This window comes from Nonomuraea sp. NPDC004186, from assembly GCF_053603495.1.
Genome location: NZ_JBSGFQ010000010.1, coordinates 114,029 through 170,112, shown reverse-complemented (window position 1 = coordinate 170,112; position 56,084 = coordinate 114,029). Strand labels below are relative to the sequence as shown.

The window sequence follows — 56,084 nt, the reverse complement described above, 5'->3', positions numbered from 1 at the left end:
TGCCGATCATCGCGCGCAACATCCTGGAGTCGATCAGGCTGCTGGCGAACGTGTCGCGGCTGCTCGCCGACCGCTGCGTCGCCGGCATCACGGCGAACGTCGAGCGCCTGCGCGAATACGCCGAGTCGTCCCCGTCGATCGTCACCCCGCTGAACAGGTACGTCGGCTACGAGGAGGCCGCGAAGATCGCCAAGCAGGCCCTGGCCGAGCGCAAGACCATCCGCGAGGTGGTCATCGAGCGCGGCCACGTGGCCGACGGCACCCTCACTGAGGAGCAGCTCGACGCCGCGCTCGATGTGTTGTCGATGACCCGGCCTCAGTGACCCGCTGACGCCTGGGCCTGCGTGGCGTGCGCCCACAGGGTGAGCAGGGACAGCGCGGCGCCGGAGTCGACCGCCTCCGCGGCCCGCTTGTAGGCCATGCCCAGGGCGGGCGTGAGGTCGGGTGCGGGCGGCGTTCCCTCGGCGGCCACCACGGCGGCGGCCGCGTTGAGCAGGACGACGTCCCGCACCGGGCCCCGCTCGCCCGCGAGCACGGCCCGCGCCACGGCCGCGTTGTGCCGGGCGTCGCCGCCGCGCAGGTCGTCCTGGCGCGACCGCGGGATCGACAGGTCGGCCGGGTCGAAGGCGGTGGGCGTGACCGTGCCCCGGCGTACGACCCAGATCGTGGAGGGGCCCGTGGTGGTGAGCTCGTCGAGCCCGTCGTCGCCCCTGAAGACCAGCGAGGAGCAGCCGCGCTGGGCCAGCACGCCCGCGATGACCGGCGCCATCCCCTGGTGGAAGACGCCGACCGCCTGAGCGGCCGGCAGGGCCGGGTTGGTGAGCGGGCCCAGGAAGTTGAAGACCGTGGGCACGCCCAGCTCGCGGCGCGGCCCGGCGGTGCGTCTCAGCCCGGAGTTGAACGCGGGCGCGAAGCAGAACGTGATGCCGACCTCGTCCGCGACCCTGACCACCGCGGCCGGCGGCAGGTCGATGACCACGCCCAGCTCCTCCAGCACGTCCGCCGCGCCCGCCAGCGAGGAGGCGGCCCGGCCGCCGTGCTTGACGACCTTGACGCCCGCGGCGGCGGCGACGATGGCGGCCATGGTGGAGATGTTCACGGTGTGGGCGCGGTCGCCGCCGGTGCCGACCAGGTCCACGGGGTCGCCGGAGACCCTGATCGCGGCCGATTTCAGGAGCATGCCGTCGGCCAGCCCGGACACCTCGGCCACGCTCTCGCCCTTGGCCCGGAGCGCGATCGCGAACGCGGCGATCTGGGCGTCCGTGGCCGTCTCGCCGATGATCTGCTCCATGGCCCACTTGGCCTGGAGGGAGGTGAGGGACCTGCCGTCGAGCAGCGTGGTGAGCAGTGCTGGCCAGGTGGTGGTCATGGTGAGCGCCCCTTTCGTCAGTGCTCGACGGGGGCGCGTACGACATGCGATCGGCCGCCTCGTCGAGGCGGCCGGTGCGTATGCGCTGGGAGGTCCGCCTAGGAGGCGGGCCACCACTGGGACGAATACGCGGTCATGCGTTCAAGATAGCAGACGCCGTGATCCACATAGGGCGGCGCGGATCTATGTCGCCGGCACCCATGCGTCGTGGCGCGGCCACCGCCTAGGGTTCGGGGTATGGCGAAGGAGCTGACGGGGCGGACCGCGCTTGTGACGGGGGCGGGGGGCGGCATCGGGGCGGCCTGCGCCCGGCGCCTGGCCGCCGACGGGGCGAAAGTACTGGTCGTCGACCTGCGGGCCGAGCCCGCCGAGAAGATCGCCGCCGAGATCGGCGGGGTGGCGGTGGTGGCCGATCTGAGCGATGCCGGGTTCGTGGCGGCGCTGCCTGACGAGCCGGTCGACATCGTGGTGAACAACGCCGGTTTCCAGCACGTCGCGCCGATCGAGGACTTCCCGCCCGAGGTGTTCTCGGCGATCCTGCGGGTGATGGTCGAGGCGCCGTTCCTGATCGCGCGGCAGGTGCTGCCCGGCATGTACGCCAGGGGCTGGGGGCGGTTCGTGAACATCTCGTCCGTGCACGGGCTGCGTGCCTCGCCGTTCAAGTCGGCGTACACGACGGCCAAGCACGGGCTGGAGGGCTTCTCCAAGGTCGTCGCGCTCGAAGGGGCGCCGCACGGGGTCACCTCCACCTGCGTCTGCCCCGCCTACGTACGGACGGGGCTGGTCGAGGCGCAGATCGCCGACCAGGCTAAAGTGCACGGCATCGAGCCGGACGAGGTCGTCGAGAACATCATGCTGCAGCCCGCCGCGATCAAGCGGCTGATCGAGCCCGAGGAGGTGGCCGAGCTGGTCGCCTACCTCTGCGGCCCCGCCGGGTCGTTCATCACCGGCGTCTCCCTTCCCATGGACGGCGGCTGGACGGCGCACTAGTGCTACGGATCCCAGCGGCCGAGCCGCCGAGCGGAGTGAGGCCATGAGCACGCAGTTCCTGGAGTTGCTCGCGCGGGAGGCGTCGGCGGTCGAGTTCGAGGGGCCGATCATCGAGGCCAGGGCGCGGGGCGCGGACCCGGCCACGATCGAGGAGCTGGAGCAGGCCAAGGTCGAGGCGCTCAAGGTGCGTGACCTGCTCAAGCGGCGCGCCAGGCGCGAGGCCGAGCTGTCGGCCCTCTACGACACGGCCGGCGACCTGGCCGCGCTGCGCGACCTCGACGCCGTGCTGGAGGCCATCGTGCACCGGGCCAGGCAGCTGCTGGCCACCGACGTCGCGTACATGACGCTGCACGACCCCGAGCAGGGCGACACGTACATGCGGGTCACCGACGGGTCGATCTCGGCCAAGTTCAGGGCGTTGCGGCTGGCCATGGGGGCGGGGCTGGGCGGCCTGGTCGCGCAGACGGCCACCCCGTACTCGACGGCCGACTACTTCGCCGACGCCAGGTTCCGGCACAAGCACCACATCGACGAGGCCGTCACGGAGGAGGGCCTGGTCGCGATCCTGGGCGTGCCGCTGCGGCTGGGGCAACGGGTGATCGGCGTGCTGATGGCGGCCAACCGCAGCGCGCGGCCGTTCCACCAGGAGGAGGTGTCGCTGCTGGCCAGCCTGGCAGCGCACGCCGCCGTCGCGATCGACAACGCCAGGCTGCTGCAGGAGACCAGGAACGCGCTGGAGGAGCTCTCCCAGGCCCACAGGACCGCCAGGGCGCACGGGGAGGCCGTGGAGCGGGCCGCGCTGGCCCACGACCGGATGACCTCGCTGGTGCTGCGCGGCGGCGGGATCGAGGACGTGGCGGCCGTGGTGACCGACGTGCTCGGCGGCTCACTGGCCGTGCTGGACGATCTGGGGCGGCCGCTCACGGGTGACGTGGGCGAGCTGGACGCCGGGGTGTTCGAGTCGGCGCAGGCGTCCAGGGCGCTGGGGCGGACCGTGCGGCGGGGCGACCTGCTGATCGCGTCGGTGGACGTCGGCGGGGAGCCGCTGTGCACGCTGATCCTGCGCAGCGACGACGCCGACGGACGCATCCTGGAGCGGGCGGCGCTGGTGTGCGCGCTGCTGCTGCTGTTCCGCCGGAGCGTGGCGGAGGCCGAGGGCCGGGTCAGGGGCGAGCTGCTCGACGACCTGATCTCGCGGCCCGGCTCCCCCGGCCTGGCCGACCGGGCCCGGCGGCTGGGCGTCGATCTCTCGGCGCCGCACGTCGTGGTCGTGGTGCGGCATGAGGGCCAGCGGGAACGGGCCGCGTTCTGGGCCTCGTCGCAGGCCACGCTGCGGCACGGGCTCGCGGCCGGCCGGGCGGGCGAGGTGGTGCTGCTGCTGCCGGGGGCCAACGCGGGCGGCATCGCGCAGCGCGTCGCCGCCGAGTTGAGCGCGTCGCTGCAGGTGCCCGCGACGGCGGGCGCGTCGAAAGTGTGCCTCCCCGGTGCGCCGGCCCGGCCGCCGGGCGGCGGCGAGCCCGGGGCGGGCGCCGTGGCGGGCGACGTGGCGGTGGCCTACCAGGAGGCACGCAGGTGCGCCGAGGCGCTGATCGCGCTCGGACGGGCGGGTGACGGCGCGAGCGCGGCCGAGCTGGGGTTCGTCGGGCTGCTCGTGGGCGACGGCCGTGACGTGCGCGGCTTCGTCGGGCGGGTGCTCGGCGCCGTGATCGACTACGACGCCCGCAGGGGCACCGCGCTGGCCGACACGCTGGCCGCCTACTTCGGCTCGGGCGGCTCGCCCTCCCGTACGGCCGAGGCCATGCACATCCACGTCAACACCGTCACGCAGCGGCTCGACCGGATCGGCAAGCTGCTCGGCGACGGCTGGCTGGAGCCGGAACGCGCGCTCGAGATCCAGCTCGCGCTCCGCCTGCACCGGCTCGGCCACACATCCACCCCACAGACTGTGGGCCCCGACCCCATATGAGTGACGCCGGTCACTCCTTACCGTGACCGGCATGGCCACTTCCATCAAGAAGATCGTCGCCGCGAGCCTGATCGGCACCACCATCGAGTGGTACGACTTCTTCCTGTACGGCTCGGCAGCCGCCCTCGTCTTCAACAAGCTCTTCTTCCCCGAGTCCGACCCGCTCACCGGCACGCTGCTGGCGTTCCTCACCTACGCCGTCGGATTCGTCGCCCGTCCGCTCGGCGGCCTGGTCTTCGGCCACTTCGGCGACCGGATCGGCCGCAAGACGCTGCTGGTCGTCAGCCTGCTGACGATGGGCGCGGCCACGTTCCTGATCGGCTGCCTGCCGACGTACGAGACCCTGGGCCCGTCCGCGGCGCTGCTGCTGACCTCGCTCCGGCTCGTGCAGGGCTTCGCGCTCGGCGGCGAGTGGGGCGGCGCGGTGCTGATCGTCTCCGAGCACGGCGACACGGCCCGCCGCGGCTTCTGGGCCTCCTGGCCGCAGGCCGGCGCTCCCGGCGGCAACCTGCTGGCCACCGGCGTGCTGGCGGCCCTGGCCGCCTGGCAGTCGGACGAGGCGTTCCTGGCGTGGGGCTGGCGGGTGCCGTTCCTGCTGTCGGGCGTGCTGGTGCTGATCGGCCTCTGGATCCGCCTGACGATCACCGAGTCGCCGGTGTTCCAGGAGGCGCCGCCGGAGAAGGCGCCGCCCATCGTGGGCGTGCTGCGGCACCACTGGAAGGACGTGCTCACCGCGATCGGCGCGCGCCTCGCGGAGAACATCTCCTTCTACCTGCTCACCGTCTTCGTCATCACGTACGCCAAGTCAGTCAAGATCGAGAACTCCACCGTGCTGAACGCGGTGCTGATCGCCTCGGCCATCCACTTCGTCACGATCCCCATGTGGGGCGCGCTGTCGGACCGGATCGGCCGCCGCCCGATCTACCTGGCGGGCGCCGCCGGCATCGGAGTGTGGATCTTCGCGTTCTTCCCGCTCGTGGACACCGGCAACTTCCTGGTGATCACCCTCGCCATCACCGTCGGCCTGCTCTTCCACGGCATGATGTACGGCCCGCAGGCGGCCTTCTTCTCCGAGCTCTTCGGCACGAGGATGCGCTACACCGGCGTCTCCATCGGCGCGCAGCTGTCGGCGATCGTGGCCGGCGCGCTGGCCCCGATCATCGCGGTCGCGCTGCTGAAGTCGTACTCGAGCAGCCTGCCCATCTCGGTCTACCTTGGTCTGGCGGCGCTGCTCACGCTGGGCGCGGTCTACGCCGCCCGCGAGACCCAGGGCAGCGACCTGGCCGAAAGGATCCACGCGCGATGAAGGTCACCACGCCCAGACTCACCCAGAACGTCCTGACCGTCGAGGGCAGGGACACCGGCGAGCCGGTGCTGTTCGTGCACGGGAACGTCTCCTCGGCCGCCTTCTGGCGCGACAGCATGGCGGCGCTGCCCGGCGGCTACCGCCCGCTCGCGGTCGACCTGCGCGGGTTCGGTGACAGCGACCCCGCGCCCGTGGACGCCACGAGGGGCCTGCGCGACTGGTCCGACGACCTGATCGAGCTGGTCGAGGCGCTGGGCCTGGACGGGGTGCACCTGGTCGGCTGGAGCCTGGGCGGCGGCATCGTGCTGCAGGTCCTGCGCGACCGGCCGGCCATCGTCAGGAGCGTCACCCTGGTCAACCCGATCTCCCCGTACGGCTTCGGCGGCACGGAGGGCCCGGACGGCCGCCTGACGCACCCCGACGGCACGGGAGCGGGCGCCGGCGCCGCCAACCCCGACTTCGTGGCCCGGCTCAAAGCGGGCGACATGTCGGACGAATCCCCCACGTCGCCGCGCAGTGTCTTCCGCTCCTCGTACGTCAAGCACCCCGAGGTCGCCGACGAGGACTTCTACGTACGCTCGATGCTCACCACCCGCGTCGGCGAGGCCAACTACCCGGGCGACGCCGCCGCCTCGGAGCAGTGGCCCGGCGTGGCCCCCGGCAAGCTCGGCATCCTCAACGCCATCGCCCCCACCCACTTCCGCCTGGACGACCTCCACGACATCGACCCCAAGCCGCCCGTCCTGTGGATCAGGGGCGCCGACGACGTGATCGTCTCCGACACGTCGTTCTTCGACCTGGCCCACCTGGGCGCGCTCGGCGTCGTGCCCGGCTCCCCCGGCACCCCGGCCCAGCCCATGGTGGCCCAGACCAGGGCCGTGCTGGAGCGCTACGGCCCGTACCGCGAGGCCGTCATCGACGACTGCGGCCACAGCCCGCACCTGGAGCACCCCGAAGAGTTCCTGCGCCTGCTGACCGCTCACCTCGGGGAGGCGTGATGCTCGTCGCGCTCACCTTGGTCGCGAGCCTGCTCACCCCGGCCCCGCAGCTCACGGTGCCGGGCGCGGAGCAGGCCGTGGTGGCCACGCTGGACGACCTGACCACGGCGGGCACCGCGAAGACCGGCCACACCGACCCGGCCGACTGGGCCGGGCTGCACTCGGCCGCCACGGTCAACCCGACGGGCGTGCCCGGCATCCAGATCGACGGCTACTTCCCCGACACCTCCACCACCAACGCCACCCACGGCTGGAACCACGACTCCCAGTTCGTGATCAGGCTCCCCGAGCGCTGGAACGGCGGCCTGGTCGTCGGCGGCACCCCGGGCAACAGGGAGCAGTACGCCAACGACTACACGATCTCCGACTGGGTGCTGGCCAAGGGCTACGCGTTCGCCGCCACCGACAAGGGCAACGTCGGCGTGAACTTCCACGAGGACGGCCGCGATCCAGGCGACGCCATCGCCGAGTGGAACCACCGGGTCACCCAGCTCACGGTGGCCGCCAAGGCCGTCGTCAGGCAGCGGTACGGCAGGAAGCCCCAGCGCACGTTCGTGGCGGGCATCTCCAACGGCGGCTACCTGGTCAGATGGCAGCTGGAGAACCGCGGCTGGCTCTACGACGGCGGCGTGGACTGGGAGGGCACGCTCTGGCGGGTCAAGGGCGACAACCTGCTGAACTTCCTGCCGCCCGCGCTGAAGGCGTACCCGGACGAGGCCGGGGTGCGGGCGGCCGGGTTCGCGGCGGGCTCGGAGTTCCTGTGGCCGTTCCACCGGCAGTACTACTGGGAGCTCACCCAGCAGCTCTACCAGAAGGAGCTGGACCCGTCCTACCAGGGCGCGGCGGCGGACTACGACTACGACCGGCGCAAGCCGTACGCGGCCGTCGCGAAGATCGCGCTGACCGGCCGGATCACCAAGCCGCTGATCACGATCCACGGGACGCTCGACACGCTGCTGCCGATCTCCCGCGACTCCGACGTCTACGCGAAGATGGTCGGCCCGCACCGGCCGTTCCGCTACCACCGCGTCGAAGGCGGCAACCACCTGGACAGCCTGGTGGACGTCTACCCCGACCGCCTCAAGCCCATGCTGCCGGCCTTCAGGAGCGCCTTCGAGGAGCTGGAGGGCTGGGTCAGTCCTTGAGGTAGCGGTGCCTGCCCGCGCGCGCCAGGCGCACCATGTGACGCGCGCCGGGCAGCCGCCTGCCGATGCGGTACAGGACGGTGTCCCTGCCCATGGGCGAGCGCCGCCCCGGATCGACCGCGGCGGCGGGCCGCACCAGGATCTTGCCCCTGCGCACCTCCAGCGCGAACCTGAGCCCGATCTCCTCCTCCGCCGTACGCAGCGACGTCAGCCAGGCGCCGGGGCCGAGCTGGTCGGGTGGCGGCATCATCCGCTTGACCGGCACCTTGGCCACGAGCTGTCCCGCGAGCCGGCCCGGCACCCCGGCCTCGACCAGGGCGGGCGCGCACACCTCGCGGCCGCGCCGCCCGGTGCTGCGCAGCACCAGCTCCAGCGGGGGTCCCCCGCTCGGCGGCACGTACGGCACCGGCAGCACGACGTACGCGTGCCCGTCGAGCCGCTTGACCTCCACCCCACGCGACACCAGGGCGATCGACTCGGAGAACGAGCGCGGCTCGACCGCCAGGCCCAGGTCGCCGTGGTCGGTCCAGCACGGCACCACCAGGCGCGTCCGGGGCCGCTGGGCCAGCACGCCCAGGCAGTTGAGCGGGCCCGCCGAGCTGCCGACCCGGCTCCTGGCCTGGTTGGCGCCGCCGAACATGCGTACGTGCACCTCCCACTGGCCCGGCCTGAGCGGCTCGCCGACCGCGGCGGCGGTCACGTCCAGCTGGGCCTCGCCCCTGATCTGCACGCGCATCCGGCGGCGGCCGTCCTGGATGCGCTCCACGTGCTGGGTCAGGGGCAGGAAGTGGATCACTCCCGTCTCGGCGTGGCGCACGTACAGCTCGACGCGGGCCCGCTCGACCGCCTCGGTGACGTCGGTGACGCTCTCGTCCAGGGCCTTGGTCTCCAGCGAGCGCGGCGGGATCCAGTGCAGGCGCTCGCCGTCCTCCCGGTACCGGTCGGGCGTGCCGTCGCCCGAAAGGACCTCCACGGTCAGCGCGAGCACCAGTACGTGGGCGTCCCAGCGCATCTCGGTCAGGTCGGCGCGGAGCCCGGCGCGCTTGGAGGAGTTCGACAGGAGCACGATCTGGTCCAGGCGTCCCATGCGCACGTACGCGGCCACCACGCGCAGCTGGACGGGCAGGTAGCGGTCGAGCCGCTCCGGGAACCGCTGCTCGACCAGCTCCTGCACCACCCGGAAGTGCAGGCCCCGGTCCACCGACGAGTCGGCGAAGCGGGCGGTCAGCAGCGGGCGCAGGACGGCGTACCGGAACCAGTGGGCCTGCATGCGGTCGCGCTGGCGGCCCTCGCCCACGCAGGTCTCGATGTCGGTGAGCAGCCCGTCGAGCTCCTTGACCATGGCCCGCGGCTCGTCCTCGGCCCCGAGCCGGTCGCCGAGGTGGCAGCAGACGTGCTCGGCCAGCACGGCGATGACCTTGGCGTGCAGGTAGGCCCGCATCACGAACGCCTGCTCGGCCATCCTGCCGCCGGGCACGGTGAACCCCAGCTCGTGCTCCTCCAGGAAGGCGCGGCGGTAGAGCTGCTGCGGCACGAGCAGTTGGAGCAGGCGGTCGCGCAGGATGTCGGCGCGGGCCGTGCCGCGCTCGAAGGCGGCCATCGGCGGCCCGAAGTCGCGGACCAGGCGGCCGACCAGCACGTCGGCGTCGGTCTCCACGGCACGCTCGTACATGCGGGCGACCGCGTCCTTCTCCAGGCGGTCACCCTGGTCGAGGAAGTAGACGTAGTCGCCGGCGGCGGCCGCCAGGCCCACGTTGCGGCCGCGCATGGGCGTCCCGGTGTGCGGCAGGTGCAGGACGCTCACGTTGTCACGGGTCGTGGCGATGGTGTCGAGGCGCTCGCCGATCCCGTCCGTGGAGCCGTCGTCCACGAAGATCACTTCGTACGCGTCCGGGGGCATCGTCTGCTCCAGGGCGGAGCGGATGCACGCGTCGGCGGTGGCCCCCGGATTGTGGACATTGACGATCACGCTGACCTTGACACCCATGCGGCCAGAGTGGGCCCGCATGCACGTTCGGGCGCGGCGGCTTGCCGATTAAAGAGGGAAAGTTGACCCTCTAATACCAACCCACCGACTGTGAGTGTCCCCAGGCGCCACAGGGCGTGCCGTAGCGGCCCTTGATGTAGCCGAGGCCCCACTTGATCTGGGTCGCGGGGTTGGTCTGCCAGTCGGCGCCCGCGCTGGCCATCTTGCTGCCGGGAAGGGACTGCGGGATGCCGTACGCGCCTGAGTAGCGGTTCATCGCCCGCGAGTTCCAGCCGCTCTCCTTCTGCCAGAGCCGCTCCAGGCAACCCCACTGGTCGTCGCCCCAGCCCATGGAGGCGAGCATGGCCTTGGCGGTGGCCTTGCTGCTGCCCGGCGAGGGGATGCTGCCCGGCGGGAAGTTCATGGAGGGGAACCCGTCACCGCCCGGCGCCTTCTTCGGCACCACCCAGTCGATGTCGGGGTTCTTGCCCGCGGAGGTCCGGCCGTCCTTGAGCTTGTCCGCCTTGTACGCCTGCTCGGCGGCGTTCTTGAGCGCGTCGTTCTGGGGGTCGGGCGTGTAGAAGCTGCCGCTCGCGATGGCGCCCAGCTGCTCGGGCGTGAACGGCGTGACGGCCGGCCTCTTGGCGTTCTCCATGGCGCGGTAGGCGACGAAACCGCCACCGCCGACCACGACCACCAGCGAGACGGTGGTGATCACCACCGCTTTCACGCTCAGGCGCTTCTTGGGCCGGCGTGCCGGGGGAAGGTCTTCCTTCGGCGGGCGCTCACTCAACTGCGGACCAGGGCTCACGAACCATGAGCTTGCCCTGTACTGGGGGGTGGTTCGCAACCGAAACGCGGGAATCGCTTGGGACCCCGTTGGCTAACTTGCTGGTAACCGTGGCGTTTCCGAAATAGTGTGATATTGCTCACACAAAGGACGGCTCGCCCTCGGAGGCCCGCAAACCGAAGGGGGCCGCTTCCAGGCTGCCTCGGCCACTTCCGTGTCCCATCTGTGACACGTCACAGTTTGGTGACTTAGTTCGGGCATTCGGGACATGGAATAATAATTTGTGCGTGGCAGGCATCCTCCTGGTTGAAGACGACCCCTCGGTGCGTACGGCTCTCGAGCTGGCGCTGACCCGGCAGGGGCATTCCGTCACCTCCTACGCGACCGGCGAGGAGGCACTCGACCACATCAGGGCCCGCCGCCCGGAGATCGCGATCCTCGACGTGATGCTCCCCGGGATCGACGGGATCGAGGTCTGCCGCCGCGTACGCAAGCTCGACCAGCTCCCCGTCATCCTGCTCACGGCCCGCGGCGACGACCTGGACGTGGTGGTCGGGCTGGAGGCCGGCGCGGACGACTACGTGGTCAAGCCGGTCGAGCCCCGGGTCCTGGACGCGCGCATCCGCGCCATCCTGCGCAGGGCCGAGTCCGCCGCCTCCGATCGCATCACCTTCGGCGACCTCGTGATCGACCGGGGCGCGCTCAAGGTCATGCTGGCCAACAAGGAGATCCACCTGACGCCGACCGAGCTGCGGCTGCTGCTGGAGCTCGTACGGCACCCGGGCCAGGTGCTCAACCGCCGCTATCTGCTGCGCGAGGTCTGGGACCACACGCACATCGCCGACTCGCGGCTGGTGGACGCCTGCGTGCAGCGGATCCGGGCCAAGATCGAGCCGAGGCCGGCCGAGCCCGTGTTCATCCACACGGTGCGCGGGTTCGGCTACCGCTTCAGCCCTCCGTGATCCCCCTGCCCACGGGACTGCGCGCCCGCCTCGTCATCACGTTCACCCTCGTCGCCGTCACCGCCTCGCTGCTGGTCGCCACCATCGGCTTCGAGCTGGCCAAGACGGCGCTCGTGACCCGCGAGGAGAACACCTCTCTCGACCTCGTGATCAGAGAGCTGGGCAGCATCACGTTCCCCATCGGCAAGCTCGCGCCCGGCGAGGCCGCGCCGACCATCAAGGAGCTGGACCGGGTCGCCGCCGCGCTGAGCGGGCCGGGCCGCAGCGTGATCGTCGAGTACGGCACGCTGGTCTCCACCGAGGGGCCCATGACCCTGAGCGACGTGCCCAACGAGCTCTACGGCCGGGCCAAGCAGAGCGTGGTCACCCAGCGCAAGGTCATCCGCAACCAGCTCTGGCTCATCGTCGGCGCCGAGGTCTACCGCGACGTCGACGGCGCTCCCCAGGCCACCGGGCTGCGCGCGTTCGCGTTCTTCCCGATGCGGGGCGACGAGAACCAGCTCAACACGCTCAGGGCCACGCTCGCCCAGGCCGGCGCCGCCATCGTGCTGATCGCGCTGGTCGTGGCGCTGCTGTCGGCCAGGCAGGTGCTGCTGCCGGTCAGGCGGCTGAGCGCGGCCGCGCAGGCGCTCGGCCAGGGCAGGCTGGACACGCGCCTGCCCGTCCACGGGCAGGACGAGCTGGCCGAGCTGACCTCCAGGTTCAACGACGCGGCCGCGGCGCTGGAGCTGAGCGTGTCCGAGCTGCGCTCGCTGGAGGCCATGTCGCGCAGGTTCGTGGCGGACGTCTCGCACGAGCTGCGCACGCCCCTGACCGCCATGACCGCCGTGGCCGACATGCTCTCCGAGGAGGCGGGCCGGCTGCCGGATGCGCCGGCGGAGGCCGTCCGGCTGGTCCTCAGGGAGATCGAGCGCCTGCGCGAGCTGGTCGAGCACCTCATCGAGATCAGCCGCTTCGACGCGGGCACGGCCACGCTCAACGTCGAGCCGGTGAACGTGGCCGACGCCATCGCCGACTGCCTGGAGGTGCGCGGCTGGACCGATCAGGTGGAGGTGAAGGCGTCCCAGGGCTTGACGGTGAACCTCGACCCGAGGAGGTTCGACGTCATCGTGGCCAACCTGGTCGGCAACGCGCTCAAGCACGGGCAGCGACCCGTCATGGTGAGCGCCAGAGGCACGGAGAACGGCCTGGAGGTGAAGGTGCGCGACCACGGCAAGGGCATCCCGCGCGAGGCGCTGGCGCACGTCTTCGACCGCTTCTTCAAGGCCGGCGCGGGCCGGGCCCGCAGCCAGGGCAGCGGCCTCGGCCTCGCGATCGCCAGGGCGAACGTCCACCTCCACGGCGGCACGATCTCCGTACGCCTGCAGAATCCCGGCACGCTCTTCACGGTCTGGCTACCGCACTCATGACCCGCGCTCTCGTCCTCGCTCTCCTGCTCGCCCTGACGGCCTGCGGCATCTCGCCCACGGACGTCCAGGACCGGGGGAACGCGCCCACCATCAAGATCCCGCCGCCGTCCAAGACGATCTTCCTGATCAGGAACGGCAAGCTCGCCCTGGAGGCGGCCGACGTCGAGAACGACACCGTCGCCAGCCTGCTCGGCGCGCTCTTCGCGGCCTCCTCGCAACCTCTGGACGGCGGCCGGGACACCGCGCTGCGCGGGTTCACGTACCTGGGGATCAAGGACTCGCTGAACCCCGTGCAGCGCGACGAGATCCAGCTGCCCCGCACCTCGACGCTGACCGTCTACGTCAGGGGCGACGGCACGCTCACCAGGCTCGGCATGGCGCAGATCGTCTGCACGGCCCAGCAGGACGCGGCGTACGAGATGGTGAAGATCGTCCGGGAGAACGTGAACCGCCCCTCCAGGTCGGAGGGGCAGCACACCTGCGGCGAGCTCAAGTGATCACATCGTGATGTCCTCGAGCATCTCCGTCACCAGCGCCGCGATCGGAGAGCGCTCCGACCTGGTCAGCGTGACGTGCGCGAAGAGCGGGTGGCCCTTCAGCTTCTCCACCACCGCGACCACGCCGTCGTGCCGGCCGACGCGGAGGTTGTCGCGCTGGGCCACGTCGTGGGTGAGCACGACCCGGGAGTTGGCGCCGATCCGGCTCAGCACGGTCAGCAGCACCCCGCGCTCCAGCGACTGGGCCTCGTCCACGATCACGAACGCGTCATGCAGCGACCGGCCTCGGATGTGCGTCAGCGGGAGCACCTCCAGCATGCCCCTGTCGAGCACCTCCTCGATCACCTCGGGCGAGGTGATCGCGCCGAGCGTGTCGTAGACCGCCTGCGCCCACGGGCCCATCTTCTCGCCCTCGGTGCCCGGCAGGTAGCCGAGCTCCTGGCCGCCCACGGCGTACAGGGGGCGGAAGACGACCACCTTGCGGTGCTGGCGGCGCTCCAGGACCGCCTCCAGGCCCGCGCAGAGCGCGAGCGCCGACTTGCCGGTGCCGGCCCGGCCGCCCAGCGAGACGATGCCGATCTCCGGGTCCATCAGCAGGTCGAGCGCGATGCGCTGCTCGGCGGAGCGGCCGTGCAGGCCGAATACCTCGCGGTCGCCGCGTACGAGCTTCACCGACTTGTCCGGCTGCACCCTGCCGAGCGCCGAGCCCTTGGCCGACAGCAGCCGCAGGCCGGTGTGCGCCGGCAGGTCCCTGGCCTCCTCGAGGTCGGCGCTGCCCTGGTCGAAGAGCACCTCGACGTCCTCCGCGGTCACCTGGACCTCGGCCATCCCCGTCCAGCCCGACTCGTGTACGAGCTCGGCGCGGTATTCCTCGGCCGCCAGGCCGATCGAGGCCGCCTTGACCCGCAACGGCAGGTCCTTGGACACCAGGACCACGTCGCAGCCCTCGGCGGCCAGCGAGCGGGCCACGGTCAGGATGCGGGTGTCGTTGTCGCCCAGGCGGAACCCGACGGGCAGAATCGACGGATCGCTGTGATTGAGCTCAACCCTGATCGTGCCGTCCCCCGTGGGCATCGCCTCATCGAGCCTGCCGTACTGGACGCGCAGGTCGTCGAGGTAGCGCAGGGCCTTCCTGGCGAAGTAGCCGAGCTCGGGATGATGGCGCTTCCCCTCCAGCTCGGTGATGACCACGATCGGAAGAACCACGTCGTGCTCGGCGAAGCGTGTCATTGCCGCCGGGTCGGCCAGCAGGACCGACGTGTCCAGCACATACGTGCGCTTGGCCGACAGGTGAGTAGGGTTGCTCGAGGACACTGCCACACGTTCTCCCCCGGGCGCCCATAAGCGCGAGCGCCCTGCAGACGAGGCGGGAATCGGACCGGACCCACATCCCCGACCGCGAGCTGCCGTCGGCGCCGGGTACCGGCCCCCTCGGCAGATCTTGGTGCAAAGGCGGGCCCTCTCCGAAATGTCCGGCCTGCGGTCGGACATTTACTACGTTACGTTCTGAATGCCCCGTTGTCGCGTCATGAACCGTAACGTCGGTGTCTCGCAGCGTAGTCGCGCAGCGCCCGCAGGAAATCCACCCTGCGGAAGTCAGGCCAGTAGGCCTCGTGGAAGTAGAACTCAGAGTGAGCGCTCTGCCAGAGCATGAAGCCGGACAGGCGCTGCTCGCCCGAGGTCCGGATGAGAAGGTCCGGGTCGGGTTGGCCGCGAGTGTAGAGATGCTCCGCGATGTGCTCCACATCGAGCACCTCGACGAGGTCCTCGATGCTCGCCCCTTTGCTCGCTTGCTCCTGGAGCAGTGAGCGCACCGCATCGGCAATCTCACGCCTTCCTCCATACCCAACTGCAACGTTCACAATCAGGCCTGGACGGTGTGATGATGCTTCCTTTGCGTTTTTCAGGACATTCGCCGTCCGGTCCGGCAGCAGATCCAGCGCGCCGACCGGGCTGATCCGCCAGCCCTCGTCCACCAGCTCCTGCGTCACGTCCTCGATGATGCGCAGCAGCGGCTCCAACTCCTCCTTCGGCCGGTTGAGGTTGTCGTTGGACAGCATCCAGACGGTGACGACCTCGACGCCCGTCTCGCGGCACCAGTTGAGCAGCTCCGAGATCTTGTCCGCGCCCTTGCGGTGGCCGCTGGCGACGTCACGCATGCCCATCGCGCGTGCCCAGCGGCGGTTGCCGTCGATGATCACCCCGACGTGCCGGGGGATGATGTCCTTCGACAGCTTGGACTCCAGCCTGTGCTCATACAGCCGGTAGACCAGATCGCGCAGGCCCACGGAGTGCCTCCCCAGCGGTTGCCTTCGGTCGCATGACCCAACAGGCAATTATCACCGCGAATCGCCCGTGCCTGCTCCGTCTAGCGGATTCCTCGCCAGATCTCTACCTTCCAGACATCCTTCCGCCTCATCCACAAGGCTCCGGACGAACACCGACAGCTCCGACGACGTCAGCACCGCCCGCATGCCCACGCCCGTCGAGCCCCAGGCCTCCACGTACGCCCTTCTGGTCAGCCGCCACTCGCCCTTGGTGGCCTGCCACACGGGGATGGTCCTGAGCTGGCAGCGCAGCTCCCCGCCGCCCACCAGACCCGCTCTGGTGCGGTAGCGGAAGGAGAACAGCTCGCTGTCCGGGTCCTCGTCAGGGAACCTGTCGTCGGGGTCGGTCCACCGCCTGGCCGCTCCGCGTCCCTGCCTGGCCTCGTCCACCCCGCGCGCCAGGCGCGCGAGCAGCCAGCCGCACCGCTCTCCGACGCTCCCGTACGGCGTGCCGTCGCGACGCAGTTCGAGGGTGACCTCGTACGGCGTGCCGATGCTGTCCTTGCATGCCACTGGCGTGACGGTCAGATAAGAGCCGTCGACACAACGCAATCCCCCCATTCTCTGACGGTTTCCGGACGAATGCCTGCTAAACCGGCTATCCCTGATCCACCCCTGGCCGGTTGCGGCCACGCTCAGGGCAGGAATCGCGACCACCAATGGGGTTTGGGCGGCGGATCGGGCATGCGGCCGCGCTCGCGCAGCCAGGCGGCGAAGTCGTCCGCGTCGGTGCGGTAGCTGGGCGGCGGCTCGCTGCGGGACCGCGCGTAGGCGGCGAACTCCGCGGGCAGGTCGGGGCCGGCCGCGGCGGCGGCGTCGGGCCGGATCCTGGCCACGATGCCGCGCCGCTTGGCGACCAGGCTCGACGCCTGCACCCGCATCCGCTCCTGGTCGAACCCCTGGGGCAGCTCCGCGCCGGCGACGAGTGCCGCCACGACCTGCCCCTGCGCCTCGGCCAGCCGCCGCCGCGCCGCCCCCAGCCCCTCGGCGCCCGCCACCGCCGAGGGGACGTCAGCCGTCACCGCGGCCGGGGCTTCGGGGGCCGGGGAGCGGCGCCGGTCCGTCATCCGGGCTCCCCGGCCGCGGACATCGCCGTGCGGATCCTGGCCAGCTCGTTCCCCAGGGCGGCGTCGCTCGGGTACTCGTCGTCCCACTCCAGCAGCACCCCCGGCGGGGTGGCGCGGGCGCACAGCTCCGTGAGCAGGTCGAGCACCGGCTCCGGCGCGGAGGTGGTGTGCGTGTCGTGCCAGATGCCGTGGTGCTCGTACCCGCCGGCCACGTGGACGTACGCGAGGTGCTCCAGCGGCAGCGCGTCGAGCGCGTCCGTGGCCGACAACCCCAGGTTGAACTGGTTGGTGTAGAGGTTGGCCACGTCGATCAGCAGCCCGACCCCGGTGCGCTCGACCAGTTCGGCGAGGAACTGGGCCTCGGTCAGCTCGTCGTCCGGCCAGCCGAAGATGGCGGCGACGTTCTCCAGGGCGAGCGGCACCGGCAGCGCGTCCTGGGCCCTGCGCACGTTCGCGGTGATGACCCGCAGGGATTCGCGGGTGCGCGGCACGGGCAGCAGGTGCCCGGCCTCGATGCCGCCGCCCCGTACGAACGCCAGATGCTCGCTGACCAGCGGCGCGTCCAGCGCCTCCGCGCAGGCGGCCAGGTGGGCGAGCCGGGCCGGGGAGGGCGGCTCGGCGCCGCCGACGCCGAGCGACACCCCGTGCGGGACCACCGGCAGCCCCCTGGTGCGCAGCACGCGTAACGACTCGGGGAGGTCGGCGGGCTTGAGGTTCTCGGCGACGACCTCGAGGAAGTCGACGCCGGGCATCCGCTCGATGGACAGGTCCAGCTCGGCCCGCCAGCCGATCCCCACCCCCAGCTCGACCCCGGTACGCTGCCGTGCTCCCGGCTCGGCCATGTCAGCTCCCTCCTCCCCCGCAACCGCCGCCGCCGCAGCCGCTCCCGCCACCGCAGCTCGACGAGCTGCCGCAGCCTCCTCCGCCGCTGCCGCATCCGCTGGATCCGCTGTATCCGCCACCGTACGTCGCCCGCCGCCTGGGCCGGCGGGCCGCCCTGGCCGCACGCAGGTCGGCCTTCACCTGCGCGCCCGGACCGTACAGCGCGGTGTGCACCCGCCCGCCGCCCGAGCCCAGCGGGTGCGTCTTCCTGGCGTTGCCGAGCCGCTCCACCCCGTGGGCGGTCAGCTTGTGCCGACGGGACTTCCGGCGGTTGGCGATCGCGGCGGCCGCGCCGGCGCCGGTGATCGCCAGGGCGATCAGCGAGAACGCCAGGAGCGGCTTCGTGCCCTCGGTGAGCACGGTGACCACGGCCGCCACGACCCCCGCGAAGGCCAGCGCCGACACCACCTGAAGGCCGGCGGCCAGCCGGTCGAGCCGCCTGGCGCGGTCGCCGGGCAGGACCAGGCCGGCGTCCGTGAGGTGGCGCTTGAGCTCGTCCATCGCCAGGCTCCTGCGCACCTCGGTCTTGAGCGCGGACGCCGTGAGCCCGGAACGGTCGGCGACGGTGGCCAGCACCACCTGCTCGACGGGGTCCCGCGACACCGACCGCGCGTGGACGCTGTGCACGTGCCCCCCGCGTGCCACGCGCAGATCTCCCGAGCCGGTCAGGAGAGCGATGGCCGTGCCGGCCACCTGCCCCGGGCCGCCCGCCAGATAGGCGATCTCGTAGTGGCTCAGTTTCTGACCCATGGCGCGAGTACGGGACGTCGTCGAGACGGCTTGCTCGCGTTTGAATGCGGAGGCGGTGGTTAAGGCTGCCGCGGCCAGAGCCACCGAAAGGATCAGCAGGAACAGGTCCATTTAGGCCTCCCTCCGTACAGCCGAATAAGGCTGGTTATCGGAAGGACGCGTAAGGCAGCGGTAAAGGTTTCGTTCTGCTCATTTAGATTATTCGAATTTCGTCGGCGGCTCCGTCGAGTCGGACGGAGCCGCCGTACCGCACGAGGGATCAGCCGAGGCGGTCCAGCAGGGCGTTGTACTCGTCCCACAGTTCCTTCGGCAGATGCGAGCCGAACTTGTCGAAGTGGGCCGGGATCAGCGACGCCTCCTCGCGCCACACTTCCTTGTCGACCGACAGAAGCGTGCGCAGGTCCTCCTCGGTCAGGTCCAGGCCCTTGGTGTCGAGGTCGGCCGGCAGCAGGCCGATCGCCGTCGGCACGGCCTTGGCCTCACCGTTGAGCCGGTCGACGATCCACTTGAGCACGCGGCTGTTCTCGCCGAAGCCCGGCCAGATGAACTTGCCCTCGGCGTTCTTGCGGAACCAGTTGACGTAGTAGATCCGCGGCAGCTTGGCGCCCTTGCGGCGGCCGATCTCCAGCCAGTGGTCGAAGTAGTCGCCCATGTTGTAGCCGCAGAACGGCAGCATGGCGAACGGGTCGTGGCGCAGCTCGCCGACCTTGCCCTCGGCCGCGGCGGTCTTCTCGGAGGCGACGTTGGCTCCGAGGAAGACGCCGTGCTCCCAGCTCAGCGACTCTGTGACCAGAGGCACGGCGGTGGCGCGGCGACCGCCGAACAAGATCGCTGAGATGGGCACACCCTTGGGGTCCTGCCATTCGGGCGCGATGGTCGGACACTGGGCGGCGGGAGTGGTGAAGCGGGCGTTCGGGTGGGCGGCCGGCTCGTCGCCGCCGGGCGTCCAGGAACGGCCCTTCCAGTCGGTCAGGTGCGCCGGCGGCTCCTCGGTCAGCCCCTCCCACCACACGTCGCCGTCGTCGGTGAGCGCGACGTTGGTGAAGATGCTGTTGCCCCAGAGCGTCTTGATCGCGTTGGCGTTGGTCACCTGGCCGGTGCCGGGCGCGACGCCGAAGAAGCCGGCCTCCGGGTTGATCGCGTAGAGGCGGCCGTCGTCGCCGAAGCGCATCCAGGCGATGTCGTCGCCGATCGTCTCGACCTTCCAGCCCGGGATCGTGGGCTGGAGCATGGCGAGGTTGGTCTTGCCGCAGGCGCTCGGGAAGGCGGCCGCGACGTAGCGGGGCTCGCCGGACGGCGGCGTGAGCTTGAGGATCAGCATGTGCTCGGCCATCCAGCCCTCGTCGCGGGCCATGGCGCTGGCGATGCGCAGGGCGTAGCACTTCTTGCCGAGCAGGGCGTTGCCGCCGTAGCCGGACCCGTACGACCAGATCTCGCGGGTCTCGGGGAAGTGGCTGATGTACTTCGTCGAGCTGCACGGCCAGGGCACGTCCTGCCGACCGTGCTCCAGCGGCGCCCCGACGGAGTGGACCGCCTTGACGAACTCGCCCCGCTGCTCGATCAGGCGGAGCGCCCTGTCCCCCATCCTGGTCATGATCCGCATGGAGACGGCGACGTACGGGGAGTCGGTGATCTCGACGCCGAGCTGCGAGATCTCGCCGCCGAGCGGGCCCATGCAGAACGGCACGACGTACATCGTCCGGCCGCGCATGCAGCCCTTGAAGAGCTGCCGGAACGTCCGGCGCATCTCGTCGGGCGCGATCCAGTTGTTGGTCGGGCCCGCGTCCTCCTCGCGCTCGGAGCAGATGAAGGTACGGTCCTCGACCCTGGCCACGTCGCTGGGGTCGGACTTGGCGTAGAAGCTGTTGGGCCGGGCGGCGAGTCGCGTGAACGTCCCCTGATCCACGAGCAGGTTGGTCAGGCGCGTCCACTCCTCTTCGGACCCGTCGCACCACTCGATCCGGTCCGGCTGGGTCAGGGCGGCGATCTCGTTCACCCACGCGGCCAATTCGCCATTGCTGGTCGGTGCGGGCACTTCCACGGAAACGGACACGACTGCGACTCCTCCACTGTCTCAGGGCCCAGTCATCATTAACGACGAAGCGGCATGAAAGCCAATTGGCATAGACCTGTTGGCTTGACCGTCGCCGCAGGCAGCGGCCCTGACGATTGGGGGAGCCTACCCAGCCCGAGCAGATTTAAAAGAGAATTAACATGCAGTGGTCCAGTCCAATTCCGATGGTCTAAACCAATTTCCCCAGTGGTTTAGTCCATTTGCACGCCCGTTTCCGCTGCGTGGTCTCAGGAATTGACGTCGGGTCCCTCGGAGCGAACGCGGTCGACATGCTGGAGCGCGTCCCGCAGGTCGGCGAGCCATGTGTCGGTGTGCTTGCCGACCAGACGTACGCACCAGGCGAGCGCGTCGCTGCGACTCCTGGCCACTCCCGCGGCCACGAGCGTGTCCAGAACCTGCCGCTCCGTCTGACGCAGCCGGGTCATCACGGGCACGGAGAGTGTGGTGAACATCACAGTCTCGCCGCCGCAGACCACACCCCAGGACACCTTCTGCCGGAACTTGCGCTCGGCCTCCCGGGCGATCTCGATCCGCCGCTCGCGCGTCTCCTCCCTGAACCTCCTGGCCAGCCCTTCGACCAGAGCGGCCCGCTCGGCCTCCGGCACGTCGTCCGGGGGGTCGGGGAGGGTGCCGAGCACCGCGATCTCCTCGCGGTCCCTGACGATCTCGGGCGCTCCGGTGAACCAGCCCTCGGGCAGCCGTCCGGTGAACCAGCCGTGAATCTGCGCGGTGTCGTCGTCTGTTGCCATGTAATCACCATTACACAGTTGCAAGCGAAATGCACGCCTCCGGGACCGCGTTTACGCACCCCACCGCCCCCTCCCCCCTCATGCCCACCCCCCGCCTCACCGGCCCCACCGGCCCCGGAAGGGTCACGCCGCGAGGTGCTCACGGGGGGCCTGATCACGCGCACCCCAGCGACGGGCGCGGGGGCACGGCGCGGGCGGACCGTCGTCTTGCGGGCCTCGCGGGTGGGCCTAGGGATGCGCGGCGCGGCGCGGCACGGCGCGGCGCGGCGCGGCGCGGGTGCGCGCACCGGGGGCGGGCCGTCGGTCGTTGCCCGAGCGCGCCGTGCCACCACCCGTCCGCAGCATCGTGGCGCGGCCCAGGTGGGACGCTGTGCGCGCGCGTCGGCGGCGTGCGGCGCCGAGCAGCCGGGGCCGGGCTGGCCGGAGCCGGGGCTGGGCTGGCCAGGGACGGGGCCGGGCTGGCCAGGGACGGGGCCGGGCTGGTCGGGTACGGGGGTGGGCTGGTCGGAGCCGGGCTGGTCGGGGGACGGGTGGGGGGTTAGCGGACCTTGGCGGCGGCGACCGGGCTTATGCGGACGACGCCTGCCAGGTTGCGGGTGTGCACGGGCGAGATCTTGACGACATCGCCGGTGCGCGGCGCCTGGATCATCTTCCCGTTACCCCAATAAATCGCTACATGGGAGATGTAGTCGGGATTGGTCGGGTCAAGGCGCCAGAAGATCAGATCGCCCGGCTGCGCCTGCGACAGCGGAACCTGCGGCCCGGTCACCCACTGCTGGTGCGTCACCCGGGGCATCCGTACCCCCGCCTGGGCGAAGGCCCACTGGACCAGGCCGGAGCAGTCGAAGGTGTCGGGCCCCTCGGCGCCCCACACGTACGGCCGGCCGAGCTTGGAGGCGGCGGCCTTCAGCGCCACGGTGATCTGCTCGCCCGTCATGAATGACCCGGAAGGCCAGCTACGGGTCGGGGTCTGCGGCTGCGGGAGGACCGGGTTGACCATGGCCACCTGCGTGCCCTTGGGCAGCCGCTTGAGGATGGCCCTGCGCAGCGTCTCGGAGTTGGTCTCGGGGGCGCTCACGATGAGGGCGTTGTCGTGCGGGAGTCCTAAGGTCCGCCCCACGTTCTTGGACACGACGGCGTCCACCGCGCCGAACCCGGTGGTGGCGTACGCGCCGATCCGCAGCGTCCCGGCCGGGCTGGCCACGCGCCGGTGCAGCGCGAGCCCGCCGTCGTTGCCGAGCACGAACGAGACCGCCACGTCACCCGCCGCGACGTTCTGCCAGAGCGCGTCGGACGAAGCGGTCACCTTGGGCGTGTACGAGCGGAACGTGGACGGATTGACCGCCAACGTCTGCACCCGCTTGTCGTCGAGCATGACGGATGCCGCGTCGGCCAGCTCCAGGGCCCGCACCCCGCGCAGCTTGGCCACCTTCCGTAACAGCTCGTTGGTGAACGGCTTGCTGGTCAGCACGAACAGGTTGGGCTTGTGCAGCTTCTTCAGCGGCTCCACCGGCTGGACGGTGGTGACGGGTGGCGGTTGCTGCTGCCCCTGCTGCTGTTGCGGCCGGCGCTGCGCCAGCGGCGTCTGCTTGAGCGTGGCCTGCGCGCGTACGGGACCGACGTCCTGCCCGGATCGCGCGAGCAGCAGCACGTCGGCGGTCAGCACCGCGACCAGCGCCACCACGATGAACGGCACCAGCTTGTACGTGTTGCTCCGCTTACGAGAGTTGACCAGGAAGCTGAGATCCTGCCGGATCCCTGACGCACGCGAAAAATCCGCCGGGCCAGCGTGGGCCCGGCGGTCGTCCTGCGGGGGTGTCAGTTGCCGATGTACGGCACTGCCTCAAGGATCTCGACCGTGTTCTGGCGGCCGTTGGGCATGGAGTAGGTCGCCTTCTCCCCGATCTTCTTGCCGTTTATCGCCGCCCCCAGCGGGGACTTCGGCGAGTAGACGTCGATCGGCGCTCCGCTCTCTTCGCGGGAGGCGAGCAAGAAGGTGACCTCGTCGTCGTCGCCGACGAACCGGATGGTCACGGTCATGCCGGGGCCCACCACGCCCTCGGCCTTGGGGGCCTCTCCCACCTGGGCGTTGTCGAGGATCTGCCGGAGGTGGAAGATCCGGGCTTCCATCTTGCCCTGCTCGTCCTTGGCGGCGTGGTAGCCACCGTTCTCACGCAGGTCGCCCTCTTCGCGGGCGGCTTCGATCTTCTTGGCGATGTCGACGCGCCCGGGGCCAGAGAGATATTCGTACTCCGCCTTCAGGCGGTCGTACGCCTCCTGCGTCAGCCATGTGACGTTCTCATCGCGAGAGTCGGCCACGGGTTCTCCTTGCTTGCCTAGGGGGCCCTGAGATCACTTGAGGTTACGTGTGGTTGAATTGCGAAAGGCTAACAAGTCAACCGCTCCAACGCTTCCCCAAACGTCTCACTATACGAGATTGCAGTACTGGATGTGGACGGAAGTGGCCTCACCACTGGTGTCGAGGCTTTCCTTGATCTGCTTACTACCCCCGCCAGCCGGGATTCTTACTTCCTTGCTGCCCACTTCCGCGTGATAGACGTCCAGCGCCCTGATCCGGCAGACAGCCACCCTATCGTCTGGCTTGTACACCTCAAAGGTGATCTCCGCGCGATTCGCGCTGACGACGTTGAACGTCACCACCTGCGACGGCGCCTCCGAACCGCCCGCCGTCATCGACCACATCACGTAACCCCAGCCACCCGCGATGATGGCCACCAGCACGCCGATCACGACGTGGACGACCAGCCGCCCGCCTCGTTTGGGGCGGTCGGGGAAGTCGTCGGGTGTGCCGAGAACTGGTTGGTTCTCGACATCTCTGGTCGCCATGGCGGAATCTCCCTGCACTCCCTGAGCGTTATCCGAGACAATTGTCGCCCGCGGGGGGTGTGCCCTCGCGACCGCCCAGCAGAAACTAACCTCTCTGGGCGAGTGACCGGTCCCTACTGAGGAGACATCGAGCCCGTGAGTGCACCGCTGAGGCTGATGGCCGTCCACGCCCACCCCGATGACGAGTCGAGCAAGGGCGCCGCCACGATGGCGCGTTACGTGCGCGAAGGTGTGGAAGTGCTGGTCTGTACGCTCACGGGTGGTGAGCGGGGCTCCGTGCTCAATCCGAAGATGGATCGGCCCGAGATCGTGGCGAACATCGCCGCGGTGCGCAAGGCCGAGATGGACCGGGCCCGCGAGATCCTTGGCGTGCAGCAGCGTTTCATGGGCTTCGTCGACTCCGGGCTGCCGGAGAACGAGGACGAGGCGCTGCCCGAGGGCTCCTTCGCCACGCAGAAGCTGGAGGACGCCTCGGCGCCGCTGGTGGCGGCCGTGCGGGAGTTCAGGCCGCACGTGATCATCACGTACGACGACGACGGCGGCTACCCCCACCCCGACCACATCATGACCAACAAGGTCTCGGTGGAGGCCTTCGAGGCCGCCGGCGACCCCGACCGCTACCCGGGCACGGGCGACCCGTGGCAGCCGCTGAAGCTCTACTACCAGATGGGCTTCACCAAGGAGCGGTTCGAGGCGCTGCACGAGGCGATGACCGAGCGTGGCCTCGGCTCCCCGTACGCCGACTGGATCTCCCGCTGGGAGGACCGCCCGGCCAAGTGGCCGGTCACCACGCGGGTGCCGTGCGGCGAGTACTTCGAGATCCGCGACCAGGCCCTGATCGCCCACGCCACCCAGATCGACCCCGACAGCTGGTGGTTCGTCTGCCCGCGCGAGCTGCAGCAGGAGATCTGGCCGACCGAGGACTACCACCTGGCGCGCTCGCTGGTGGACACGGAGCTGCCGGAGGACGACCTGTTCGCGGGCATCCACGCCGAGGACGTCTCCCCCGCCTGCCACTGACGGGACCACGCTCCCCCAGTGGCAGACTGGAACTGTGAACGTTCTAGCAGCAGGTGATGTGAGTCCGGGCCTGCTCGGCTTCCTCGTCGTGGCTTTCCTCGGCTTTGCCCTGTACTTCCTGGTCAAGTCGATGAACAAGCAGATGTCGAAGATCCAGGTCCCCCACGAGGGCGACGTGGACGACAAGAAGGCCGAGTAGATGCCGATCGAAGTTGTCGACAACTCGACGGAGAGCCGGTTCGAGGTGCTCGTGGACGGCAAGGTCGCCGGGTTCGCCGACTACCGCCTGCTGCCCACCAAGATCGTCTTCACGCACACCGAGGTCCTGCCCGCGTACGAGGGGCAGGGGCTGGCGAGCAGGCTGGTCGCGTTCGCGCTCCAGGCGAGCGCCGACACCGGCCTGCGCGTCGTGCCGCTCTGCCCCTACGTGGCGAAGTACATCAAGCGTCACCCCGAGTTCCAGCACCTGGTCGACAGCTCATTCGGCAGCGCGTGACCAGGCTCGTTCCAGCGCCTTGGGCAGGCCCCACCAGCCCAGCGGAGTGAGCACCTCGTCCTTGTCCACGATGCCGAGATAGCCCCACAGGCTCACCACCGAGCCGAACAGGCTCTCGGTCGCGTTGAGATCGTCGGTGTCCTGCTCGTCGACGTCGATGTCCTCCGACTCGGCGATGAGCCGCGCCATCCGCTCGGGCGAGGCCAGCACCCCCGGGCCCAGCCTCGCCAGCGCCGCCACCCCGGCCAGCCAGTCGGCGTGCTGGATCGCGCAGAGGTTGGCCAGCGTCGCGTCCTCCAGGGTGAGCTCCCCGTCCAGGTCGACGAACTCCTCCAGCAGATCCCCGCTCTCCGACAGGTCCGAGATCGGCCCCGCGATGCCCGCCGCCACCGCCAGCCACAGCTCACCGTCGTCGTCCGGCATCGGGCCTTCCTCGAACCCGGCGCAGGCCCGCAGCACGTTGGCCGGGTAGCCGGGCAGGGCGAGCAGCGTGCGCAGGCGCGCCGCCGCCGCATCCAGCTCGCCGGCGGGCAGCTCGGGCTGCGCGGGCAGGCCGGCGAGGATCCGCCGCAGCTCCGACAGCGCGAACGCCTCCTCCTCGTCCCAGATCGCGAACGACTCCTCGTCCAGCTCGTCGCTCACCGCGAACCCGGGCACCCTGCCGTCCGCCAGCGGCGTGCCGAGCCAGCGCTCCTGCAGCTCCTCGTACGCGCCGCGGGCCGCCCGATCGCCTTCCGCCAGCGCGTCGGGGTCGATCTCACCGGCCTCGACCCGTTCCTCCAGGTACGCGACCAGCCAGCCGAACATCTCCACCGCCACGGGCCCGCGCTCGTCCTCCTCCGGCCAGACGAAGTAGCTGGGCGTCATGAGGATCGGCTCGGTGCCGGTGGACTCGACCCAGCGCTGCACGTCGCCGACCGTGGCGACACCCGCCTCGATCGAGCTGAGCGTGGTCTTGGCGGACTCCCAGAACGGGCGGGAGAGCGGGTTGCCCGCCGCCATCATCGCGCGCCGCAGGTCGGGCAGCGCCACCAGCGCCACCCCTGAGGGAACGGCCAGCAGGGCGCGTGCCACGTCCCTGCGGGTGACGGCGCCGACCGGGCGGCCGGCGTGTGCGCAGACGAAGTCCATATCCACGCCCCGTAACCTAGCCCGTCCCGGCCTCCCCAGTCAGCCGCCCCCGGCTCTCGTTCGGCGAGCGCCCCGTCCGAGCACCGGGGCAGCGGGCGGGCCGTGCGGCGGGAGAGGCCCGGGCCGGGGGCGGACTAGGCTGATCAGTGGAGGTCCTGATGAACCGCTTGAAAGACGCCACGAGCCCCTACCTGCTGCAGCACGCGGACAACCCCGTGGACTGGCGCCCCTGGGGTGAGGAGGCGTTCGCGGAGGCCAGGCGGCGGGACGTGCCGCTGCTGATCAGCGTCGGTTACTCAGCGTGTCACTGGTGTCACGTGATGGCACACGAGAGCTTCGAGGACCCCGGCACCGCGCGCCTGATGAACGAGCACTTCGTCAACATCAAGGTCGACCGCGAGGAGCGGCCGGACGTGGACGCCGTCTACATGGGGGCCACCCAGGCGATGACGCGCCAGGGCGGCTGGCCGATGACGGTGTTCGCCACTCCCGAGGGCCACCCGTTCTACTGCGGCACCTACTTCCCGCGCCCCCACTTCCAGCGCCTGCTCACCGAGGTGCACAACGTGTGGGTCGGCGACCGGCAGTCCGTGCTGCAGCAGGGCGCCAAGGTGGTGGAGGCGCTCACCACGAACACCACGCTGCCCAGCGGGGCCGTGCCCAAGGAGGAGACGCTGGCGCTCGCCATGCGCAACCTGGGCCAGGAGTTCGACGGCGTCAACGGCGGCTTCGGCAGGGCGCCGAAGTTCCCGCCGTCCATGGTGCTGGAGTTCCTGCTGCGCTCGGGCGAGCGCGAGATGAGCGGCGAGACGCTCGGGTCGATGGCCCGCGGCGGCCTGTACGACCAGCTCGGCGGCGGGTTCGCCCGCTACAGCGTCGACGCGGAATGGGTCGTGCCGCACTTCGAGAAGATGCTCTACGACAACGCGCTCCTGCTGCGCGTCTACACGCACTGGTGGAAGGCGGGCGGCGGCGAGCTCGCGCGGCGGGTGGCGCTGGAGACGGCCGACTGGCTGCTGCGGGAGATGCGCACCGAGGAGGGCGGGTTCGCCTCCGCGCTCGACGCCGACAGCGAGGGTGTGGAGGGCAAGTTCTACGTATGGACGCCCGAGGAGCTGCGCGAGGTGCTCGGCGAGGACGACGGGCGCTGGGCGCAGGAGCTCTTCGAGGTGACCGGCACGTTCGAGCACGGCACGTCCGTGCTGCAGCTCCCACGCGATCCCGACGACCCGGCGCGCTACGCGAGCGTCCGCGAGCGGCTGCTGGCCGCCAGGGAGCAGCGCGTACGCCCGGGACGCGACGACAAGGTCGTGGCCTCGTGGAACGGCCTGGCCATCGCGGCCCTGGCGGAGACCGGCGTGGTGTTCGAGCGCCCCGACCTCGTGGCGGCGGCCACGGCCGCGGCCGGCCTGCTCGCGAGCACGCACGTGGCGGACGGCAAGCTGCTGCGGACGTCCAAGGACGGCAGGGCGGGCACCAACGCCGGGGTGCTCGAGGACTACGCCAACCTGGCCGAGGGCCTGATCTCCCTGTACGGCGTGACCGGCGAGCCCAGGTGGCTCCGGCTGGCGGGCTCGCTGCTGGACACGGTGCTCGACAGGTTCGCCGACGACACGGGCGGCTTCTACGACACCGCCGACGACTCCGAACGCCTCTTCCAGCGGCCGCAGGACCCCACGGACAACGCCACCCCGTCGGGCCAGTTCGCGGCCGCGGGCGCGCTGCTCTCCTACGGCGCCCTGACCGGCTCCACGCGGCACAGGGAGGCCGCCCAGGCCGCGCTCGGCGCGGTGTCCGTGCTGGCCACGGGGCACGCCAGGTTCGCGGGCTGGGGCCTCGCCGTGGCTCGGGCGGCGCTGGACGGGCCCGTGGAGGTGGCCGTGATCGGCCCGGCCGACGACCCGCGCACGGCGGAGCTGCACAGGGCGGCGCTGCTGGCCGACGTGCCGGGGCTGGTGGTCGCCCGCGGCCCCGGCGACTTCCCGGAGCTGCTGGAGGGGCGCGGGCTGGTCGGCGGGGCGCCTGCCGCGTACGTGTGCAAGGGGTTCACCTGCCGCCTGCCTGTGACGACGGTCGATGACCTGCGGGCGGAGCTGGGCGCGGCGCGCTAACCCGACTGCGGGCGGCCCGTGGTGGCGTCGTTGATCGTGTCGCCCCCGGTCGTGGGCTGGTCGGGCGCCTGCTGCTGCGTGGACGGCGGGCCGGTCTGCTCGTCGGGCTGCTGCTGGTCCTGCTGCGGCCCGTTGTCGCTCGGCTGATCCGTCACCGGCGGGTCTGTGGACGGGGGCGCGGTGATGTCGGGCTCGGGCGTGTTGTCGAACCAGTCGTTCGGGTCGGACGGCGGCGTGTACTCCTGCTGGGGACCGTCCTGGTTCTGGTCGGGCGACGAGTAGTCGGGGCCCCAGCCGTAGTCGGACGGCTCGGGGAACTCCTCGACCGGCTTGCCCGCCATGGCCTCGGTCATGAACGCCCGCCAGATCTGCGCCGGGAGCTGGCCGCCGAACTGCGTGCCGTACCCGGGGATCGTGACGGTGGCGTTGTCCTCCCTGAACATGTCGACGGCGACGGCGAGCTGCGGCGTGAACCCGTTGAACCAGACGCTCTTCGACTTGTCCGTGGTGCCCGTCTTGCCGGCCACCGGGCGGTCGTAGAGCCGGGCGCCGGTGCCGGTGCCGTACTTGACGACCTGCTGCATCGCGTACGTGGCGTCCCCGGCTGCCTGCTCGCTGACCACCCGCGTCGAGACCGGCTCGACGGTCTTCTTCTTGCCCTCGGCGTCTGTGACCGACATCACCACGTGGGCCTCCATGTGCACGCCCTTGTTGGCGAACGTGGAGAAGCCCGAGGCGTTCTGGACGGCGCTGACCGAGGAGACGCCGAGCGGGAAGGACGCGTAGCTCTGCTGCTTCTCGAGCTGCGTCTTGGGGATGCCCGCCTTCTCGGCGACGGCGGCGACCTTGTCCAGGCCGACCTTCTGGCCGAGGTCCACGAACGCGGTGTTGACCGAGTTCTGGGTGGCCTGCACCAGGTCGATCTCGCCGTAGGAGCGGTCGCTGTCGTTGGGGATCGGCTTCGGGTCGGACGCCACGCGCATCGGCGAGTTGCCGTCGACCCTGGTGGACAGGTCGAAGCCGTTGTCGAGCGCCGCCGCCAGCGTGTACGGCTTGAACGTCGAGCCGGCCTGGACCTTGGCCGAGAACGCGCTGTCGTACTGGGACTGCGCGGGGCTGCCGCCGTAGAACGCGACGATCTCACCGGTGGCCGGATCGACGGCCGCCAGCCCCGTGTGGACCTTCTTGGGCGTGGCGTCGGGCAGCACGTCCTTGACGGCCCGCTGGGCGGCCTGCATGAGCTTCTTGTCGAACGTCGTGACGATCTTCAGCCCACCGCCGTTGATGTCCTCGTCGGAGTAGCCGCGCCGGTTGAGCTCGGCCGTCACCTGCTCCAGCATGTACTGGGCCTGCCCCTTGAGCTCGAACGGCTTCTTCGGCGCCGCGAGCTTGGGGAAGCGCTGGGCGGCGACCTGGGCGGGCGTCAGCATGCCGGTCTGGCCCATCGCGTCGATCACGGACTTCCAGCGCTCCTGGGCCGCCGCCAGGTCGGGGCCCTTGGGGTCGGCGAAGCGGCTGGGCTGCTGGATCACCGCCGCGAGGTAGGCGCCCTCGGCGACGCTGAGCTGGCCGACGTCCTTGCCGAAGTAGGCGCGGGCGGCCGACTGGACGCCGTTGGCGCCGCGGCCGAAGTAGATCGTGTTGAGATACTGCTCGAGCACCCAGTCCTTCGACTTGGACTGGTCGACCTTGATCGCGATGAGGATCTCTTTGAACTTCCGGGTGACGGAACGTTCCTGGCTGAGGCCGCTGTAGTAGTTGCGCACGAGCTGCTGGGTGATCGTCGAACCGCCCTGGAGCTGCTGCCCGGTGACGGTGGACCAGACGGCCCGCGCGGTGCCCTTGACCGAGACGCCGCCGTCGTCGTAGAAGGAGCGGTTCTCGGCCGCGATGACCGCCTGTTGCACGTGCTTGGGAACCTTGGCCAGCTCGACGCTCTTGCGGTCGATGCCCTGGCGGGCGAGCACGGTCTTGCCGTCGCGGTAATAGATCACCGAACCCTGCGCGGTGGCCTGCTTCTGCGTGGAATCGGGAATAGGCGTCAGCGCCCATGCGACCGCGAAAAGCCCGACGAGTACGAGGATTCCCGCGCCAAATGAAATCAGTAGAAGTCGGAGTACTCGTCGTTTTCGCATCCCGTTGCCACCGCCGCTCCGCACCCTCGACCCCCCTTGTCCACCCCTCATGCGCTGGGCGAATGTCAAGGCTAAACGATCGATAACGGTGCCTCGTCCCCTAGCGATAGTACGGCTACCGGTCACCGCGGCGCGGAACATCGGCGACCAACGGCAGCACTCGATAGGGAACCGGGGTGTCCAGGGCGATGATCGAATTAGTCCGGAGCACACCCTGTACATCAACGATTCGATCGATAACTCGCTGCAAATCGGCATTTGTCCGCGCCACCACGCGGCAGAGAAGATCGCTGTCGCCGGTGATCGTGTACACCTCCAGCACCTCCGGGATGGCGGCCAGCCGGTCGGCCACCGGGTCGTGCCCGGCGACCTGTCTAATCTCCATGCTGACAAACGCGGTGACGTCATAGCCGAGCGCCTCCGGCGACACGTCCGGCCCGAACCCGGTGATCACTCCCCTGGCGATCAACCGGTCCATCCGGGCCTGAACGGTGCCGCGGGCCACGCCGAGCCGGCGCGAGAACTCGAGCACCCCCAGGCGGGGCTCCTCCGTCATGAGGGTGATCAACCTGGCGTCCAGCTCATCGATCGTCATACTGTACAGATTTACCCGATATCTCGGAGCGCCGCTAGGCAGGTTGTCCACCGATTGAAGTAACTCTTGCGCACTGAGCTCAGGGATATCGAGAGTTGCCAGTATGAATGATGTCTTTCCGGTCAACGGCATGGACGCCGTCGTGTTCGCCGTGGGCAATGCCAAGCAGGCCGCCCACTACTACTCGACCGCGTTCGGCATGAGGTTGGTGGCCTACCGCGGGCCCGAGAACGGCAGCCGGGACGAGGTCGCGTACGTGCTGGTCTCGGGCGGTGCCACGTTCGAGTTCCGGGCCGCGGTCCGCCCGGGCACGGACCTGGCCAGGCACGTGGCCGAGCACGGCGACGGGGTGATCGACCTGGCGATCCAGGTGCCCGACGTGGAGGCGGCGTACGCGTACGCGGTCGCCCACGGGGCCGAGGGGCTGGCGGAGCCGTACACGATGGAGGACGAGCACGGCAAGGTGCAGGTCGCGGCCATCGCCACCTACGGTGAGACGCGCCACACGCTGGTCGACAGGTCCAACTACGGCGGCCCCCACCTGCCCGGTTACGTGGCCGCCGAGCCGCTGGTGGCGCCGCCGGCGACGAAGGGCGGGCGGCTCTTCCAGGCGATCGACCACTGCGTCGGCAACGTCGAGCTGGGCAAGATGGACGAGTGGGTGGAGTTCTACCGGAAGGTGATGGGCTTCACGAACATGGCGGAGTTCGTCGGTGACGACATCGCCACCGAGTACTCGGCGCTCATGTCCAAGGTCGTCGCCGACGGCACGCGCAAGGTCAAGTTCCCGCTGAACGAGCCGGCCGTCAGCCGCAGGAAGTCGCAGATCGACGAGTTCCTGGAGTTCTACGGCGGCCCCGGGGTGCAGCACATCGCCCTGGCCACCAACGACATCCTGACCACGGTCGACCACATGCGGGCGGCCGGCGTCCAGTTCCTGGACACGCCCGACTCGTACTACGACGACCCCGAGCTGCGCGAGCGCATCGGCAAGGTGCGGGCGCCGATCGAGGAGCTGAAGCGGCGGAAGATCCTCGTGGACCGCGACGAGGACGGCTACCTGCTGCAGATCTTCACCAAGCCGGTGCAGGACAGGCCCACGGTCTTCTTCGAGTTGATCGAACGGCACGGCTCGCTGGGATTCGGTAAGGGCAACTTCAAGGCGCTGTTCGAAGCGATCGAGCGGGAACAGGAACGAAGGGGCAACCTTTAGTTTGTCCCGACTTAGTGGTGGTCATCAGGACATCATGGGATCACCACCGGGGCTGGCGGGACGCTGGCGACGGTTGTTCGCCGGCGTCCTCGACTGGCTCATAGTCAACGTCATCTCCGCCCCCTTCACCTGGTCGAGCTGGGAGTACGCCTGGGACCGGAGCAGAGGGGCCTGGGACCGCTACCCGGTGGAGCACACCTTCCTGGCCGGACTCGTGGCCTTCCTGTACTTCTGGCTCCTGCACGCCTTCTGGAACGGCCAGACCCTCGGCAAAAGGCTGTTCGGCATGCGGGTCGTGCAGGAGAACGGCGCGCGGATCACCGTGGCGCAGGCCGCGGTGAGACAGATCGTCGAGACCGCGCTCGCCTGGGTCTGCTGCGTAGGCTCGCTCATAGACCTCGGCTGGATCCTCTTCGACGCTCGCAAACAGGCGGTCCATGACAAGGCCGCCAGGACGGTCGTGGTGAATGCCTGACTCAGCGTAAGATTTTGGTCACGATCCGAAGGGGCGTGTTGCCAATGCGTTTCGACAGACGCGGGGTGGCACTGCTGGCCACGCTGAGTGTGCTGGCCTGTGCGCCCACCGACGGCCGAGCGGCGAGCGCGGACGACCCGCCCGCCGTCACCGACTACCGACCGGGCGCCGCCGGCATCGGCGACCCCGACTTCCCCGAGGACGGCAACGACGGCTACGACGTGTCCCACTACGACCTGGCCGTCGACTACACCCCGAAGACCAAACAGCTCGAAGGGCGGACCACCATCCAGGCCGCCGCCACTCAAAACCTGTCGAGCTTCAACCTCGACCTGGCCGGCTACGACGTGCGCCAGGTCACCGTCGACAACGCGGCGGCGAGGTTCAGGCGGAAGGGCGACGAGCTCACCGTGACCCCCTCCCGCCCGCTCGGCAACCGGTCCCGCTTCACCGTCAAGGTCGTCTACGCGGGGCGTCCCAAGGCCGCCGAGGACAGCGACAACCTGGGCACGTACGGGTTCATCCCGACCCCGGACGGCGCGTTCGTGGCCTCCGAGCCCAACGGCTCCAAGACCTGGTTCCCCAACAACGACCACCCGGCCGACAAGGCCACGTTCGACTTCGCGATCACCGTGCCCGCCGGGCTGACCGCCGTGTCCAACGGGGAGCTCCAGGGCCGGCCCACGACCGCCGGCGGCAAGACCACCTACCGGTGGCGCGAGCTCCACCCGATGGCGACCTACCTGGCGACCGCCACGCTCGGCAAGTTCGACCTGCGCCAGGGCCGCACCCCCGGCGGCATCCCGGAGTTCGCCGCCGTCGATCCCAAGTTCAAGAGCTCGCTCGACAAGCTCTACCAGCTCTCCGGCGAGATCACCGACCACTGGTCGACGGTCTTCGGCCCCTACCCGTTCTCCTCGACCGGCGGCGTCATCGACGACTACATGGCCGGCTACGCGCTGGAAAACCAGACCAAGCCGCTCTACGGGGGCTTCGAGCCCGACGCGACCATCATCGCGCACGAGCTGGCCCACCAGTGGTTCGGCGACAGCCTCACCCTCAAGCGCTGGAAGGACCTCTGGCTCAACGAGGGCTTCGCCACGTACGCGGAGTGGCTGTGGCAGGAGCACAAGGGCACGAAGACCGCGGAGGCCATCTTCAAGGACCTCCACGCCCGCCCGGCCGACGACCCGATGTGGGCCTACCCGCCGGGGCGGGCCAAGCCCTCCGACCTGTTCAACGCGTCGGTCTACACGCGCGGCGCCATGACGCTGCAGGCCCTGCGCGACGCGATCGGCGACGACACCTTCTTCAGGCTGCTCAAGACGTGGACCGCCGACCACCGCTACGGTCACGTCACGACGGAGGAGTTCATCGCCCTCTCCGAGCAGTTGTCGGGCAAAAACCTCCGCCCACTCTTCGACGCCTGGCTCTTCCAGCCCCGCCGCCCCAGCTGACCTGCGGGGAAACGCTTCTCGTCGCTCGGTCCAAGTACTGATGTAAGGCGAACGACGAAGGGAGCGAGGCCAGTGCGCCTCAACGAAGACCCTGCGGCCTTTGAGGCCTTCTATCGCCGCCACGTCGATGCCGTCATGCGTTTCGTGGTCCGGCGGGTGAGCGACCCTCACCTCGCCGCCGACCTGACGGCGGACATCTTCCTGGCGGTGCTTGACTCGGCGCACACCTACGTGCCCGGCCGGGGCACCGAGATCGCCTGGCTGTACGGCGTCGCGCGCAACGTCGTGTCGGCCCGGCATCGGCAGGCCGCCCGGGAGGCGCGGGCGACCGGCCGCGTCGCCGGCCGGCGGCTGATGGACGACGACGACCTCGTCCGGATGGAGGAGCGGATCGACGCCGAGCGCCGGATGCGCGGCTCCCTGGAGGCCATGCGCGGCCTGCCGGAGGGCGAGCGCGCGGTGCTGGAGCTCGTCGCGATCGACCAGCTCACCGTCGCCGAGGTCGCCGAGGTCCTGGGGATCCGGCAGGTGACCGTACGAGTCAGGTTGCACCGGGCAAGACGGGCTCTTGAACGCGTCGCTTCGCCGTCGGCACCTGTGTACGTGGAGGGACAGGCATGAGCAATTTCGAGGAGCGCCTTCTCAGTGCACTCAAGGAAGAGATCACGACGAGAACGGCGGAGGACGACGTGACGACGACTGTGACACCGGCCAGGCGCGGCGGCTCCCGGCGGCGCTACGTGGGGCTGGCCGCCGCGCTGGCGGGGGTCGCGGCGGCCGCCACCGCGACGGCGGTGGTGCTGTCCGGGCTCGGCGGCAGCCCGGCGTACGCGGTGACCACGGGGGCCAACGGGGTGATCACCGTGCAGATCAACAAGTTCAACGACCCGGAGGGGCTGCAGGCGGACCTGGCCGACGCCGGGGTCAAGGCGATCGTCGACTACCTGCCCGAGGGGCAGACCTGCAAGATGCCGCGTGGCGCGAACGGGAACGGTCCGGGCGAGTTCGCGGTGAGCTTCGGCCGGTCGAGCGGCGTGACCTCGTTCATGATCGAGAAGGGGGAGGTGCCGGAGGGTTCGACGCTGGTGATGGCCGTCTCGAAGAGCAAGGCCGGCGACGACCAGCCGCCGTTCGGGATGTCGCTCACCATAGTGAAGGGGCCGGTCTCGCCCTGCGAGCCGACCGCGATGCCCGATCCCGACGCCCAGGACGGCGGGGGTGGCTTGCACACCAACACCGGAGACGAGGGCCAGGGTCCCAGCACCGACTCGGCGACCGAGTAACCCACCCGCGCCAGGGCCGGCCCGGCCCTGGCGCGACCCTGGCCAGGCCCGGAGCCTCCCCGAGGCCGCCCCGGGCGGCTTGAGGCCCGGCGGCCCTCCCGAGCAGACGGGGCCGCCGGGCCTTCAGGCGCGTGTCACGGGCCTGGGCTGGAGAAAACCAGGACGGACGCCGTGAACCCGTGCACATGGTTGTGGCCCGCCACCGGCCCGACCTCGCCGGCGGCGAAGAAGCCGGCCATGCCGATGGGCCCCAGCGTGTCACGCAGGGCGACCGGGTCGTGGTCGGCCGTGCCGAACATGGCCGAGCCCCGTCCGTTGCACGAGAACAGCAGCGCCCCGTCCACCTTGCCGAGCTGCTCCCGATGGGCGTCCAGCAGGTCGTACAGATCCTCGTCGGCGGTGGCCGCGTCGCGTACCTGGAAGCGCACGGTCCTGCCGATCTCCACGATGTCGCCGATGGCCACGGCCTCGCGTTCGGGATCGATGCCGATGACTCCTCTGATGAGGAAGTCGCCGCGTTCGTGGCGCTCGGCGTACTCGTCCATGGCCACGCCGATCTGCAGGCCGGAGGCGACCAGCTCGCGGTCGTCCTCGTCCAGCTCGCTGACGATGTCCTCCAGCCGGGCCAGCGCGGGCTGCCCGGCCAGCTCCAGCAGCAGGTTGTCCTCCGACGCGGTGACGACCATGCTGGGGCCGATCGGGCGGCAGCCCTGGCTGACGACGGTGCTGATCCTGACCGGGCCGCTGATCAGCACGCCGATCGCGCCCTCGGTGTAGACCTCGCCGTCGGCGAACAGCCGTACGGAGCCCCGTCCCTGCAACCCGTTGGCCAGCCCGCCGATCAACGGCAGGTCGCCGAGCACGTCGACGGAGCGCTCGACGAAGGCGTCGGTCGGAAACGTGTACGGGTCGGCCAGCAGGATCGCCACATGATCATCGGCGCCCCGCTCGGGCAGCCCGACCACCACGAACCTGTCCTCGGCCGCCAGCGTCTCCAGCTGGAAGGTCGTCAGCCGGGCGCCGTCCAAGGTCGCCGCCCACGCGCTCACCGCGGGCAGCAGTTCGACCCCTTGTCCGTCGCCGATCACCCCCGTGGCACTGCATCCGACCACGTGCGCGTCGGGCGCGAGCCTCATAGCGGCCTCACCGGCCCGCGCGACGTCCTCGGGATCATCGCCGCAGATGAAGAAACAGACCAGGTCGGCCCGGCCACTGAGCCTCGACAGGGCCTGGCCCACGGCGGTCTCCGCGGCCCCCACCAGGTCGGAACCCACGGCGAGGCCGTCGGCGAAGCGGCTAGTCATAACGGCCACGAGTCTCGCCTCCCTCGACATGTCAAAGTTCCCTAGGCCCGATTCTCCCCACTAAAAGGACAAGCACGCGCACGAAACGTCACGCAATGGTCGAGATCCGAAATCTGCGCCAGATGCGAAACTCTCTGCCGCATTGCTCGCGGGGGACGTAGTCTCGTTCCCGTGCATCAGCCACGTATTCTCCGCGAGTTGCGAGAGAGCGGCCACGTTCATCGCACCGTCAAAGCCGAAGTCCGGGAGAACCTGCTGGCCAAGCTGCGGGCAGGCGAGCCACGATTCCCCGGCATCGTGGGCTTCGACGACTCCGTCCTGCCACACCTGGAGCGGGCCCTGCTCGCCGGGCACGACCTGGTCCTCCTCGGTGAGCGCGGCCAGGGCAAGACCCGGCTCATCCGCACCATCACCGGTCTGCTGGACGAATGGACCCCAGTCGTCGAAGGTTGCGAGATCAACGACCATCCGTACGCGCCGGCCTGCACGCGCTGTCAGGCCCTCGCGCGGGAGCTGGGGGACGAGCTGCCGGTCGCGTGGAAGCACCGCGACGAGCGCTACGGCGAGAAACTCGCCACGCCCGACACCTCCGTGGGCGACCTGATCGGCGACGTCGACCCGATCAAGATCGCCGAGGGTCGCACCCTGGGTGACCCCGAGACCGTCCACTACGGCCTCGTCCCCCGTACCAACCGCGGTGTCTTCTCCGTCAACGAGCTGCCCGACCTGGCCGAGCGCATCCAGGTGTCGCTGCTCAACGTGCTGGAGGAGCGCGACATCCAGGTACGCGGCTACAACCTGCGGCTCCCGCTCGACATCCTGCTCATCGCCAGCGCCAACCCCGAGGACTACACCAACAGGGGCCGGATCATCACCCCGCTGAAGGACCGCTTCGGCGCCGAGATCCGCACCCACTACCCGCTGACCGTCGAGGACGAGCTGACGCTCATCCGCCAGGAGTCCGTGCCGGACATCGGGGCCGACGTCCCCGAACACCTGATCGAGGTCATCGCCAGGTTCACCCGGCTCGTACGCGAGTCCACGGCGGTGGACGCCCGTTCCGGCGTGTCGGCGCGCTTCTCGATCGCCGCCGCCGAGACCGCCGCGGCCTCGGCCGTGCGCAGGGCGGCGCTGCAGGGCGAGGAGCAGGCCGTCACGCGCGTGGTCGACCTGGCCTCGGTGGTCCACAGCCTGCGGGGCAAGGTGGAGTTCGAGGTGAGCGAGGAGGGCAGGGAGACCGAGATCCTCGCCCACCTGCTGCGCCGGGCCACGGCGGAGACGTTCAGGACCCGGCTGGGCGGCATGGACCTGTCGGCGATCATCGACAAGTTCTCCGAGGGCACCCAGGTGGAGTCGGGCGAGCTGGTCCCCGCCGGCGAGCTGCTCCACCGGATGGGCCCGGTCACGGGCCTGGCGAAGGTCATGTCCAAGCTCGGCATGGGCGCGGGCGAGGAGTCGCCGGGGCACGCGGCAGCAGCCCTGGAGTTCGCGCTGGAGGGTCTTTACCTCATGCGGCGCCTGTCCAAGGAAGACCTTGACGGAGTGAGCGTCTACCGCACATGAACATATCGGCGGTCTTCCGCGTCATAGTGGATAGCTGATCACGCCGACCGGGAGGCCGCCCATGCGCCTGCTTGCCTGTGCCACCGCTCTTGCCATGGGTTTCGTCGCCGTGCCCGCCTCCGCCGAGGCCACGGCGGCCAAGGTCGTGTACGGGTACGCCTGGGCCGACGGGAAGGGGCACCTGCGGATCGTCCCCAAGTCAGCCACTTTCGTGCGGAAGGGCGAGTTCCGGAGCTACCGGCTCAAGCCGGTGGCCGGGGCACAGGAGGTGCGGCTCGACTACACCGGCGCCTCCTTCGGCCGGGTCACGGTGGCGTGCGACCTGAAGGAGACCGAGGGCCAGGTGGCCCTCGACGCCAAGGGGCTGGGCCGGACGGCCTGCGAACCCGGGGATCTGACCGACGGGCTGGCCCGCGGGCCCGTTCCGCTCCGCGTCGAATACCGGGGCACGGACGCCGTCAAGATCAACGAGTTCCTGGTCACCGAGTGGCCGGGCCCGCGTACCGCCCGCGGCACGCTCAAGCGCGTCAACGACACGACGGTCCTGTTCACGACCGGCGGAAAGACCGTCAAGCTCGGGTACACGCACGCCACGAGCTTCTACCGGGCCACCGCGCGCTGCCGGGACGGATGGCTGGCGGGCAAGCCGGTCAACGCCGACAAGCAGGGGCTCGGCAAGAAGTCGTGCACCTCGGCGGACCTGACCAAGGCGCTCAAGACGGTCGAGCACCCCGTACTGGTGAAGATCGACTACACCCCCGAGGCCGGCGGCGTCAACGAGGTGTGGGAGGTCTTCGGGGACGCGTAAACGGGCGGATCGGGTTAGCGTGGGTGCGTGATGGCCTTTCGCTATGGTGAGTACCACGACGGCCCCGATCCCCTCGCCCCGCCCTACGACGTGCGGGCGGCCCTCGACGAGATGGGCGACGCGATCCTGTCCGGTTCGACGCCGGTCCACGCACTGCGCGACCTGCTCAAGCGCGGCCTGCCCGGCGCGCAGGACCGCCGCGGGCTGGACGACATGCTCAGGGAGGTGCGCCGGCGCCGGCGCGACCTGCGCGAGCGCGGACGGCTCGACGGCACGCTGGAGAAGGCGCGGGCGCTGCTCGACAAGGCCATCGGGCAGGAGCGGGCCGAGCTGTTCCCCGACCCGTCCGACGACGCGCGGCTGCGGGAGGCCGGGCTCGACGGGCTGCCCGAGGACACGGCCAGCGCGATCCAGGAGCTGAGCACGTACGAGTGGCGCTCGTCGGCGGCGCGCCAGACGTTCGAGGAGCTGCGCGACCTGCTGCGGCGCGAGGTCCTGGACAGCCAGTTCAGGGGCCTGCGGGACGCGCTCGCCAACCCCGACCCCGAGGCGATGGAACGCGTCCGCCAGATGATGGCGGACCTGAACGAGATGCTGGACAAGGACTCCCGCGGCCAGCACACCCAGGCCGATTTTGACGACTTTATGGGGAAATATGGCGATTTGTTCCCCGAAAAGCCGCGCAACCTCGAGGAGCTCGTCGACATCCTGGCCCGCCGCGCCGCCGCCACGCAGCGCATGCTGGCCTCGATGACCCCGCGCCAGCGCGAGGAGCTCGCCGGCCTGATCAACCAGACCCTCGACCAGGCCGGGCTCTCCGACGAGATGCGCCGCCTCGGCGAGGCCCTCTACGCCCGCCGCCCCGACCTGGCGTGGAACGCCCCCGAACGCCTCACCGGCGAGGAGCCCCTGGGCATGGGCGACGCGGTCACGGCCCTGGAGGAGCTGGCCGACCTCACCCAGCTGGAGACCGCCCTGCGGCAGGACTACCCGGGCGCCAGGCTGGACGACATCGACGAGTCCGCCGTACGCCGTGCGCTCGGCCGCTCGGCCGTGGACGACCTGGAGGCGCTCAAGCGCATCGAACGCGAGCTGGAGGAGCAGGGCTACCTCCTGCGCCGCCGGGGCAAGCTGGAGCTCACCCCCAAGGCGGTCCGCCGCCTGGGCGAGACGGCGCTGCGCCGCGTGTTCTCCTCCCTCGACGCGGGCCGCCGCGGCGACCATGACCAGCACGACGCGGGCTCGGCCGGGGAGCTGACGGGTTCGACCCGGCCGTGGCGCTTCGGTGACGAACAGCCCATCGACGTGGTCCGCACGCTGGTGAACGGCGTGCGCAGCGGCGGCGTCGCCACCCCGGGCACCGGCCGTTCCGGTGGGCGCGTCGGGGTCCGCCTCTCGGTGGACGACTTCGAGGTGGCCGAGACCGAGCGCCGCACCGCCGCGGCCGTCTGCCTCCTGGTGGACCTGTCGTACTCGATGGCCCTGCGGGGCACCTGGGCCGCCGCCAAGCAGACGGCGCTGGCGCTCCAGGCGCTGGTGGCGTCCAAGTTCCCGCAGGACGCGGTCCAGATCATCGGTTTCTCCAACTACGCCAGGGTGCTGCAGCCCGACGAGCTGGCGGGCCTCGACTGGGACATGGTCCAGGGCACCAACCTGCACCACGCCCTCCTGATCGCCGGCCGCCACCTCGACCGCCACCCCGACTTCGAGCCGGTGGTGCTGGTGGTCACGGACGGCGAGCCCACGGCCCACCTCATGCGCAACGGCAGATCGGCGTTCGAGTGGCCGCCGTCGCACGAGACGCTGGAGCTCACGCTGGCCGAGGTCGACAAGATGACCCGGCGGCGGGCGACGATCAACGTCTTCATGCTGGCCGCCGACGACCGGCTGAAGGAGTTCGTGGACGAGGTGGCCCGCAGGAACGGCGGCCGCGTCTTCTCGCCGAGCGCCGAGCGCCTGGGCGAGTACGTGGTCAGCGACTTCCTCCGCCTGCGCCGCGCCCGCTGAGTTTGTCGGTGCCGTATGCCAGACTCGCTCGCCATGAGCGAGCGAAGCGAACGACCAACCACAGGCGATGACGTGGGGTTGAGAGACGTCGTGGAGGCCGATCTGGAGGTCTTCCTGGCGCAGGAGCACGACCCGGAGGCGGCCCGGAGGTCCAGGTTCCCGCCCCGCCCCCGGGAGCGCTTCATCCACCACTGGGCCACCCGGATCCTGGCCGACCCCACCGTCTTCGTGCAGGCGGTCCTCGTCGACGGCGAGCTGGCCGGAAACATCGTGGCCTGGTGGGAGGAGGAGCGGCGCTTCATCGGCTACTGGTTCGGCCGCGAGTTCTGGGGCCGCGGCGTCGGCACCCGGGCCCTGACGCTCTTCCTCCAGCAGGAGAAGGCCCGTCCCCTCTACGCCGACCCGTACGAAGGCAACACCGGCTCGGTCCGGCTCCTGGAGAAGGTCGGCTTCCAGCGGTCCGGCACGGTGCGGCACGGCGAGGACCAGCACATCATGCTGACCCTCCACGCCCCGGCCCCGCTCTCTCCCACGACCTGAGGGGCGCCGGCGTGCCCGCGCCGACCGCCTCGTCACGTCGTGCAGTACGCGTGAAGCACACCTCGCCTGTAGAAGAGGGCGTCATCGTTGCGCCAGCTGGCAGAGGCACCAGGACTTCCCGGAGTGTCCGAGAGTCCCACATTCACCAGCTCGGGCTCGTGGATCTCTATGGCGTTCCTGAGCTTGGGATGGCTCTTCGGGCACAGGATGGAGGTTCCCATTGTTCCGAGCGGGTTCACATCCACCCGGTGCTTGATCATCGGCACAGGCGGCTGCGCCGGTTTCTCGTTCGAGCAGGCCAGGGTGACCGTGAGCGAGACATCGATCGGGTGGTGGGCCGCATCCTCGAATGACTGCGTATTGGAGAAGTAGACCTTCACCGACCGGTTGGCGTCGTCGATCTCGAATTTGGTGAGGCTCGTGTGCTGCGCGTCCGCCTCTGAGCTGATCGTCGTCTCGCCGGCGACACCGACGATGTACGGCAGCGTGGACGGGCACTTCACCGGCACGTACCCACTGGTCTGCGCGCCGAGGCTCTTACCGCTCTGGAACTCCTCGTAGGCCGCGCCGGCCCAGGCCGGACCGGTGACGCTCACCAATCCCGCCGTGGCCAGCGTGACCGCCGCGACGATCTGCGCGGATCTAGCGATTCGCATGTTTCTCCTTGCCGTGGTCGAGTCTCTGCGCCGAGTTGCCGGCGCGACGCGTTCCGTTCGAAACGGCACGTCGTCCGTCGTGGTCGCATGACGAACCTAGGAATTCGCTCTTGGAGAGCGCTTGACCCCGGCCTTGGCGAAGGCTTGGTGGCAGCTTGGCCACGCGCCACGGCCATGGCCCTCGCCGGCTGATCTCCAGCGGGGCGATCCCCCGCTGCTGATTGACGCCCGCGGTGCCGCCACCGTCGCAAGCCGTCCAAGGCCGGCGATGCGCCGACCGCCCGGGGTACGCCCGCCGGGCGCGCTACGAATGATCCGCCCGCAGGCGGACTTTCGGCACCGGCTGGGCGCGGCGGGCGGCCTCGGCCCGGAGCCGGCGCTGCAGCTGCTTGCCGCGGCCGAGAAAGGAACGGGCCCGCAGGCGGCGGTCCTCGGGCAGGCTCCAGTCGGGCAGCGCGCGGTCGATCGCGACGGTGAGCCGGCCGTCGCCGTGGACGGCGGCCGTGCCGAGCAGCACGACGTTCTCCTGCCAGCGCATGCCGGGATCGTGCCGGTGGAAGGTCAGGCAGACCGGCCCGGGCACGGCGGCCACGCCGGCGGGCAGAGCCAGCTCGTACCCGGTCGTGGTGCGGGTGAAGGCGCGCGCGGGCACGGTCACGGGCCGGCCGTCCACCACCGTGGACACGATCGGCCGGCCCAGGTCGCGGGCCCGGCGGGCGTACGGGCGCCAGCCGGCGGGCGGCGCGGAGCGGCCGGGCAGGCGGGAACCCGATGGGGCCGGGTCCGAGGCGGGGGCCGTGGTGCCGGGCGGGCAGGTCCAGGTCAGCGGGTCGCGGGTCAGGTCGCCGCCCGGCCACCAGGTGATCCGCTCAGGGGTCACCTCGATGTAGATCCGCGCGAAGTACCAGGTCAGGCGCTTGACCAGGAACCACGGCAGCCCAGCGAAGGCGTCCGGGATCTTGGCCTGGGACTCGCGGACGTACCGGTCGGTGTTGGCCTGCAGGTCGGCGTCGCGGACGGTGGCGCGGCCCTGCACCAGCACCACCGGATCGCCCTCGAACAGCAGCGCGACACGCGGATCGCGGCGCGCCCGCTCGGCTTTGCCGGGATAGGTCAGGCCGGTGCTGACGTCGATGGTGCCGCGGGACCCGGTGTACGGGGTGACGGGCCAGGTGATGGGCCGCTCGTCGCGGGTGAGCGAGGTGTAGGCGCACACCACGGAGCTCCGGAACGTCGTGGTGGGGAGCGTGAGGGTCATGCCCGCGCACGCTAATGACGGTGTCTTGGGCCGTTCTTGGAGTCGGTTCTCAAGAGCCGCACAAGACCGGGAGGCCACGATGACGGCACCCTGACAAACCAGAAGGAGCACGACAATGCGCACCGCCGCACACCCGAACGTGCCGCAGATCACGCTGCCCGGTCAGGCCGCCGCCGCGCCGGGGCCGCTCGACATGACCAACATGTACCTGGCGCACTACGGCTTCCGCCGCGACCTCGGCCACCTGATCACCGCGATCGGCCGGGTCCGCCTCGGCGACCGCCGGCGCATCACCGCCCTCCGCGAGCACCACGCGTGGGTGCTGTTCGTGCTGCACCACCACCACACCGCCGAGGACGAGACGGTCTGGCCGCGGCTGCGGGAGCGGGCGCCGCAGGCGGTCGGCACGATCGACGCGCTGGAGGCCGAGCATGAGGCCTGCGACCACTGGATCCGCGAGAGCACCGACGCCTTCCAGGCGTTCGACGCCGGCCCGTCCGAGGAGCGGCGCGAGCGGCTCATGACCGCCCTGCGCGCGCTGGCCGACACGCTCGGCGCGCACCTGGCGCACGAGGAGACCGACGGGATCCCGCTGATGATGGCCCACATCACCCCGGAGGAGGACGCGGAGGGGCACAAGGCGATCATGAAGCAGTACGGTTTCCGCAAGCTGATCACGCTGGTCGGCTGGATCACCTCCGAGCTGCCGCCCGATGTCGAGGCCCATCTGCGCAGGACCTCGCCCCGGCCGATGGTGCTGCTCAACACCCTGGCCGGCGGCCGCTACCGGCGGCGCGCGGCCTACCTGTGGGGATGAGCCAGCTCGCGCTCCACGCTCTCGGCGTGCTCGGCGTGCCGCCGCGCCGCCCCGGAGTCGCCCAGCGCCTCGGCCAGTTGTGCCAGCGACCGGCTGACCGGCCACATCAGCATGCTCAGCCCGGCGATCCCCATGCGGTCGGCGTACGGGGACGCCTCCTCGTACAGGTCGGCGCAGGCCTGCCGGTCGCCCAGCCCCGCCCAGGTCTCGCAGCGGACGACCAGCCAGAACAGGTAGACGAACGTGCGTGGGATCGGCGGTTGCCGCTCCCACGGCCCGAGCACCTGGCGCGCCTCCTCCAGCCGGCCGCTGACCATCAGGTAGTGGGCCAGCCCGTCCCGGTTGAACTGGTCGAGCTGCTCGTGCGAGATGTCCTGCGGCGGCGGGACCGCGTCCGCCGCCCCGCGGCGCAGGCGCATGAACGCGACCTGGTACGTGGCGCCGGCCGTGGTGGTCTCCTCACCCCACATCGAGGTGGCGCGCTGCTCGGCGGCGGTGGCCGCGAGCAGCGACTCGGCCGCCTCCAGGTCGCCACGGTTGACGAGGAGGCCCAGCCGCAGCCAGGCCAGGATGATCCGCAGATACGGCATGTGCGTACGGCCGATCAGCCGCTCCGCCTCGGCCAGCACGTCCAGGGCCTCCGGCACCCGGCACAGCTCCAGCAGCGTGCCGCCCTGGCAGGTGAGCCCGATCGTACGCAGCTCGTCGTCGCCCGCCTCCAGCCCGGCGCGGGCCATCTCCTCCCCCGCCTCCAGCCGCTGACGCACCGAATCCGGGTCGAGCAGCGCGTAGTAGCGGGCGAACAGCACCCGGCCCAGCAGCGTCGCGTCGTTCTCCTGGCGGGCCAGCCGCGCCGCCTCGGCGCTCAACCGGTCCCGCTCCACGGGGTCGCACCCCGGCTGGTAGTACGCCTGGAGCGCCAGGCAGGCCAGCACCCGGGCCCGGGCCGACGGTTCCAGCCCTTCGTCGGCGGCCAGCTCCGTCAGGTCCGCCAGCAGATCGGCGTCGTAGTCGCCGTAGACCTTCCAGGGTTGCAGGATGCGGCCGCCGTACCCGGTCGTGGCCTCGATCCAGCGCCGCCGGTCGCCCTCCTGCTTGGCCAGGCGGCGCAGCCGCGTCAGCTCGGCCTCCTGCCCCATCGAGTCGCCCGCCCCGAACCTGGCCTCGGCCAGCGCGAACAGCAGGTCCATCCGCTCGGCCGGGCCCAGCTCGGGGTCGTCCTCGGCCACCTGGCCGGCCCGCTCCAGCAGCTCGACGGCCACGTCGTACGCGCGCAGCCGTTTGGCCTCCTCCGCCGCCCGCCACGCCGCCCGCCAGGCACGCGCGGTGTGGCCCGCGGGAATCGCCTGGAACCAGTGGTGGGCGGCGGCGGCCAGCCGGTCGGAGGCGGAGCCGCCGGTACGCGTCTCGATCGCGGCGGCCACGGCGGCGTGCAGCCGGGCCCGCCGCAGCACCGGCACCACCTCGGTGAGCGCCTCCTGCACCAGCGCGTGCACGAACCGGAACCGCCCGGGCCGCCCCTCCGCGACCAGGGCGGCGGCCATGGCGGGCTCCAGCCGGTCCAGCGCCGCGTCCAGGTCGAGCCCCGCGGCCTCGGCCACGATCGTCACGTCGAACTCCCGCCCGGCCACCGCCGCCACCCGCAACAACTCGGCGGACGGCTCGGGCAGCCGGTTCACCCGGCCGAGCACGACGTCCCGCACGCCCAGCGGCAGCGTGCCGCGGCCCGCCGATCCGGCTTCGAGGTAACGCATCAGCTCCGTGACGAAGAACGGGTTGCCGTTCGTACGGTCCCTGATCGCCCACACGTCCGTGCCCGCCGGGGTCAGCTCGGCCAGGTCGGACGGCGAAAGGCCGGACAGCGGCAGCCGCACCGCCTGCCGCCGCGCCAGCGCCTCGAACGCCTCGGCCAGCGCGCCCTCCGGCGGCGGCCAGTCGCGTGCAGTGCCCACCACGACCAGCCTGCCGTCCAGCACGTACTCGGCCAGGTAGCCCAGCAGCCGCAGCGAGGACCGGTCCGCCCAGTGCAGGTCGTCCAGCACCACCAGCACCGGCCGCCGGCCCGCGGTCAGCGCCTGTGCCGCCGCCCCGTAGGTGCGGAACCTCGCGCCCTCGGGATCGGTCCCGGTCGCTGAGCCGACTCCGGGCAGGTTCGCGCGTACGTCGGCGGGCAGTGGCGGCAGCGTGTCGGCCAGCCGCTCCAGCACCGTCACCCACGGCCAGAACGCCGGCGCGCCCTCCGTCGCCGCGCACCGCCCCACCGCGACCGTGAAACCCCTGGCACGGGCCCGGCTCACCAGCTCTTCGGCCAGCCGCGTCTTGCCGATCCCCGGCTCCCCGGTGATCAGCGAGAACCCCGTCCGGCCCGCCGCCGCCGCTTCCAGCAGCCCGTCCAGCGCGGCAAGCTCCTCCTGCCGGCCTGTGATCCCTCTCTCGGCCACCCGCGGCTCGGGCGGCTGCGGCGGCCGGTGGGGGAACAGGGCCGGGGCTTGGTCGAGGATGTCGCGTTCCAGCGCGCGCAACTCCTCGCCCGGGTCGATGCCGAGCTCCTCGGCCAGGATCCGGCGGGCCGTGCGCAGCGTCTCCAGGGCCTCGCCCTGGCGGCCGCTCCGGTAGAGCGCCAGCGCCCGTAACGCCCACAGCCGTTCGCGCAGCGGGTGCTCGTAGGTCAGGGCCTCCAGCTCGCCCAGCAACTCGCCGTGGCGGTCCTGCTGGATGACCGCGCTCACCCGCAGCTCGCGGGCCCGCTCCCGGGCCTCGGTGAGCCGCGCCCTGACGGCGGTCACATACGCCTGGTCGTCCAGCTCCTGGTACGGCTCGCCGCGCCACAGCGCCAGCGCCTCGCCCGCCAGCCGCTCCGCCTCGGCGGGCTCGGTCGCCTGCTCGGCCTGCCCGACCAGGCGCAGGAACCGCGTCGAGTCCACCTGCTCCGGATCGATCGCCAGCGTGTAACCCACCGGCCCGAACGTCAGCAACCGGCTCTGCGCCCTGGCCCGGCGTCCGGGCTCCAGCAGGCGGCGCAGGTTGGACACGTACGAGTGCAGCGACGCCATCGCCTCGGCCGGCGGCTCCTCGCCCCACAACCGGTCGATCAACGCACTCGGGGCCACCGGCCGGCCCTCCGCCAGCACCAGCCCGCACACCAGCGCCCGCATCTTCAGCGAGCCGATCTGACACGACCGCCCGTCGTCGCCGACGACCTCCAGCGGGCCCAGCACACGGAAGTCCACAGCCCTACCACCCTCATGAAGTCGCCTGATCTTACGACAAGGGGGAGGCTGGTGTGGTAGACCACGGCGCTGCCTCGGCCCCGGCGGGCGGCTCCGCCGTGGGTCCCGCGAGGCGGCTCCGCCGTGGCGCGCCCAGGCCCGGGAACGGCACGTGTCCTTGGCTCCCGATCCGGCACAGCGGCGATGCAGGTGCCGATCGACCACGACGGCGGTAACGACCGCGCTGAGGCTGGGGCCGACCAGGTTGACCGGCTGCATGCCGATCGTTTGCGAGGTGGTGCTGGTCAGTGAATGATGATCGGCAGCTCAGGCGAAGGAGTACTGGTGGACTTCACGATCAGATATGAACCCGCTCCCGACGAAGTGGCGCGGGCGCTACGCCGAGGTCTCAAACGGCAGCTCACCGCGGTCTATCGGTTCCTTCCCTCGGTCCTGGTCGTGGCAGGACTCGCTTGCATCTGGGCCGATGCCGTCTTCGTGGGTGTGGGCATGCTCGTCGCAGCGGTCGTGGCTCCCTTCGCGGCGACCCTGGCGATCCGCCGGCTCGCCGCGCGGCAGCTCGCCTACATGTGCGTGCCTACGACGATTCGGGTGACCAGCGAAGGGTACGAGTGCCGAACCGAGCAGTACAGCACCACGATGCAGTGGTCTATGTTCGGACAAGTCGTGACAACTCCAGAGTTCTGGCTGTTCTTCGTGAACAGGCAGCTCGCGGCATTCCTCCCCAAACGTGCCTTCAACAGCGAGCAACAGGCCGAACTCATTGACTTCCTGGCCGCACGGCAGAATGCGGGAGCCTCCTGAGCCGGCTATCGCCCGACGGTGCACGGATGGACGAGCTGGTCCGCAATCCGACCTCGCCGTTGTCCAGACGGCCGGCGACGTGAAGGAGCCCGTAGCCGCATCCGCGCGAAGGCCCGTGCAGTTGGAGATCAGGCGTCGATGAGGCGGGTGTAGAAGTCGAGGGCCACGTCGAAGCCGTCGTGGCAGTTGCGGTGGGATCGGTAGCAGGGCCGCCAGGCCGAGCTGGCGCCGACTCCCGCCCTGGCGTCGCTGAGGGCCGAGGGGACGCGTTCCGGTTTGGGGAGGAGGCCGTGGCCCAGGTAGCGGATGCCGGTCAGCTCGGTGTGGGCCCCACGGCCGCCCGAGACGAACGTGCCCAGCCGCCAGCCGCTCTCCTCGTCCCAGACCAGGACGGCCCCGTCCGCGAGCTTCAGCGTCGCGTCACGCGGATCGCAGGGGCCCTCCCACCAGTCCGCCACCTCAGGTCCCAGTACGCCGATGACCTGCCGCACATAGCTCGTCGGCTGCTGCAGCCACTCGTCGGAGTACGGCTTGACGTGCCTGATGGCCACGGACGGCACCCCCTTGTGCCCTAACAGTAAGAAAAAATGACAGTGACCAACCATACCCGCGCCGAACTTATTCCGTTGCACAGCCGTCTAGTCATTACGGACGATATTTACGGCAGATACGGGGAAGGAGGGGTGCCCATGATAGCCACGGTTCTGCTCATCGTCCTGATGGTCGTCGCCGTCGCGGCCACAGAAATGATCATGTGGTGCTCCGAAAAGAGCAAAGAGAGTGTCGAGTCCACTGCCGAGATCACCGGGGACTAGTCTCTCGGGCATGTCGTCCCTGCTTCTCTGGCTGCACATCGCCTTCGCGATCTTCACCATCGGCCCGGTCACCGCCGCGACGATGACCGCGCCGCGCGTCATCCGCAACAAGAACGTGCCCGCGCTGCAGATCATCCAGCGCATGACGAGGATCTACAGCCTCGGCACCCTGGGCGTGTTCGCGTTCGGGGTGGCGCTCGGCGCGGTGCTCGGCGGCGGACTGCTCGGCAAGTGGTACATGACGGCCTCGATGACGCTGTTCATCGTGGCCGCCGTGCTGCTCGTCATCATCGACCGCGACCTGCGCACCGCCCTGCGGGCGCTCTCCAGCGAGAGCCCCGAGGACGACGCGAAGGTGCAGATCGGGAGGATCGCCGCGATCAGCGGGCTCGTGTCCGTGATCTGGCTGGTGATCCTGTTCCTGATGGTGGTGCCTGGCTAGAAGGCCGGGCAGCCGCTCAGGCGAGCGCCTGGGTGAGGTCGGCGAGCAGGTCGTCGATGGTCTCGATGCCGACCGACAGCCGCACCAGGTCGGCGGGCACCTCCAGCGCCGATCCGGCCACCGAGGCGTGCGTCATCCTGCCCGGGTGCTCGATCAGCGACTCCACCCCGCCCAGGGACTCCCCGAGCGTGAAGAGCTTCGCCCGGTTGCACACCTCCACGGCCTCCGCCTCGCCCCCGGCGACGCGGAACGACACCATGCCCCCGAACCGCCGCATCTGCTTGGCCGCCACCTCGTGCCCCGTGTGCTCGGACAGCCCCGGGTAGAGGACCTGGGTCACCCGCGGGTGCGCGAGCAGCAGGTCGACGACGCGTTCGGCGTTGTCGCAGTGGCGGTCCATGCGTACGCCCAGGGTCTTGAGTCCGCGCAGCGTCAGCCACGCGTCGAACGGCCCGGCCACCGCGCCCATCGCGTTCTGGTGGTAGGCCAGCTCCTCCCCGAGGCCGCGGTCGACGGTCACCAGTGCCCCGCCGACCACGTCGGAGTGGCCGCCCACGTACTTGGTGGTCGAGTGCACGACGACGTCCGCGCCCAGCTGGAGCGGCTGCTGCAGGTACGGTGACGCGAACGTGTTGTCCACCACCAGCAGCGACCCGTTGTCATGGGCCAGCTGGGCCAGCCCGGCGATGTCGGCGATGCCGAGCAGCGGGTTGGTGGGCGTCTCGACCCATACGATCTTGGTCTTCTGCGTCATCGCCGCGGCGACGGCGTCCAGGTCGTGCAGCGGGACCGGGTCGTAGTGCAGGTCCCAGCGCTGGTGAACCTTGGCGAACAGCCGGTACGTCCCGCCGTACGCGTCGTTCGGGATGACGACGTGATCCTGCGGCTTGCACACCGTGCGCAGCAGGGTGTCCTCGGCGGCCAGCCCCGACGCGAACGCGAGCCCGCGTACGCCGCTCTCCACCGCCGCCAGCGCCTCTTCGAGCGCGGTCCTGGTGGGGTTGGCCGAACGGCTGTACTCATATCCGGAACGCAGACCGCCCACGCCGTCCTGCTTGTAGGTGGAGGTCGCGTAAATCGGGGGCACCACCGCACCCGTCGTGGGGTCGGGCTCCTGACCTGCGTGGATGGCCAGCGTCTCAAAACCGTTGCTCATACCCGCCACGTTAATGGAAGTCGGCCCGCGATCCGTCCCCTCCGGATCGCGGGCCGCTCACGGGCACCGTCCCCCAACGGCCCCCGCGATGGCTCGCGCACCATGCCCGCGCGAGCCGGGTCCTCAGGCCGCCCTGGACTCGTGGCCCTCTGAGCGAGGCCGGAGCCGTACGACATCCGCCTCGATGAACCGGCCGCTGCCGCCTTCCGCGGGCTCCCCGTTGATGCGGGAGAGCAGCACCGGGTCGGCCAGCGCGAGCAGCACCCCCACCAGCAGCCCGAGACCCAGCAGCACGAATCCGATGGCAACCATTTCCTGTCCCCTTCCGACATCTCCCAGCATCGGCGACACCCCATGGCTCCCGCCTCCGCTGAAGGACTGGTCTCCGGCCACCCGTCTCGGCCGAACGGCTGATACGAGATGTCCGACTTCCGGCCTAGGCTCGAGGCCGTGGTGGAGAGCAAGCGCATCGTGTACTGGATCCGGCGGCTGAGCGAGATCGCGATGCTCGGCTGGCTGGGCATGATGCTGCTGCTCGACCTCGTGCTGGCCGGCCTCACCGGAGGCGTCCAGTGGCTCGTGCCCTTCTGCGGCGCGGCCGGCATCGCGGCCGTGGTGCTGCGGCGCCGCTACCGGATCGAGGGGTTCAGCATCATGCTGGCCCTGTCGTTCAGCACGTCGATCGTCATCGGCAGCACCGAACTGTTGGGCGCGCCCGGCATGGCGGAGACGGGATCGCTGCTCATCCTGATCATCGGCGTGCTGCGGCACGTGGAGCCGGTGCGGCGGGCGGCGGTGCTCGCGTGCGTGGGCCTGATCGTGCTGCTGGCCGAGGCTGTCGGGCGCGATTACCACAATTCGGGGCTGGCGTTCTCGTTCCTGCTGTTCGCGGGGTGGTCGACGGCGGCCGGGGTCGGTGGTTACCTCCGCTTCCAGCAGGAGCGCCGCACGGAGGCCGTCTATTCGGTACGCCGGGCCGAACGCCTCGAACTCGCCAGGGAGCTGCACGACCTGGTCGCCCACTACATCACGGGCATCGTGGTCCAGGCCCAGGCCGCGCGTACGGTCGCCGAGACCAAGCCGGAGGCGGTGGCGCCCGCGCTCGACGCGATCGCCACGGCCGGGTCGGAGGCGCTGACCTCGATGCGGCGCATGGTCACGGTGCTGCGCACCGAGGACGACGCGGCCCGCAAACCCGGCGTCACGCTGGCCGACCTGCGGATGCTGACCGAGCGGTTCTCCGCCGAAGGGCCGAAGGTGGCGTTCGAGATCGGGCAGGGGCTGGACGATCGCACGCTGCCGCCCGAGGTCATGACGACCCTGCACCGGGTGCTCCAGGAGTCGCTGACCAACATCCGCAAGCACGCCTCCCGTACCGCCTGGGTCGAGGCGGGTCTGCGGCGCTTCGAGAGGGTGGTGGTGCTGCGGGTGCGGAACTTCGGGTCGGGGTCAGATCCGAAGGTGTCGCGCCTCGGCGGCGGGTTCGGGCTGGTCGGGATGGCCGAGCGGGTGGAGGCGCTGGGCGGCAGGCTCTACGCGGGCCCATCCGCCGAGGGCGCCTGGGAGGTGGTCGCCGAGTTCCCCCTCCCGTAGGGCCCGCTCGAACGCCTCGCCGCCCAGGACGGCCCGCAGCCGCCCGCCGATCCGCTCCACGTCCAGCCGCTCGCCCGCCGGCAGGGGCGCCCCCGCCGCCGCCCGCATGGCCGTGGCCGCCCCGATCAGCCTGGCCGCCTCCACGGGCCTGCCCCCTTGGTCGAGCGACAGGTCGAGCGACAGGGCTCCCGCCAGGCCCTCGAGCGCCAGCGCGACCGCCCGGGGATCGCCGCTCGCCCGCGCGGCCTCGTACCCCTCGCGGTGCCTGGCCAGCGCGAGCGCGGCGGCTCCGCGCTGCTCGGCCGCGAAGCCCAGCTCCGCCATGACGAACGCGATCCCGGGCGTCCCCCGCACCTGCCGCAGCCAGTCGAGCAGGGACAGCAGGTACGACTCCGCCTCCTCGTACCTGCCCTGCCGCCGGGCGCTCAGGGCCAGGCCGAGCACGGCGTTCTCCTCGGCGGACTTGTACGACTGCTCGACCGCCAGCCGCCTGGCGCGCTCGTGGTGGTCGTCGGCCCGCCCGTAGTCGCCGGACAACATCGCGATCCGGCCCAGCGCGGCCACCCTGAACGACACCTCGAACCCCAGCTCCTCCGCCAGCCGCAGCGCCTCCTCCCGCAGCCGGGCGGCCCTGGCGTAGTCGCCGCGGATCTCCGCCGCCCGGTCGAGCACGTCCATGGCCTCGATCTGCCCCCACTCGTCCCCGAGCTCCCTGAAGAGCGCCAGGCCCCGCTCGCCGTCGCGTTCCATCGCCGCCAGGTCGGCCCGGCCGACGGCGAGCTTCCCGCGCAGGCAGAGCGCCGCCGCCACACCCCACCGGTCGCCCAGCTCCCGGTAGGCCGCCAGCGCTCGCTCCGCCGCCACCTCGTGCGCCCGCCGGTCGCCGTAGGCCCACCGGACGTGGCTCAGGAACCAATCGGCCAGCGCCGCGCCCGCCGGGTCGAGCTCGGCCCGCCGGACCGGCGAGGCGGGCTCGCCGATCAGCAGCTCGATCCCGGCCAGCCAGACCGACGCCCGCGCCGCCTCCGCCCCGGAGGCGGCGTGCGTCCCCAGGGCCGCCGACAGGGAGCGGCGGGCCTCGCGCAGGCGCCCGCGCAGGAACCAGTACCAGGCCAGGGCGTTGGCCAGGCGCAGCGGCTCCGGTCCCGCGAGGGCGAGCCGGAGGTTGGCGCTCTCGGCGTCGAGCCGGGCGAGCCATTCCCGCTGCCCGGGCCCCTTGAGGTCCGCCCGTTCGGCCAGGGCCGTGTAGTGGCGGGCGTGGCGCTCCCTGATCGCGTCGTACTCGCCCGCCTCGCGCAGCCGCTCCACGCAGTACGCCGTCACGGACTCCAGCAGTCGGTAGCGCGGCCCGGCCACGCGCACCACCAGCGACCGGTCGACCAGCCTGGCCACGGTGTCGAGCACGTCCACGCCGGGCTCGGCGCACACCTCCTCGGCCGCGTCCAGCGTGCACCCGTCGGCGTGCACGGCCAGCCGCCGCAGCACGACGCGCTCGGGTTCGCTCAGCAGCTCCCAGCTCCAGTCGATCATCGCCCGGAGCGTGCGCTGCCGCGCCGGCGCGTCCCGCATGCCCGCGCTGAGCAGCCTGAACCGGTCGTCCAGCCGGTCGGCCAGCTCCCGTACCCCGAGGGCGCGCACGCGGGTGGCGGCCAGTTCGAGCGCCAGCGGGATGCCGTCGAGGCGCCGGCAGATGGTGGCCACGGTCTCGCTCGGCGGGACGTTCGCCCGGGCCGTGAAGAGCCGTACGGCCTCGGGTTCGGGCAGGGGCGGCACCACGCGTACGGACTCGCCCGTCACACCCAGCGGCTCCTGGCTCGTGGCCAGCACGCGCAGCCCCGGGGCGGTGCGCAGGAGGGCGGCGGCCAGCTCGGCCGCCTGCTCCACCAGGTGCTCGCAGTTGTCGAGGACGAGCAGCATGCGCTTGCCCGCCAGCGCTCCTGCCAGCCTGGGCGCGAGCGGGGCGGCGTCGTCGTCCCGCACGCCGAGGACGGCCGCGACCGCCTCGGCGGGCTCGGCCGCCCCCGCCAGCTCGGCCAGCCACACCCCGTCGGGGAAGTCCGGCCCCGCGTCGGCGGCGGCGGCCAGGGCGAGCCTGGTCTTGCCGACGCCGCCCGGCCCGGTGAGGGTCACCAGGCGGGAGGCGGCCAGCAGCGCACGGACATCGGCCAGTTCCCCCTCCCGGCCGACCAGGTCGGTGAGCGGCGCGGGCAGGTTGGTGGCGGGCGCCACCGAGGAGGCCGGCGTCAGGCCGGGGTCCTGGCGCAGGATGGCCTGGTGGAGGTCGGCCAGCGCGGGTGACGGGTCGAGCCCCAGGTCCTCCCCCAGCCGCCTGCGCAGGCCCTCGTACGCGGCCAGGGCCTCGCTCTGCCGCCCGCCCCGGTAGAGCGCCGTCATGTGGGCGGCGACCAGCCGTTCGCGCAGCGGGTGGCGGGCCACCAGGTCGCCCAGGTCCACGGGCCGGCCCAGCTCCAGGCGTACCTCCGCCTGCTCCTCCAGGGCCGCGAGGCGCGTCTCCTCCAGGCGCGCGGCCTCCGGGAGCGCGAAGGCGGCGTCGGCGAAGTCGGCATACGCGGGCCCGCGCCACAGCGCCAGCGCCTGCTCCAGCTCGGCCGCGCGCGTGCGCGGATCAGGGGACCGGCGCTCCACGAGGGAGCGGAATCGCCCGGCGTCGCAATCGTGGGCGGCCAGCCGGTATCCGGCGGGCCCGTGCACGACCAGGCCGGGGTCGCCGAGGGCCCGGCGCAGCTGGGAGACGCGGGCCTGGAGGGTGCCGACCGGGTTGCGGCCGGTCGCGGCGCCCCAGAGGTCGTCGATCAGCCGGTCCGCCGAGACCGGCCCGCCCCCGTGCGCCAGCAGGTCGGCCAGGAGCGCGCGTACTTTGGGCTCGGCCACCGGGACGGGCCTGCCGTCCTCGGCCCGGACCTCCAGCGGTCCCAGCACCCCGAATCGCACCACGTCAGTACTCAACCCGTGGCGGGGCCGAAGGATTTCCGTAGCGGCGTGTCCGAGGGTGTCGGGCATGAGTCAAGTGACAGTCGTGGGAATGGGCCCGATGGGCTCGAAGATGGCCGAGACGTTCCT

The 56,084-nt window shown here is 70.9% G+C and carries 53 protein-coding genes and 1 pseudogene (2 of these 54 running past the window's edge); 29 read left to right on the top strand and 25 right to left on the bottom strand.

The annotated features are described in order from the left end of the window. Positions 1 to 323, top strand: partial view of a class II fumarate hydratase gene (locus ACWEPL_RS11430; RefSeq protein ID WP_452435972.1) — the final stretch only. It extends 1,066 nt beyond the left edge of the window; only the last 323 of its 1,389 coding nucleotides appear in the window; its start codon lies off the left edge, out of view; its stop codon occupies positions 321 to 323. Here the strand turns inward: ACWEPL_RS11430 and trpD are convergent. Next, complete coding sequence (gene trpD, locus ACWEPL_RS11425; RefSeq protein ID WP_363970795.1) at positions 317 to 1,369, bottom strand: anthranilate phosphoribosyltransferase; 1,053 nt, start codon at positions 1,367 to 1,369, stop codon at positions 317 to 319. The two genes, ACWEPL_RS11430 and trpD, sit on opposite strands and share 7 nt — an antisense overlap. A gap of 237 nt (positions 1,370 to 1,606) precedes the next feature. Between trpD and ACWEPL_RS11420 the strand changes: the two genes are divergently transcribed. Genes ACWEPL_RS11420 through ACWEPL_RS11400 form a run of 5 tightly spaced genes read left to right on the top strand, consistent with a single transcriptional unit; the run spans position 1,607 to position 7,774 of the window. Then, entirely contained in the window at positions 1,607 to 2,359 is a 753-nt protein-coding gene (locus tag ACWEPL_RS11420; RefSeq protein WP_452435971.1) for a 3-hydroxybutyrate dehydrogenase, read from the top strand. Between the two features lie 43 nt (positions 2,360 to 2,402). Continuing rightward, entirely contained in the window at positions 2,403 to 4,325 is a 1,923-nt protein-coding gene (locus tag ACWEPL_RS11415; RefSeq protein ID WP_363970791.1) for a helix-turn-helix domain-containing protein, read from the top strand. A gap of 31 nt (positions 4,326 to 4,356) precedes the next feature. Further along, positions 4,357 to 5,631 carry an MFS transporter gene (locus ACWEPL_RS11410; protein WP_350725671.1) on the top strand — a complete coding sequence of 425 codons (1,275 nt, stop codon included), beginning with the start codon at positions 4,357 to 4,359 and terminating at the stop codon, positions 5,629 to 5,631. Then, a complete protein-coding gene (locus tag ACWEPL_RS11405) occupies positions 5,628 to 6,629 on the top strand; it encodes an alpha/beta fold hydrolase (protein ID WP_452435970.1) in 1,002 nt (333 codons plus the stop codon). Before ACWEPL_RS11410 ends, ACWEPL_RS11405 begins: the two co-directional genes overlap by 4 nt. Further along, positions 6,629 to 7,774: an alpha/beta hydrolase family protein gene (locus ACWEPL_RS11400; RefSeq protein ID WP_452435969.1), complete on the top strand. Its 1,146-nt coding sequence runs from the start codon at positions 6,629 to 6,631 to the stop codon at positions 7,772 to 7,774. The genes ACWEPL_RS11405 and ACWEPL_RS11400 overlap by 1 nt, the downstream gene beginning before the upstream one ends. Here ACWEPL_RS11400 and ACWEPL_RS11395 read toward each other — a convergent pair. After that, entirely contained in the window at positions 7,764 to 9,761 is a 1,998-nt protein-coding gene (locus ACWEPL_RS11395) for a glycosyltransferase family 2 protein (protein ID WP_452435968.1), read from the bottom strand. The two genes, ACWEPL_RS11400 and ACWEPL_RS11395, sit on opposite strands and share 11 nt — an antisense overlap. 70 nt (positions 9,762 to 9,831) lie before the next feature. Next, the gene (locus ACWEPL_RS11390) at positions 9,832 to 10,470 is read right to left on the bottom strand and encodes an aggregation-promoting factor C-terminal-like domain-containing protein (RefSeq protein ID WP_363970782.1); all 639 of its coding nucleotides are present in this window, start codon (positions 10,468 to 10,470) and stop codon (positions 9,832 to 9,834) included. A 347-nt stretch (positions 10,471 to 10,817) separates the two neighbouring features. On the opposite strand from ACWEPL_RS11390, the gene ACWEPL_RS11385 reads away from it, so the two are divergent. Genes ACWEPL_RS11385 through ACWEPL_RS11375 form a run of 3 tightly spaced genes read left to right on the top strand, consistent with a single transcriptional unit; the run spans position 10,818 to position 13,398 of the window. Continuing rightward, positions 10,818 to 11,492 (top strand): response regulator transcription factor, encoded by a 675-nt coding sequence (locus ACWEPL_RS11385; protein ID WP_355197335.1) that lies wholly within the window; start codon positions 10,818 to 10,820, stop codon positions 11,490 to 11,492. Next, positions 11,489 to 12,901 carry a HAMP domain-containing sensor histidine kinase gene (locus ACWEPL_RS11380; protein ID WP_363970779.1) on the top strand — a complete coding sequence of 471 codons (1,413 nt, stop codon included), beginning with the start codon at positions 11,489 to 11,491 and terminating at the stop codon, positions 12,899 to 12,901. The genes ACWEPL_RS11385 and ACWEPL_RS11380 overlap by 4 nt, the downstream gene beginning before the upstream one ends. Beyond that, on the top strand, positions 12,898 to 13,398 hold the full coding sequence (locus ACWEPL_RS11375) for a hypothetical protein (protein WP_363970777.1): 501 nt from the start codon (positions 12,898 to 12,900) through the stop codon (positions 13,396 to 13,398). The genes ACWEPL_RS11380 and ACWEPL_RS11375 overlap by 4 nt, the downstream gene beginning before the upstream one ends. On the opposite strand, the gene ACWEPL_RS11370 is transcribed toward ACWEPL_RS11375, so the two are convergent. From ACWEPL_RS11370 to ACWEPL_RS11335, 8 genes are all read right to left on the bottom strand, one after another. Next, positions 13,399 to 14,667, bottom strand: a complete 1,269-nt coding sequence (locus ACWEPL_RS11370; protein ID WP_436839091.1) for a PhoH family protein — start codon at positions 14,665 to 14,667, stop codon at positions 13,399 to 13,401. A 257-nt stretch (positions 14,668 to 14,924) separates the two neighbouring features. Further along, complete coding sequence (locus ACWEPL_RS11365; protein ID WP_350725689.1) at positions 14,925 to 15,686, bottom strand: isoprenyl transferase; 762 nt, start codon at positions 15,684 to 15,686, stop codon at positions 14,925 to 14,927. A 51-nt stretch (positions 15,687 to 15,737) separates the two neighbouring features. Continuing rightward, entirely contained in the window at positions 15,738 to 16,238 is a 501-nt protein-coding gene (locus tag ACWEPL_RS11360; RefSeq protein ID WP_350725691.1) for a hypothetical protein, read from the bottom strand. Positions 16,239 to 16,360: 122 nt separating this feature from the next. Next, positions 16,361 to 16,792 carry a hypothetical protein gene (locus tag ACWEPL_RS11355; RefSeq protein WP_452435967.1) on the bottom strand — a complete coding sequence of 144 codons (432 nt, stop codon included), beginning with the start codon at positions 16,790 to 16,792 and terminating at the stop codon, positions 16,361 to 16,363. Beyond that, complete coding sequence (locus tag ACWEPL_RS11350; protein WP_363970772.1) at positions 16,789 to 17,634, bottom strand: DUF692 domain-containing protein; 846 nt, start codon at positions 17,632 to 17,634, stop codon at positions 16,789 to 16,791. Before ACWEPL_RS11350 ends, ACWEPL_RS11355 begins: the two co-directional genes overlap by 4 nt. Position 17,635: 1 nt before the next feature. After that, positions 17,636 to 18,535 (bottom strand): TIGR04222 domain-containing membrane protein, encoded by a 900-nt coding sequence (locus ACWEPL_RS11345; protein ID WP_452435966.1) that lies wholly within the window; start codon positions 18,533 to 18,535, stop codon positions 17,636 to 17,638. A 148-nt stretch (positions 18,536 to 18,683) separates the two neighbouring features. After that, positions 18,684 to 20,477: a phosphoenolpyruvate carboxykinase (GTP) gene (locus ACWEPL_RS11340; protein ID WP_452435965.1), complete on the bottom strand. Its 1,794-nt coding sequence runs from the start codon at positions 20,475 to 20,477 to the stop codon at positions 18,684 to 18,686. 248 nt (positions 20,478 to 20,725) lie between these two features. Continuing rightward, a complete protein-coding gene (locus ACWEPL_RS11335; RefSeq protein WP_363970766.1) occupies positions 20,726 to 21,247 on the bottom strand; it encodes a hypothetical protein in 522 nt (173 codons plus the stop codon). A 389-nt stretch (positions 21,248 to 21,636) separates the two neighbouring features. Between ACWEPL_RS11335 and ACWEPL_RS11330 the strand changes: the two genes are divergently transcribed. Then, positions 21,637 to 21,789, top strand: coding sequence for a hypothetical protein (locus ACWEPL_RS11330; RefSeq protein ID WP_452435964.1), 153 nt, complete (start codon positions 21,637 to 21,639; stop codon positions 21,787 to 21,789). On the opposite strand, the gene ACWEPL_RS11325 is transcribed toward ACWEPL_RS11330, so the two are convergent. The 3 genes from ACWEPL_RS11325 to ACWEPL_RS11315 all read right to left on the bottom strand — a co-directional run bounded on the left by ACWEPL_RS11325 (position 21,786) and on the right by ACWEPL_RS11315 (position 24,094). Continuing rightward, positions 21,786 to 22,943 (bottom strand): C40 family peptidase, encoded by a 1,158-nt coding sequence (locus ACWEPL_RS11325; protein ID WP_363970764.1) that lies wholly within the window; start codon positions 22,941 to 22,943, stop codon positions 21,786 to 21,788. The genes ACWEPL_RS11330 and ACWEPL_RS11325 overlap by 4 nt on opposite strands. 122 nt (positions 22,944 to 23,065) lie before the next feature. Further along, the gene (greA, locus tag ACWEPL_RS11320; protein WP_148437100.1) at positions 23,066 to 23,566 is read right to left on the bottom strand and encodes a transcription elongation factor GreA; all 501 of its coding nucleotides are present in this window, start codon (positions 23,564 to 23,566) and stop codon (positions 23,066 to 23,068) included. Between the two features lie 108 nt (positions 23,567 to 23,674). After that, the gene (locus tag ACWEPL_RS11315; RefSeq protein ID WP_355197352.1) at positions 23,675 to 24,094 is read right to left on the bottom strand and encodes a DUF4307 domain-containing protein; all 420 of its coding nucleotides are present in this window, start codon (positions 24,092 to 24,094) and stop codon (positions 23,675 to 23,677) included. A 135-nt stretch (positions 24,095 to 24,229) separates the two neighbouring features. Between ACWEPL_RS11315 and mca the strand changes: the two genes are divergently transcribed. Genes mca through ACWEPL_RS11300 form a run of 3 tightly spaced genes read left to right on the top strand, consistent with a single transcriptional unit; the run spans position 24,230 to position 25,610 of the window. Then, positions 24,230 to 25,114 carry a mycothiol conjugate amidase Mca gene (mca, locus tag ACWEPL_RS11310; RefSeq protein WP_452435963.1) on the top strand — a complete coding sequence of 295 codons (885 nt, stop codon included), beginning with the start codon at positions 24,230 to 24,232 and terminating at the stop codon, positions 25,112 to 25,114. A gap of 34 nt (positions 25,115 to 25,148) precedes the next feature. Next, a complete protein-coding gene (locus ACWEPL_RS11305; RefSeq protein ID WP_192788033.1) occupies positions 25,149 to 25,313 on the top strand; it encodes a hypothetical protein in 165 nt (54 codons plus the stop codon). Further along, positions 25,314 to 25,610: a GNAT family N-acetyltransferase gene (locus ACWEPL_RS11300; protein WP_350725709.1), complete on the top strand. Its 297-nt coding sequence runs from the start codon at positions 25,314 to 25,316 to the stop codon at positions 25,608 to 25,610. Here the strand turns inward: ACWEPL_RS11300 and ACWEPL_RS11295 are convergent. Continuing rightward, positions 25,593 to 26,741, bottom strand: a complete 1,149-nt coding sequence (locus ACWEPL_RS11295) for a hypothetical protein (RefSeq protein WP_452435985.1) — start codon at positions 26,739 to 26,741, stop codon at positions 25,593 to 25,595. The two genes, ACWEPL_RS11300 and ACWEPL_RS11295, sit on opposite strands and share 18 nt — an antisense overlap. A gap of 158 nt (positions 26,742 to 26,899) precedes the next feature. Here ACWEPL_RS11295 and ACWEPL_RS11290 point away from each other — a divergent pair, with 158 nt between their 5' ends. Continuing rightward, positions 26,900 to 28,852: a thioredoxin domain-containing protein gene (locus ACWEPL_RS11290; protein ID WP_452435962.1), complete on the top strand. Its 1,953-nt coding sequence runs from the start codon at positions 26,900 to 26,902 to the stop codon at positions 28,850 to 28,852. Here the strand turns inward: ACWEPL_RS11290 and ACWEPL_RS11285 are convergent. Together ACWEPL_RS11285 and ACWEPL_RS11280 are read right to left on the bottom strand one after the other, a co-directional pair. Continuing rightward, the gene (locus ACWEPL_RS11285; protein ID WP_363970759.1) at positions 28,849 to 30,846 is read right to left on the bottom strand and encodes a transglycosylase domain-containing protein; all 1,998 of its coding nucleotides are present in this window, start codon (positions 30,844 to 30,846) and stop codon (positions 28,849 to 28,851) included. The two genes, ACWEPL_RS11290 and ACWEPL_RS11285, sit on opposite strands and share 4 nt — an antisense overlap. 256 nt (positions 30,847 to 31,102) lie before the next feature. Beyond that, positions 31,103 to 31,582: an Lrp/AsnC family transcriptional regulator gene (locus tag ACWEPL_RS11280; RefSeq protein ID WP_350725715.1), complete on the bottom strand. Its 480-nt coding sequence runs from the start codon at positions 31,580 to 31,582 to the stop codon at positions 31,103 to 31,105. Between the two features lie 103 nt (positions 31,583 to 31,685). Between ACWEPL_RS11280 and hppD the strand changes: the two genes are divergently transcribed. The 5 genes from hppD (at position 31,686) to ACWEPL_RS11255 (ending at position 36,010) form a co-directional block, all read left to right on the top strand. Further along, on the top strand, positions 31,686 to 32,795 hold the full coding sequence (hppD, locus tag ACWEPL_RS11275) for a 4-hydroxyphenylpyruvate dioxygenase (protein WP_355197359.1): 1,110 nt from the start codon (positions 31,686 to 31,688) through the stop codon (positions 32,793 to 32,795). A 34-nt stretch (positions 32,796 to 32,829) separates the two neighbouring features. Then, a complete protein-coding gene (locus tag ACWEPL_RS11270) occupies positions 32,830 to 33,270 on the top strand; it encodes an RDD family protein (protein ID WP_363970755.1) in 441 nt (146 codons plus the stop codon). A gap of 44 nt (positions 33,271 to 33,314) precedes the next feature. After that, positions 33,315 to 34,727, top strand: a complete 1,413-nt coding sequence (locus ACWEPL_RS11265; RefSeq protein ID WP_452435961.1) for a M1 family metallopeptidase — start codon at positions 33,315 to 33,317, stop codon at positions 34,725 to 34,727. A 72-nt stretch (positions 34,728 to 34,799) separates the two neighbouring features. Beyond that, a complete protein-coding gene (locus ACWEPL_RS11260; protein ID WP_363970751.1) occupies positions 34,800 to 35,348 on the top strand; it encodes an RNA polymerase sigma factor in 549 nt (182 codons plus the stop codon). Beyond that, the gene (locus ACWEPL_RS11255) at positions 35,345 to 36,010 is read left to right on the top strand and encodes a hypothetical protein (protein ID WP_452435960.1); all 666 of its coding nucleotides are present in this window, start codon (positions 35,345 to 35,347) and stop codon (positions 36,008 to 36,010) included. The genes ACWEPL_RS11260 and ACWEPL_RS11255 overlap by 4 nt, the downstream gene beginning before the upstream one ends. A 134-nt stretch (positions 36,011 to 36,144) precedes the next feature. Here ACWEPL_RS11255 and ACWEPL_RS11250 read toward each other — a convergent pair whose 3' ends face one another. Beyond that, on the bottom strand, positions 36,145 to 37,314 hold the full coding sequence (locus ACWEPL_RS11250) for an FIST signal transduction protein (protein ID WP_192793806.1): 1,170 nt from the start codon (positions 37,312 to 37,314) through the stop codon (positions 36,145 to 36,147). A 171-nt stretch (positions 37,315 to 37,485) separates the two neighbouring features. Between ACWEPL_RS11250 and ACWEPL_RS11245 the strand changes: the two genes are divergently transcribed. The 4 genes from ACWEPL_RS11245 (at position 37,486) to ACWEPL_RS11230 (ending at position 42,232) form a co-directional block, all read left to right on the top strand. Further along, positions 37,486 to 38,877 (top strand): sigma 54-interacting transcriptional regulator, encoded by a 1,392-nt coding sequence (locus ACWEPL_RS11245; protein ID WP_363970747.1) that lies wholly within the window; start codon positions 37,486 to 37,488, stop codon positions 38,875 to 38,877. A 94-nt stretch (positions 38,878 to 38,971) separates the two neighbouring features. After that, positions 38,972 to 39,685, top strand: coding sequence for a hypothetical protein (locus tag ACWEPL_RS11240; protein WP_452435959.1), 714 nt, complete (start codon positions 38,972 to 38,974; stop codon positions 39,683 to 39,685). Between the two features lie 30 nt (positions 39,686 to 39,715). Continuing rightward, positions 39,716 to 41,692 carry a vWA domain-containing protein gene (locus ACWEPL_RS11235; RefSeq protein WP_452435984.1) on the top strand — a complete coding sequence of 659 codons (1,977 nt, stop codon included), beginning with the start codon at positions 39,716 to 39,718 and terminating at the stop codon, positions 41,690 to 41,692. 72 nt (positions 41,693 to 41,764) lie between these two features. After that, a complete protein-coding gene (locus tag ACWEPL_RS11230) occupies positions 41,765 to 42,232 on the top strand; it encodes a GNAT family N-acetyltransferase (RefSeq protein ID WP_452435958.1) in 468 nt (155 codons plus the stop codon). A 32-nt stretch (positions 42,233 to 42,264) separates the two neighbouring features. Here the strand turns inward: ACWEPL_RS11230 and ACWEPL_RS11225 are convergent, their stop codons facing one another. Both ACWEPL_RS11225 and ACWEPL_RS11220 read right to left on the bottom strand, forming a co-directional pair. Further along, positions 42,265 to 42,888 (bottom strand): hypothetical protein, encoded by a 624-nt coding sequence (locus tag ACWEPL_RS11225; RefSeq protein WP_452435957.1) that lies wholly within the window; start codon positions 42,886 to 42,888, stop codon positions 42,265 to 42,267. A 304-nt stretch (positions 42,889 to 43,192) separates the two neighbouring features. Beyond that, complete coding sequence (locus ACWEPL_RS11220; protein WP_452435956.1) at positions 43,193 to 44,146, bottom strand: hypothetical protein; 954 nt, start codon at positions 44,144 to 44,146, stop codon at positions 43,193 to 43,195. A 115-nt stretch (positions 44,147 to 44,261) separates the two neighbouring features. Between ACWEPL_RS11220 and ACWEPL_RS11215 the strand changes: the two genes are divergently transcribed. After that, positions 44,262 to 44,963 (top strand): hemerythrin domain-containing protein, encoded by a 702-nt coding sequence (locus ACWEPL_RS11215; RefSeq protein WP_452435955.1) that lies wholly within the window; start codon positions 44,262 to 44,264, stop codon positions 44,961 to 44,963. Here ACWEPL_RS11215 and ACWEPL_RS11210 read toward each other — a convergent pair. After that, positions 44,948 to 48,193, bottom strand: a complete 3,246-nt coding sequence (locus ACWEPL_RS11210) for a BTAD domain-containing putative transcriptional regulator (RefSeq protein WP_452435954.1) — start codon at positions 48,191 to 48,193, stop codon at positions 44,948 to 44,950. The genes ACWEPL_RS11215 and ACWEPL_RS11210 overlap by 16 nt on opposite strands. A gap of 324 nt (positions 48,194 to 48,517) precedes the next feature. On the opposite strand from ACWEPL_RS11210, the gene ACWEPL_RS11205 reads away from it, so the two are divergent. After that, on the top strand, positions 48,518 to 48,997 hold the full coding sequence (locus tag ACWEPL_RS11205) for a YcxB family protein (RefSeq protein WP_363970731.1): 480 nt from the start codon (positions 48,518 to 48,520) through the stop codon (positions 48,995 to 48,997). A gap of 128 nt (positions 48,998 to 49,125) precedes the next feature. On the opposite strand, the gene ACWEPL_RS11200 is transcribed toward ACWEPL_RS11205, so the two are convergent. Further along, positions 49,126 to 49,548, bottom strand: coding sequence for a DUF6292 family protein (locus tag ACWEPL_RS11200; RefSeq protein ID WP_363970729.1), 423 nt, complete (start codon positions 49,546 to 49,548; stop codon positions 49,126 to 49,128). 36 nt (positions 49,549 to 49,584) lie between these two features. On the opposite strand from ACWEPL_RS11200, the gene ACWEPL_RS11195 reads away from it, so the two are divergent. Together ACWEPL_RS11195 and ACWEPL_RS11190 are read left to right on the top strand one after the other, a co-directional pair. After that, positions 49,585 to 49,812, top strand: a complete 228-nt coding sequence (locus ACWEPL_RS11195) for a hypothetical protein (protein ID WP_452435953.1) — start codon at positions 49,585 to 49,587, stop codon at positions 49,810 to 49,812. 10 nt (positions 49,813 to 49,822) lie between these two features. Further along, positions 49,823 to 50,254 (top strand): hypothetical protein, encoded by a 432-nt coding sequence (locus tag ACWEPL_RS11190; RefSeq protein WP_350725749.1) that lies wholly within the window; start codon positions 49,823 to 49,825, stop codon positions 50,252 to 50,254. 16 nt (positions 50,255 to 50,270) lie between these two features. On the opposite strand, the gene ACWEPL_RS11185 is transcribed toward ACWEPL_RS11190, so the two are convergent. Both ACWEPL_RS11185 and ACWEPL_RS11180 read right to left on the bottom strand, forming a co-directional pair. Then, positions 50,271 to 51,410, bottom strand: a complete 1,140-nt coding sequence (locus tag ACWEPL_RS11185; protein ID WP_363970724.1) for a cystathionine gamma-synthase — start codon at positions 51,408 to 51,410, stop codon at positions 50,271 to 50,273. Positions 51,411 to 51,533: 123 nt separating this feature from the next. Next, positions 51,534 to 51,722: a hypothetical protein gene (locus tag ACWEPL_RS11180; RefSeq protein WP_350725753.1), complete on the bottom strand. Its 189-nt coding sequence runs from the start codon at positions 51,720 to 51,722 to the stop codon at positions 51,534 to 51,536. A gap of 108 nt (positions 51,723 to 51,830) precedes the next feature. Between ACWEPL_RS11180 and ACWEPL_RS11175 the strand changes: the two are divergent. Next, positions 51,831 to 52,937, top strand: a pseudogene (locus ACWEPL_RS11175) (sensor histidine kinase); the annotation flags it as partial. Here ACWEPL_RS11175 and ACWEPL_RS11170 read toward each other — a convergent pair. Further along, entirely contained in the window at positions 52,860 to 55,958 is a 3,099-nt protein-coding gene (locus tag ACWEPL_RS11170; RefSeq protein WP_452435952.1) for a BTAD domain-containing putative transcriptional regulator, read from the bottom strand. The pseudogene ACWEPL_RS11175 and the gene ACWEPL_RS11170 overlap by 78 nt on opposite strands. A 64-nt stretch (positions 55,959 to 56,022) precedes the next feature. Between ACWEPL_RS11170 and ACWEPL_RS11165 the strand changes: the two genes are divergently transcribed. After that, on the top strand, positions 56,023 to 56,084 hold the 5' end (the start) of the coding sequence (locus tag ACWEPL_RS11165) for an NAD(P)-dependent oxidoreductase (protein WP_363970720.1). The gene runs 796 nt beyond the window's last position; only the first 62 of its 858 coding nucleotides appear in the window; the start codon lies at positions 56,023 to 56,025; the stop codon falls past the right edge of the window.

Bases quoted from the DNA above. Each gene is read 5' to 3' on its own strand.
- trpD (WP_363970795.1), bottom strand. From the start codon at position 1,369: ATGACCACCACCTGGCCAGCACTGCTCACCACGCTGCTCGACGGCAGG.
- ACWEPL_RS11420 (WP_452435971.1), top strand. From the start codon at position 1,607: ATGGCGAAGGAGCTGACGGGGCGGACCGCGCTTGTGACGGGGGCGGGG.
- ACWEPL_RS11415 (WP_363970791.1), top strand. From the start codon at position 2,403: ATGAGCACGCAGTTCCTGGAGTTGCTCGCGCGGGAGGCGTCGGCGGTC.
- ACWEPL_RS11410 (WP_350725671.1), top strand. From the start codon at position 4,357: ATGGCCACTTCCATCAAGAAGATCGTCGCCGCGAGCCTGATCGGCACC.
- ACWEPL_RS11405 (WP_452435970.1), top strand. From the start codon at position 5,628: ATGAAGGTCACCACGCCCAGACTCACCCAGAACGTCCTGACCGTCGAG.
- ACWEPL_RS11400 (WP_452435969.1), top strand. From the start codon at position 6,629: ATGCTCGTCGCGCTCACCTTGGTCGCGAGCCTGCTCACCCCGGCCCCG.
- ACWEPL_RS11395 (WP_452435968.1), bottom strand. From the start codon at position 9,761: ATGGGTGTCAAGGTCAGCGTGATCGTCAATGTCCACAATCCGGGGGCC.
- ACWEPL_RS11375 (WP_363970777.1), top strand. From the start codon at position 12,898: ATGACCCGCGCTCTCGTCCTCGCTCTCCTGCTCGCCCTGACGGCCTGC.
- ACWEPL_RS11355 (WP_452435967.1), bottom strand. From the start codon at position 16,792: ATGACGGACCGGCGCCGCTCCCCGGCCCCCGAAGCCCCGGCCGCGGTG.
- ACWEPL_RS11350 (WP_363970772.1), bottom strand. From the start codon at position 17,634: ATGGCCGAGCCGGGAGCACGGCAGCGTACCGGGGTCGAGCTGGGGGTG.
- ACWEPL_RS11345 (WP_452435966.1), bottom strand. From the start codon at position 18,535: ATGGACCTGTTCCTGCTGATCCTTTCGGTGGCTCTGGCCGCGGCAGCC.
- ACWEPL_RS11335 (WP_363970766.1), bottom strand. From the start codon at position 21,247: ATGGCAACAGACGACGACACCGCGCAGATTCACGGCTGGTTCACCGGA.
- ACWEPL_RS11315 (WP_355197352.1), bottom strand. From the start codon at position 24,094: ATGGCGACCAGAGATGTCGAGAACCAACCAGTTCTCGGCACACCCGAC.
- ACWEPL_RS11300 (WP_350725709.1), top strand. From the start codon at position 25,314: ATGCCGATCGAAGTTGTCGACAACTCGACGGAGAGCCGGTTCGAGGTG.
- ACWEPL_RS11295 (WP_452435985.1), bottom strand. From the start codon at position 26,741: ATGGACTTCGTCTGCGCACACGCCGGCCGCCCGGTCGGCGCCGTCACC.
- ACWEPL_RS11290 (WP_452435962.1), top strand. From the start codon at position 26,900: ATGAACCGCTTGAAAGACGCCACGAGCCCCTACCTGCTGCAGCACGCG.
- ACWEPL_RS11280 (WP_350725715.1), bottom strand. From the start codon at position 31,582: ATGACGATCGATGAGCTGGACGCCAGGTTGATCACCCTCATGACGGAG.
- hppD (WP_355197359.1), top strand. From the start codon at position 31,686: ATGAATGATGTCTTTCCGGTCAACGGCATGGACGCCGTCGTGTTCGCC.
- ACWEPL_RS11270 (WP_363970755.1), top strand. From the start codon at position 32,830: ATGGGATCACCACCGGGGCTGGCGGGACGCTGGCGACGGTTGTTCGCC.
- ACWEPL_RS11265 (WP_452435961.1), top strand. From the start codon at position 33,315: ATGCGTTTCGACAGACGCGGGGTGGCACTGCTGGCCACGCTGAGTGTG.
- ACWEPL_RS11255 (WP_452435960.1), top strand. From the start codon at position 35,345: ATGAGCAATTTCGAGGAGCGCCTTCTCAGTGCACTCAAGGAAGAGATC.
- ACWEPL_RS11250 (WP_192793806.1), bottom strand. From the start codon at position 37,314: ATGACTAGCCGCTTCGCCGACGGCCTCGCCGTGGGTTCCGACCTGGTG.
- ACWEPL_RS11240 (WP_452435959.1), top strand. From the start codon at position 38,972: ATGGGTTTCGTCGCCGTGCCCGCCTCCGCCGAGGCCACGGCGGCCAAG.
- ACWEPL_RS11235 (WP_452435984.1), top strand. From the start codon at position 39,716: ATGGCCTTTCGCTATGGTGAGTACCACGACGGCCCCGATCCCCTCGCC.
- ACWEPL_RS11225 (WP_452435957.1), bottom strand. From the start codon at position 42,888: ATGCGAATCGCTAGATCCGCGCAGATCGTCGCGGCGGTCACGCTGGCC.
- ACWEPL_RS11220 (WP_452435956.1), bottom strand. From the start codon at position 44,146: ATGACCCTCACGCTCCCCACCACGACGTTCCGGAGCTCCGTGGTGTGC.
- ACWEPL_RS11215 (WP_452435955.1), top strand. From the start codon at position 44,262: ATGCGCACCGCCGCACACCCGAACGTGCCGCAGATCACGCTGCCCGGT.
- ACWEPL_RS11195 (WP_452435953.1), top strand. From the start codon at position 49,585: ATGACAGTGACCAACCATACCCGCGCCGAACTTATTCCGTTGCACAGC.
- ACWEPL_RS11190 (WP_350725749.1), top strand. From the start codon at position 49,823: ATGTCGTCCCTGCTTCTCTGGCTGCACATCGCCTTCGCGATCTTCACC.
- ACWEPL_RS11185 (WP_363970724.1), bottom strand. From the start codon at position 51,410: ATGAGCAACGGTTTTGAGACGCTGGCCATCCACGCAGGTCAGGAGCCC.
- ACWEPL_RS11180 (WP_350725753.1), bottom strand. From the start codon at position 51,722: ATGGTTGCCATCGGATTCGTGCTGCTGGGTCTCGGGCTGCTGGTGGGG.